Annotated in this window: 53 protein-coding genes (2 of these 53 cut by a window edge); 24 read left to right on the top strand and 29 right to left on the bottom strand. The window is 59.5% G+C overall.

From position 1 onward, the window contains the following. From H586_RS0109725 to H586_RS0109715, 3 genes are all read left to right on the top strand, one after another. Positions 1-28: the 3' portion of a chemotaxis protein CheX gene (locus H586_RS0109725; protein WP_011367215.1), read on the top strand. The gene continues 455 nt to the left of window position 1, outside the view; only the last 28 of its 483 coding nucleotides appear in the window; its start codon lies off the left edge, out of view; the stop codon is at positions 26-28. A 2-nt stretch (positions 29-30) separates the two neighbouring features. Further along, the gene (locus tag H586_RS0109720; protein ID WP_011367214.1) at positions 31-867 is read left to right on the top strand and encodes a nitroreductase family protein; all 837 of its coding nucleotides are present in this window, start codon (positions 31-33) and stop codon (positions 865-867) included. A gap of 271 nt (positions 868-1,138) precedes the next feature. Continuing rightward, on the top strand, positions 1,139-1,897 hold the full coding sequence (locus H586_RS0109715; protein WP_162147965.1) for a substrate-binding periplasmic protein: 759 nt from the start codon (positions 1,139-1,141) through the stop codon (positions 1,895-1,897). A gap of 26 nt (positions 1,898-1,923) precedes the next feature. Here the strand turns inward: H586_RS0109715 and H586_RS18845 are convergent, their stop codons facing one another. The 6 genes from H586_RS18845 to H586_RS0109685 form a co-directional block, all read right to left on the bottom strand. Further along, a complete protein-coding gene (locus tag H586_RS18845; protein ID WP_051363966.1) occupies positions 1,924-2,655 on the bottom strand; it encodes an energy-coupling factor ABC transporter ATP-binding protein in 732 nt (243 codons plus the stop codon). Beyond that, positions 2,645-3,409 (bottom strand): cobalt ECF transporter T component CbiQ, encoded by a 765-nt coding sequence (cbiQ, locus tag H586_RS0109705; RefSeq protein WP_027181927.1) that lies wholly within the window; start codon positions 3,407-3,409, stop codon positions 2,645-2,647. Before cbiQ ends, H586_RS18845 begins: the two co-directional genes overlap by 11 nt. Before the next feature lie 11 nt (positions 3,410-3,420). Beyond that, positions 3,421-4,068, bottom strand: coding sequence for a hypothetical protein (locus H586_RS0109700; RefSeq protein ID WP_027181926.1), 648 nt, complete (start codon positions 4,066-4,068; stop codon positions 3,421-3,423). A 24-nt stretch (positions 4,069-4,092) separates the two neighbouring features. Then, positions 4,093-4,707, bottom strand: a complete 615-nt coding sequence (cbiM, locus tag H586_RS0109695) for a cobalt transporter CbiM (RefSeq protein ID WP_011367209.1) — start codon at positions 4,705-4,707, stop codon at positions 4,093-4,095. 107 nt (positions 4,708-4,814) lie between these two features. Beyond that, entirely contained in the window at positions 4,815-5,633 is an 819-nt protein-coding gene (locus H586_RS0109690; RefSeq protein ID WP_420538524.1) for a DUF4198 domain-containing protein, read from the bottom strand. A gap of 225 nt (positions 5,634-5,858) precedes the next feature. Then, positions 5,859-6,836 (bottom strand): calcium/sodium antiporter, encoded by a 978-nt coding sequence (locus H586_RS0109685; protein ID WP_338046808.1) that lies wholly within the window; start codon positions 6,834-6,836, stop codon positions 5,859-5,861. 338 nt (positions 6,837-7,174) lie between these two features. Between H586_RS0109685 and H586_RS0109675 the strand changes: the two genes are divergently transcribed. The 6 genes from H586_RS0109675 to H586_RS0109650 all read left to right on the top strand — a co-directional run bounded on the left by H586_RS0109675 (position 7,175) and on the right by H586_RS0109650 (position 14,063). Next, a complete protein-coding gene (locus H586_RS0109675) occupies positions 7,175-8,257 on the top strand; it encodes a M20 family metallopeptidase (protein WP_234702952.1) in 1,083 nt (360 codons plus the stop codon). Between the two features lie 149 nt (positions 8,258-8,406). Next, positions 8,407-10,032: an ABC transporter substrate-binding protein gene (locus tag H586_RS0109670; protein ID WP_027181921.1), complete on the top strand. Its 1,626-nt coding sequence runs from the start codon at positions 8,407-8,409 to the stop codon at positions 10,030-10,032. An 84-nt stretch (positions 10,033-10,116) separates the two neighbouring features. Next, a complete protein-coding gene (locus tag H586_RS0109665; protein WP_011367204.1) occupies positions 10,117-11,118 on the top strand; it encodes an ABC transporter permease in 1,002 nt (333 codons plus the stop codon). Positions 11,119-11,120: 2 nt separating this feature from the next. Continuing rightward, positions 11,121-12,026 (top strand): nickel transporter permease, encoded by a 906-nt coding sequence (gene nikC, locus H586_RS0109660; protein WP_011367203.1) that lies wholly within the window; start codon positions 11,121-11,123, stop codon positions 12,024-12,026. 8 nt (positions 12,027-12,034) lie between these two features. Next, on the top strand, positions 12,035-13,012 hold the full coding sequence (locus H586_RS0109655) for an ABC transporter ATP-binding protein (protein WP_027181920.1): 978 nt from the start codon (positions 12,035-12,037) through the stop codon (positions 13,010-13,012). 43 nt (positions 13,013-13,055) lie between these two features. Further along, complete coding sequence (locus H586_RS0109650) at positions 13,056-14,063, top strand: ABC transporter ATP-binding protein (RefSeq protein ID WP_011367201.1); 1,008 nt, start codon at positions 13,056-13,058, stop codon at positions 14,061-14,063. A gap of 316 nt (positions 14,064-14,379) precedes the next feature. Here the strand turns inward: H586_RS0109650 and ptsP are convergent, their stop codons facing one another. From ptsP to dgcA, 4 genes are all read right to left on the bottom strand, one after another. Then, entirely contained in the window at positions 14,380-16,899 is a 2,520-nt protein-coding gene (gene ptsP / locus H586_RS0109645) for a phosphoenolpyruvate--protein phosphotransferase (protein WP_027181919.1), read from the bottom strand. Positions 16,900-16,903: 4 nt separating this feature from the next. Further along, positions 16,904-17,536: a dihydroxyacetone kinase subunit DhaL gene (gene dhaL, locus H586_RS0109640; protein ID WP_011367199.1), complete on the bottom strand. Its 633-nt coding sequence runs from the start codon at positions 17,534-17,536 to the stop codon at positions 16,904-16,906. A 92-nt stretch (positions 17,537-17,628) separates the two neighbouring features. After that, a complete protein-coding gene (dhaK, locus tag H586_RS0109635; RefSeq protein ID WP_011367198.1) occupies positions 17,629-18,693 on the bottom strand; it encodes a dihydroxyacetone kinase subunit DhaK in 1,065 nt (354 codons plus the stop codon). A gap of 251 nt (positions 18,694-18,944) precedes the next feature. Then, a complete protein-coding gene (gene dgcA / locus H586_RS0109630; protein WP_027181918.1) occupies positions 18,945-19,922 on the bottom strand; it encodes an N-acetyl-D-Glu racemase DgcA in 978 nt (325 codons plus the stop codon). A gap of 742 nt (positions 19,923-20,664) precedes the next feature. Between dgcA and H586_RS0109625 the strand changes: the two genes are divergently transcribed. After that, positions 20,665-21,012, top strand: a complete 348-nt coding sequence (locus H586_RS0109625) for an RNA recognition motif domain-containing protein (protein ID WP_027181917.1) — start codon at positions 20,665-20,667, stop codon at positions 21,010-21,012. Between the two features lie 247 nt (positions 21,013-21,259). On the opposite strand, the gene H586_RS0109615 is transcribed toward H586_RS0109625, so the two are convergent. Continuing rightward, on the bottom strand, positions 21,260-23,446 hold the full coding sequence (locus H586_RS0109615) for a malate synthase G (RefSeq protein WP_027181916.1): 2,187 nt from the start codon (positions 23,444-23,446) through the stop codon (positions 21,260-21,262). A 237-nt stretch (positions 23,447-23,683) separates the two neighbouring features. Beyond that, a complete protein-coding gene (locus H586_RS20095; RefSeq protein WP_081701814.1) occupies positions 23,684-24,157 on the bottom strand; it encodes an META domain-containing protein in 474 nt (157 codons plus the stop codon). A gap of 273 nt (positions 24,158-24,430) precedes the next feature. Here H586_RS20095 and hrpB point away from each other — a divergent pair, with 273 nt between their 5' ends. The 3 genes from hrpB to H586_RS0109590 all read left to right on the top strand — a co-directional run bounded on the left by hrpB (position 24,431) and on the right by H586_RS0109590 (position 29,993). Beyond that, entirely contained in the window at positions 24,431-27,022 is a 2,592-nt protein-coding gene (gene hrpB / locus H586_RS0109600) for an ATP-dependent helicase HrpB (protein ID WP_034619011.1), read from the top strand. Positions 27,023-27,159: 137 nt separating this feature from the next. Then, positions 27,160-29,184 (top strand): GGDEF domain-containing protein, encoded by a 2,025-nt coding sequence (locus H586_RS20090; protein WP_051363964.1) that lies wholly within the window; start codon positions 27,160-27,162, stop codon positions 29,182-29,184. A gap of 185 nt (positions 29,185-29,369) precedes the next feature. Then, entirely contained in the window at positions 29,370-29,993 is a 624-nt protein-coding gene (locus H586_RS0109590; protein ID WP_011367191.1) for a flavodoxin family protein, read from the top strand. A 70-nt stretch (positions 29,994-30,063) separates the two neighbouring features. Here the strand turns inward: H586_RS0109590 and H586_RS0109585 are convergent, their stop codons facing one another. Beyond that, positions 30,064-30,651 carry a DJ-1/PfpI family protein gene (locus H586_RS0109585; protein ID WP_027181914.1) on the bottom strand — a complete coding sequence of 196 codons (588 nt, stop codon included), beginning with the start codon at positions 30,649-30,651 and terminating at the stop codon, positions 30,064-30,066. Positions 30,652-30,911: 260 nt separating this feature from the next. On the opposite strand from H586_RS0109585, the gene H586_RS0109580 reads away from it, so the two are divergent. Next, positions 30,912-31,496, top strand: coding sequence for a tetratricopeptide repeat protein (locus H586_RS0109580; protein ID WP_011367189.1), 585 nt, complete (start codon positions 30,912-30,914; stop codon positions 31,494-31,496). Between the two features lie 314 nt (positions 31,497-31,810). After that, the gene (locus H586_RS20085; RefSeq protein WP_011367187.1) at positions 31,811-34,153 is read left to right on the top strand and encodes a sensor domain-containing protein; all 2,343 of its coding nucleotides are present in this window, start codon (positions 31,811-31,813) and stop codon (positions 34,151-34,153) included. A 23-nt stretch (positions 34,154-34,176) separates the two neighbouring features. On the opposite strand, the gene H586_RS20080 is transcribed toward H586_RS20085, so the two are convergent. Both H586_RS20080 and ercA read right to left on the bottom strand, forming a co-directional pair. After that, positions 34,177-36,354, bottom strand: coding sequence for a PAS domain-containing sensor histidine kinase (locus H586_RS20080; protein WP_051363963.1), 2,178 nt, complete (start codon positions 36,352-36,354; stop codon positions 34,177-34,179). Between the two features lie 21 nt (positions 36,355-36,375). After that, positions 36,376-37,542 carry an alcohol dehydrogenase-like regulatory protein ErcA gene (gene ercA / locus H586_RS0109560; protein ID WP_027181913.1) on the bottom strand — a complete coding sequence of 389 codons (1,167 nt, stop codon included), beginning with the start codon at positions 37,540-37,542 and terminating at the stop codon, positions 36,376-36,378. A gap of 361 nt (positions 37,543-37,903) precedes the next feature. On the opposite strand from ercA, the gene H586_RS0109555 reads away from it, so the two are divergent. Together H586_RS0109555 and H586_RS0109550 are read left to right on the top strand one after the other, a co-directional pair. Further along, positions 37,904-38,761 (top strand): transporter substrate-binding domain-containing protein, encoded by an 858-nt coding sequence (locus H586_RS0109555; protein ID WP_027181912.1) that lies wholly within the window; start codon positions 37,904-37,906, stop codon positions 38,759-38,761. Positions 38,762-38,953: 192 nt separating this feature from the next. Then, positions 38,954-39,148 carry a hypothetical protein gene (locus H586_RS0109550; protein WP_027181911.1) on the top strand — a complete coding sequence of 65 codons (195 nt, stop codon included), beginning with the start codon at positions 38,954-38,956 and terminating at the stop codon, positions 39,146-39,148. Positions 39,149-39,599: 451 nt separating this feature from the next. On the opposite strand, the gene H586_RS0109535 is transcribed toward H586_RS0109550, so the two are convergent. Both H586_RS0109535 and H586_RS0109530 read right to left on the bottom strand, forming a co-directional pair. Beyond that, positions 39,600-39,866, bottom strand: coding sequence for a hypothetical protein (locus H586_RS0109535; RefSeq protein WP_027181909.1), 267 nt, complete (start codon positions 39,864-39,866; stop codon positions 39,600-39,602). A 195-nt stretch (positions 39,867-40,061) separates the two neighbouring features. Further along, complete coding sequence (locus tag H586_RS0109530) at positions 40,062-40,874, bottom strand: XRE family transcriptional regulator (RefSeq protein WP_027181908.1); 813 nt, start codon at positions 40,872-40,874, stop codon at positions 40,062-40,064. Between the two features lie 207 nt (positions 40,875-41,081). On the opposite strand from H586_RS0109530, the gene H586_RS18820 reads away from it, so the two are divergent. From H586_RS18820 to H586_RS20960, 5 genes are all read left to right on the top strand, one after another. Continuing rightward, positions 41,082-41,393: a hypothetical protein gene (locus tag H586_RS18820; protein WP_148204115.1), complete on the top strand. Its 312-nt coding sequence runs from the start codon at positions 41,082-41,084 to the stop codon at positions 41,391-41,393. Continuing rightward, positions 41,381-41,830, top strand: a complete 450-nt coding sequence (locus tag H586_RS0109520; RefSeq protein WP_011367179.1) for a hypothetical protein — start codon at positions 41,381-41,383, stop codon at positions 41,828-41,830. The genes H586_RS18820 and H586_RS0109520 overlap by 13 nt, the downstream gene beginning before the upstream one ends. Before the next feature lie 340 nt (positions 41,831-42,170). Further along, the gene (locus H586_RS0109515) at positions 42,171-42,545 is read left to right on the top strand and encodes a hypothetical protein (protein ID WP_027181907.1); all 375 of its coding nucleotides are present in this window, start codon (positions 42,171-42,173) and stop codon (positions 42,543-42,545) included. Positions 42,546-42,553: 8 nt separating this feature from the next. Then, positions 42,554-43,009, top strand: coding sequence for a hypothetical protein (locus H586_RS18815; protein ID WP_051363962.1), 456 nt, complete (start codon positions 42,554-42,556; stop codon positions 43,007-43,009). Beyond that, positions 43,009-43,374 (top strand): hypothetical protein, encoded by a 366-nt coding sequence (locus tag H586_RS20960; protein ID WP_011367176.1) that lies wholly within the window; start codon positions 43,009-43,011, stop codon positions 43,372-43,374. The genes H586_RS18815 and H586_RS20960 overlap by 1 nt, the downstream gene beginning before the upstream one ends. Positions 43,375-43,502: 128 nt before the next feature. Here the strand turns inward: H586_RS20960 and H586_RS0109500 are convergent, their stop codons facing one another. The 5 genes from H586_RS0109500 to H586_RS0109475 form a co-directional block, all read right to left on the bottom strand. Then, on the bottom strand, positions 43,503-45,014 hold the full coding sequence (locus H586_RS0109500) for a hypothetical protein (RefSeq protein WP_155891372.1): 1,512 nt from the start codon (positions 45,012-45,014) through the stop codon (positions 43,503-43,505). A gap of 106 nt (positions 45,015-45,120) precedes the next feature. Beyond that, entirely contained in the window at positions 45,121-45,867 is a 747-nt protein-coding gene (locus H586_RS0109495) for an HD-GYP domain-containing protein (protein ID WP_027181905.1), read from the bottom strand. Positions 45,868-46,202: 335 nt separating this feature from the next. Next, positions 46,203-46,691 carry an outer membrane lipoprotein gene (locus H586_RS0109485; RefSeq protein WP_081701812.1) on the bottom strand — a complete coding sequence of 163 codons (489 nt, stop codon included), beginning with the start codon at positions 46,689-46,691 and terminating at the stop codon, positions 46,203-46,205. A 107-nt stretch (positions 46,692-46,798) separates the two neighbouring features. Next, positions 46,799-47,176, bottom strand: coding sequence for a hypothetical protein (locus tag H586_RS0109480; RefSeq protein WP_011367172.1), 378 nt, complete (start codon positions 47,174-47,176; stop codon positions 46,799-46,801). Positions 47,177-47,257: 81 nt separating this feature from the next. Then, complete coding sequence (locus tag H586_RS0109475; protein ID WP_011367171.1) at positions 47,258-47,578, bottom strand: TIGR03905 family TSCPD domain-containing protein; 321 nt, start codon at positions 47,576-47,578, stop codon at positions 47,258-47,260. Between the two features lie 152 nt (positions 47,579-47,730). Between H586_RS0109475 and H586_RS0109470 the strand changes: the two genes are divergently transcribed. Then, positions 47,731-49,032: a hypothetical protein gene (locus tag H586_RS0109470; RefSeq protein ID WP_027181903.1), complete on the top strand. Its 1,302-nt coding sequence runs from the start codon at positions 47,731-47,733 to the stop codon at positions 49,030-49,032. Positions 49,033-49,193: 161 nt separating this feature from the next. Continuing rightward, positions 49,194-51,104, top strand: coding sequence for a molecular chaperone HtpG (gene htpG, locus H586_RS0109465; RefSeq protein ID WP_027181902.1), 1,911 nt, complete (start codon positions 49,194-49,196; stop codon positions 51,102-51,104). 689 nt (positions 51,105-51,793) lie between these two features. On the opposite strand, the gene H586_RS0109460 is transcribed toward htpG, so the two are convergent. The 7 genes from H586_RS0109460 to H586_RS0109415 all read right to left on the bottom strand — a co-directional run. Next, positions 51,794-52,678: a DMT family transporter gene (locus H586_RS0109460; RefSeq protein ID WP_011367168.1), complete on the bottom strand. Its 885-nt coding sequence runs from the start codon at positions 52,676-52,678 to the stop codon at positions 51,794-51,796. Between the two features lie 248 nt (positions 52,679-52,926). Further along, positions 52,927-53,166, bottom strand: a complete 240-nt coding sequence (locus tag H586_RS0109450; protein WP_011367167.1) for a hypothetical protein — start codon at positions 53,164-53,166, stop codon at positions 52,927-52,929. Positions 53,167-53,672: 506 nt separating this feature from the next. After that, positions 53,673-54,020 (bottom strand): DVU0772 family protein, encoded by a 348-nt coding sequence (locus H586_RS0109440; protein ID WP_011367166.1) that lies wholly within the window; start codon positions 54,018-54,020, stop codon positions 53,673-53,675. Positions 54,021-54,303: 283 nt separating this feature from the next. Then, a complete protein-coding gene (locus H586_RS21130; protein WP_267878613.1) occupies positions 54,304-54,438 on the bottom strand; it encodes a hypothetical protein in 135 nt (44 codons plus the stop codon). A 178-nt stretch (positions 54,439-54,616) separates the two neighbouring features. Beyond that, positions 54,617-55,351, bottom strand: coding sequence for an MgtC/SapB family protein (locus H586_RS18805; RefSeq protein ID WP_011367165.1), 735 nt, complete (start codon positions 55,349-55,351; stop codon positions 54,617-54,619). Between the two features lie 337 nt (positions 55,352-55,688). Beyond that, the gene (locus H586_RS0109420; protein WP_011367164.1) at positions 55,689-56,483 is read right to left on the bottom strand and encodes a fumarylacetoacetate hydrolase family protein; all 795 of its coding nucleotides are present in this window, start codon (positions 56,481-56,483) and stop codon (positions 55,689-55,691) included. Between the two features lie 86 nt (positions 56,484-56,569). Next, on the bottom strand, positions 56,570-57,671 hold the 3' portion of the coding sequence (locus H586_RS0109415) for a ribonuclease J (RefSeq protein WP_011367163.1). The gene runs 563 nt beyond the window's last position; only the last 1,102 of its 1,665 coding nucleotides appear in the window; the start codon falls outside the window, past its right edge — the gene reads right to left on this strand; its stop codon occupies positions 56,570-56,572.

The raw sequence follows: 57,671 nt of genomic DNA, 5'->3' as shown, positions 1-57,671 counted from the left end.
AATGTCCATAGGCGCCATCGAAGAATAGCCGTGCCGGACATTACCATAGCCACAGAACGCTGCATCGGGTGCGCAGAGTGCGCGCGCGACTGTCCCACAGGCATCATCCGCATGGAAAACGGCATACCCGCCGTTGCCCCGCGGAGGGAAAAACGCTGTATCGGCTGTCTGCACTGCGTTACCGTCTGTCCCTGCGGTGCTCTTTCTTTCCGCGGTGTAACACCCGAATCCTGCACCCCGCTCAAAAACCGCTTTCCCCAACCCGAAGCGCTTGAAATTCTGATGAAAGGCAGACGCTCTGTCCGGCGCTTTCTGCCCGAAGCGGTGGACAGCGCACTCATCCGCAGAACCGTTGACGCCGCGGCGCATGCTCCTTCGGGCAAAAATCAGCGGGGGCTGCTGTTCACTGTTGTTGATGACCCGCAGACCATGAACAGACTGCGGCATGACACCGTGGAAGCCGTGCGTGAAGCTCTCGCAGACGGGTGCAGCCATCCGCAGACCGCATTCTTTCAGGCCGCGCTGGCCCGCTGGGACACGGGGACCGACATCATTTTCCGCAATGCCCCCCATCTGCTGTGGGTAACGGCGCCGCGCACAAACACCACCGCACAGGCCGATGTTCATGTTGCACTGACGTATTTTGAACTGATGGCCGCTGCCTGCGGACTGGGTACACTGTGGTGCGGTTTCGCCACCTGGGCCATGAGCGAAATAGCCCCCCGCATAGCCCGCGGGCTGGGCATACCCGAAGCCCATACGTCAGGCTATGTCATGTTGTTCGGCAAACCGGCCGTACGTTACCACCGCACTGCGGAACGCGGCTGCGATGGCTTCAACCGCGTGGTCTGGCCTCCGGCCACATAACGCTGCCTTTTCTGCCCGCGTGCCGGACGCATGCGGTTTCTGAGCGGCTGCGCCGGCCGGTGCGCGCAGCTTGAGCAGACGCCCTGTGCAGACAATGAATAACGGCAGCACGTTATACATCAAAAAGTAAAAGTGCCGCAACGCCTGTTGCAATTGCCGCTTACATGTGTATTCTCAGCGGCCCATGCGCACCCTTTTTTTACCCCTCATGACTGCTTCATGTCCCTGCCTCCGGTTTCATGCCGTCCGTCTGCCGGTACTGCTCTGCATCATGCTGTTTTTTATTGCCTGCGCGCCCCTGAACGGCGCAGCCGAAGAAAAACCGCTTCCGCGGTCAATTGTGGCCGGAGCAATCATAACTCCCCCATGGATCATGGGCACGGAAGAAGCCCGCACGACCGGATACTGTACCGCCGTGTTCACCGAGGCGTTCAGGCGCATACAGACAAGGCTCATCACCCTGCCCATGACAAAACCGCGCCTGCAGAGCTCGCTTGCAAAGGGAAAAATTCATGCAGTGCTGTGTTCTTCGCGTTCATGGCACCCCAATCTGACATTGCCCATGGCAGAAAGCCTGCCCGTCGGACAATCGGGCAATATAATCCTGATGCGCAGAAGCAGCGCCGTTCCTGTCCGTTCGCCGCAGGATCTGGCTGGCAGAACCATGGCCGCACGGCTGGGGTACTTTTTTCCCGCAGAGTACGAAGAAGCCTTTAAGCGGCGCACCATACGCAGGGTGGATGTGACAAGCGGACTGAGCGGGCTGCATATGCTGCTGGCGGGAAGAGTGGATGCTGTCATCATGGAAGAAAACGAAGCTGAATGGCTGCTGTGGCAGGAAAAGCAGGAACATGCCGTGGTCATCGTCTACCGTTTTTCTGCGCTTACCCCGCTTGCTCTGCTGCTTTCAGGACCGGAGCAGCGGCTCATGCCGGCTGTCAACAACGCGTTGCGCCACATGCAGCAGGACGGCACCATACAGGCTCTGCGCACCCGCTATCTGCAGAAGCATCTGGAATCCATTGACTGAAACAGAAACCGGAGCGGCTGCCGCTGTCAGCTGTGTGCGTGGGGTTCGCCCCCGTGCGGGTGGGCGTGTGCGTGATGGTGGGGCACCATTTCCGGATCATGCACAAGGTGTCCGGCTTTCAGAGTAAGATACTGTGACACCGTACGGTGCAGAAAATCCCAGTCGTGAGATATGATGATAAGAGCGGCGTCCAGACTGTTCAAAATATCAATAATATGCAGGCGTGTTGCCGGATCAAGACCGTTTGTGGGTTCATCAAGCAACAGTGCGTCCGGCTGCATGGCCAGCACCGCGGCCAGAGAAACAAGCTTTTTCTCACCACCTGACAGTCTGTGTGTCAGGCGGCTGTCAAAGCCCTTCAGCCCCAGCGCGGCCAGTGTCTGCCGCGCATGTTCCGCGGCCCGTTCAGGAGCCATGCCCAGATTGAGCGGCCCGAATGCCACATCTTCCAGCACGGTGGGGCAAAAAAGCTGATCGTCCGCATTCTGCAGCAACAGGCCTATCCGGCTGCGCACCGCGCGGAAGTCTTTTTCCGACCGGACGCTGCGTCCTTCGAACAGCACTTCACCCTGCCGGGGGCACACCAACCCCATTATGGTATGCAGAAAAGTGGTTTTACCCGAACCGTTCGGGCCGTACAGCCCGAGGCGGTCATGGCGGTGCAGCGCAAAATCAATACCGGCCAGCACGTCATTTTCCGCTCCCGGATACCGGTAACGGACCCCGCGCAGTTGCAGCAAAGCAGTTTCAGATGACATGCAGTCCTCCGGCAAATTCCGCATAAACAAGCATACAGGCCGCCACAGCCGCACCGCAGCCGAAAACAACATCACGCCGGTGCAACCGTAAAGTGCACAATGAATGAAAACGACCGTCAAACCCGCGCAGAATCATGGCTTCGTACACCCGCTGCGACCGGTCGAGACTGCGCAGGATGACCATGCCCAGCATATTGGCCAGAGTACCGTATGTATGCAGTCCGGTACCGGGCACAAAACCGCGCAGCCGGGCAGCCGTGCGCAGGCGCTCATATTCCTGCAGCAGCACATGCACATAGCGGTACGTGAAAAGAAAAAGAAACACCAGCTTGCGCGGCACCCCCAGCCTGCACAACGCATGCCCCACAGCCGCCGCGTCCGATGTGGCCACACAGGCAATGAAAAGCAACACGATGGCGTTGGATTTCAGAGTGACAAGCAGCGCCATGTCCACCCCGGCGCGGGATACCGCGAATACGCCTTCATCCGTCTGCACACCGCCGTATGTAAAGGGCAGCACGACCCACAAAAACAGCACAAAGACATTCACCGCCGCAAGACGGCCGAGCAACGGCCGCACGGGCGGGCGCGACCACACGGCCAGAAAAGCCGCCGCGCACAGCGCCGCCAGCGCCACATCGCGGCGGGCGGCCACGGCAACAATGCACGACAGCACAAAAGCCGCGGTCAGCTTTATGCGGGGATCAAGACGATGCAACAGGCTGGTGCCGCGGCTGAAAGGTTCATCAAACATACATGGTCCGGTCAGCGCCTGCGGCTTTTAAGATACGCGGCAATGCCGAACAGCCCTGCAAAATATCCCAGACCGCCCAGAATGTCGGCAAACCCCGGCCCTGATTCATGCTGCTCCACCAGCATGGTGCGCACGGGAGCAATCTTGCGCTCCACAACTTCTTCCACCACCTGCCGCAGCAGCGCTTCATCAACGCTCACATGGCCGCCCTGCGCGCCGGCGGCAGCACCGGCCTGCCGGCTGCCCGCCGCGCCCCGGCCGGAATACGTCACTCCGGAAGCTGCGGCATCACGCGGCGCTGCCTCCGCAGCGTATTCCCCGGCCTGCACTATCCATGAGTCCTGATGCCCTTCTCCGGCAAGCAGAGTAATGCGCAGATCGGCTTTCTCTTTTTTGGCAGCATCCGGCACGGTAAAGACAAATATGCCATTATCATCCGTCACGCCGCGCAGAAACTCGTCCCCGTCGGCTTTGTCGGCCACCACCACTGTGCCGCCCATAACCGGCCGCGATTTGCTGTATCCGGCCTCCACAGTTATCCGGTCGCCCTCGGCATAAGCAAATACGTTCACCCGATGCGCCTGTGCCGGCAGCGCCGTAAGCATCAGCAACATGACAACGCATATGCAGCCCGGCCGCAATTCAGTCCGCAATTTCATCTGCACCTCCTTCTATCCGTGCACTCAACGCTGTTTTCCGGCATTCATATGCAGCACTTCAGGCCGCGCGCGGGCCAGAAACGAAACAGTAAGAGCGGTGATGATGCCTTCCACCACCATGACGGGAATATGCGCCACCAGAATCATGCCGGCAGCATGGCGGAAGCCTTCATCAGAAAACGCAAGACTTGCCGCTGTGAACAGCCCTGCAAACAGCACGCCGCACGCCCCGCAGCAAAAACCGCCCAGCAGCCGCCAGCGCCCCTGCCTGCGCATAAGCGGAGAAAAAAGATAGAAGCACAGCACCGCGGCAGAAGCCATGGTTGCCGTGTTCACGCCCAGAATGGTCAGCCCGCCGTACTGAAAAAGCACGGCCTGCAGCAGCAGTGCGGTGAATATGGCCGGAAAGGCCGCCCAACCGAGCACTGCGCCCAGCAGCCCGTTAAGAATAAGATGTGCGCTGGCCGGCCCCACCGGTATATGGATGAGGGATCCCACAAAAAAAGCGGCCGAAAGCAGCGCCACGGTCATCAGGCGGTCATAGTCCATCCTGCGCAGTCCCGCCGCGATGCCCGCCGCCGCCACGGCGGCACCGCACAGCAAAACCGGTGCTGAAAGTACCCCTTCCGATATGTGCATGCCTTTCGTCCTTTTGCTGAAGCACCGGACATTCCGCCTCTGCGCAGTCCGGTAAAAAAAGTGCGGCGGCCGGAGGTGCGGCCGCCGCACTCGTCAGGTGCATAGCGTTATTTTTTCATCGGTTCAAGAAACTCTGTCCACAATACGGCCCCGAGTTCAAGGTCTTTTTTCTCGCCGTTGTAGTCAATTTTTTCAGGAGCAGTATTCAGTGCGGCAAATCCCCACCAGCCAGCCCACGGCACGGCATATGTGAACACGCCGTCCGCGTCGGTCAGTACCGACTGCGTAACAAAATATTCGTTGGGAGCGGCATATCTGCCTTCTTTATTGTAATACTCCACCTCCACCACAGCACCGGCCACAGGCTTGCCTTCCATCAGTACCCGGCCCTGAAACACATTACCGGCGTAGTTTGCAAAGGGCCTTGTCAGCGGCACTATTTCAGTGCGCAGACCGGCAGGAACGTCCCAACCTTCCTCTTCGCCGAAGCTGGCCACATAGGTTTTGGTAAGATGCTGGATGTAACAATCTTCGGCCGGTTCCCAGTACAGCCGGGGGATGACATAAAACTGGGCCACGCCCGGACGTTTGATCTGGTACTCAGCTTTCCACGCCTTGTGCCCCATGACGGTGGCAGCTTCCAGCCCGCCGGTCAGGTCGGTTTTACGGCCGTCGGCAATCACGGCAAATTCCTGCGGGGCGGCCATATCCATGCCCTGCAGTTCCATGGGGTGAGAAAAAGACACCTGAAGGCTGAGAGCTGCCTGATCTTTTTCCACCGCCACAGAAGCGGAAGGAATAACCATGCCGAAGTGTGCCAGTGCCATGCCGTATGTGGCCGCTACAAGCGAACATGCAACCGCACCGCGCACCATGGCGCGCCGCAGAACACCCTTGCCGTTTACCCGTGAAAACCAATGTACCATACCCGTTACCTCCGGTTGTGCGTGTGGCTGCCCAAGCTGGTGGCAGAAAATAAAGCGCATCACACCTGCGCCCGCATGGTGTTACGCAATCGCTTTACATAACACCCGCTCACACTACTGCCCGCAAGTAATACTGTCAACGGGGACAGCGCATCATGTCGGACACATTACAAAAAAAGAAAGGAGCCGGAGCTCCTTTCCTTTTTTGTATATCCGGTATGGCTGTCAGGCGCTTTGCCCTGCCACGCCCACCAGCCAGACAGTGTACGCAGCATATGCGCACAGCAGTGCGCCCCCTTCCAGCCTGTTGATGCGGCCCGCGCGGCGCACGGGGTATCCCATGACAAAAAGCGCCACGGTAAAGCCGCCCATGACCAGCAGATCGCGTCCCAGGGCGGACGGGTCCACCTGCATGGGCTGCACCGCTCCGGCTATGCCCACAACAGCCAGTGTGTTGAACAGGTTGGAGCCCACAACGTTGCCCAGCGCTATGTCGTGCTCTCCGCGACGGGCGGCAGCCAGCGAAGAAGCCAGCTCGGGCAGCGAAGTGCCCACAGCCACAATGGTCAGCCCTATGACCAGATCGCTCATACCCAGCGCCACGGCTACTTTCATGGCACCCCACACAAGCAAGCGCGAGCTGATAATGAGCAACACCAGTCCGGCGGCTGTCCAGCCCAGTGCGGCCTTGAGCGCCAGCGGCTGCGTACCGGCCTGCTGTTCCATCTCCTGCCCGAATGCGTCGCGCGTGGAATGCATGCCCTGATAAACAGACCAGCCCACAAGAACAAAAAACACGGCGAGCAGCACCAGAGCATTGGTCCTGTCCAGCGAGCCGTCCCACAACAGTGCGGCGGTAAGCAGTGTCACCCCGATAAGAATGGGCAGCTCCTTGCGGAGCACCTGAGAGCTGACCATCACAGGTCCCAGAACGGCAGTGGCGCCCAGTATGAGACCTATGTTGGTTATATTGGAGCCGTAAGCGTTGCCCAGCGCGATGCCGGGGGTTCCGCTCATGGCGGCCATAAGTGAAACAAGCATTTCAGGCACGGAAGTGCCGAAGCCCACAATGACCATGCCGATAAGCAGCGGAGGCATGCCGAAATGCCGTGCCGTGGCGGAAGACCCCAGCACAAAACGGTCTGCGCTGTACACAAGCAGCACAAGACCTGCCACAATAGCAAGAATAGGAAGCGTCATCATTACCTCTGCGGATCACCCGCGCTGATGTTGAATCATGCCGGAAACGCCGGCCCGCTTGAAGCAGGCGGATGCCCGTCCGCCTCTTCCGGCAGCGGCCTGCACGGTGCAGCTCCCCGTACACTGTGCGGCCCCTGACAATGCACAGCTGTTAAGCATACCCTGTGCACATGGCAAGGGAACGCCGGTAAAAAAAACAGCCGGCACACCCCACACCGCGGCCTTGCATGCAACATACACGGCGCAGTGCGCGCGGGACTTGCCAAAAGACCGTCTGCGCGCGCAAGATAGCCGTCACCTGTCACATATATCATATAAAAAAGGAGTCCGCAGTGTCTTCTATGCAACACATTGTCGAACTGACAAGCGATCTCATCCGCTTTCCCAGCATGCACTCCAGACCGGAGCAAATCTCACGCTGTGCCGGTTTCATCATGGACTGGTGCGCACAGAACGGCATTCATGCCGAACGCATGGACCACGACGGAATTCCCTCCGTTATGGTGCTGCCCGAAAAAGGCAGGGCGGGGCTGCTGCTGATGGCCCACATAGATGTGGTGGACGCGGAGGACGACCTGTTTGTTCCGCGTGTGGAAAATGACAGATTGTACGGACGCGGCGCCAATGACGACAAGTATGCCGTGGCGCTGGGACTTGTCATGTTCAGAGACCGGCTGAACGCCCTGAAGGCCGCCGGACGCAGCCAGAAGGACATGGCGCTGGGGCTGCTTATCACCGGCGACGAAGAAATAGGCGGCATGAACGGCGCCGCCAAAGCCCTGCCACTCATCAGGGCCGACTATGTGGTGGCGCTGGACGGCGGTAATCCGCAGCAGGTCATCACCAAGGAAAAAGGCATCATCGACATAAAGCTGACCTGCACGGGAAAGGCGGCCCATGGCGCCCGCCCGTGGATGGGAGTGAACGCCGTTGACCTGCTGATGGAGGACTATACGAGGCTGAAAACGCTGTTTGCCGAAGAAAATGAGGACCACTGGCACCGCACGGTCAATCTGGGCAGAATACGGGCCGGAGAATCCACCAACAAGGTGCCCGACGTGGCGGAAGGCTGGTTCAACATCCGCGTGACGGAACATGACGATCCCGCAGCACTGATTGACAAAATACGTAAAACAGTCTCGGGAACGGTCAGCATTGTGCGCACCGTGCCTGTTTTTCTGGCTGCAGACAGCCCCTACACAGAAAGACTGCTGGCGTTGTCCGGTGCAACGGCGGGCAAGGCCCACGGAGCAAGTGATGCCCGGTATCTGGGCGAAAACGGCCTCACGGGCGTTGTATGGGGTGCCGAAGGCTTTAACACCCTGCATTCACGCGATGAGTGTCTGCACATTCCCAGTCTGCAGAGCATCTACGACCCGCTGATGCAGCTCGCCCGCGAAATGGAGGAGCATGCCGCAGTTTGAGTGTTCAGCTAAGGGGTTAGACAGCGGCGCTTTCCTTCGTCACATTTTTGTGATATAATTGACCGGATGACGCCACCCCGCCGTCTGCCCGGCAGGCGGCGGGGAACCATACGGCAGAACACAACCATCTTTCTTTCCGGGAGGCTTGCATGCTGAAAAAACTCTTGCTGTTCACGCTGGCTGCGGTTGCACTGACAGCCTATTCGCTCACCCCCCAGTCTGTTCTGGCGGCGCCCAAACAGGGCGGAACGCTGGTCTTTGCCCGCGGTGCAGACAGCCCCGGTCTTGACCCCGCATATGAGACTGACGGCAACTCGTTCATGGTGTGCGACAACATCTACGACGCACTTGTGGGCTTTATGCCCGAATCCACTGCGCTTACCCCCTCGCTGGCCACATCGTGGGATATTTCCGAAGACGGCATGACCTATACCTTCCATCTGCGCGAAGGTGTCAGCTTCCACGACGGCACCCCCTTCAATGCCGATGCCGTTGTCTTTTCACACGGACGCCAGATGAAAGACAAAAGCAAAGCCAAATTTTTCAGCAAACAGTGGGGCTGGCCCGAACAGGCTCCCGCTGCGGAATACTGGCTTTCCATGGAAATGGACGACATCATCGAATCCATTGAAGCAAAAGACGACTACACCGTGGTGTACAAACTCAAGCGCCCGGAAGCTCCTTTTCTTGCCAACATGGCCATGGACTTTGCCGACATAGTCAGCCCCACCGCCGTTCTCAAGCATGGTGCCGATTACATAACCAACCCCGTGGGCACCGGTCCTTTCAAGTTTGTCTCGTGGCAGAAAAACGACCGCATCACCCTTGAACGCAACGACGGCTACTGGGACGGCGCCCCCTACCTCGATAAAGTCCTCTTCCGCGTCATTCCCGACAACTCGGTCCGTTTTCTCGAACTGATGTCCGGCAATGTGCACATCTGCCAGTACCCCAACCCCGAAGACGTGGAACTGGCAAAAAGCAACGGCAACCTTGAAGTGATCACCCAGCCCGGCATGAACGTGGGCTACCTGTCATTCAACCACACCAAGGAACTCTGGCAGGATGCGCGCATCCGCCGTGCCATCGCCCATGCAGTCAACAAGCAGGCCATAGTGGACAACATCTACTACGGCATGGGTGTTCCCGCGGTGAACACCATTCCTCCCACCATGTGGGGCTACAACAATGACATCACCGACTACGAATACAACCCCGAAAAAGCCCGCCAGCTGCTGAAGGAAGCCGATTTTGAAGGCAAACTGAAAGCCGCCGGACAGGACAGGATAACCCTGTGGTGCATGCCTGTGGCACGTCCCTACAATCCCAGCGGCATGAAAGTGGGTGAAGCCATTCAGGCCGACCTGAAAGCCGTGGGCATAAACGTGGAACTGGTGACCATGGAATGGGGAACCTACCTCAAAAAGCAGCGTTCGCAGGATCCGGGCATGGACCTGTTCCAGCTGGGCTGGACCGGTGACAACGGCGACCCCGACAACTTCCTTGCCATCCTGCTGGACGGTATGGCCGACCCCAACGTGCGCACCCAGTGGAAAAACGAAGAATATCACCAGCTGATGGTGGACGGAAAGCGCACCACGGATCAGGCCAAGCGCATTGAAATCTACAAAAAGGCGCAGGAACTTATCCATCAGGAAGCTCCCATGATCAACATGGCGCATTCCATCGTGGCACAGCCCCAGCACAAGCGCGTGCAGGACTTTAAACTGCACCCGACAACCAGTGTATACCTGCACAAGGTATGGCTGAAGTAGCCCCACAGGCAGACCACGACATGTGAACCATCTACCGGCAGGGGCGCGCAACCGCCCCTGCCGTTGTATTCAACGGGAAGAGTATTGCTACATTTTCTGATAAAAAGACTGCTTCAGGTCATTCCCACAGTGCTCGGCATATCCGTGCTGGTCTTTTTCATGATCCACCTTGTGCCGGGAGACCCTGCGGAAATGATGCTGGGGGAGCGTGCCAACGAAAAAGCCCTGACGGAACTGCGCCAGCAGCTGGGGCTGGATAAACCCCTGTATGTTCAGTACGGACTGTTCATGTCCAGACTGGCACAGGGCGATCTGGGCCGCGCACTGCGAACCAACGAAAAAATAACCACCGAGATAGCCACACATTTTCCCGCCACGCTGGAACTGGCGCTGGTGGCCATAGTATTTGCCGTTACGCTGGGCATGCTGGCGGGTATTGTTTCCGCCACGCGCCAGTATTCGCTGTTCGATTACGGCTCCATGGTGCTGTCGCTCATCGGGGTTTCCATGCCTATTTTCTGGCTGGGGCTGGTGCTGATGATCATATTTTCAGTCAATCTCGGCTGGCTGCCGCTGTCGGGCAGGCTTTCCTATGACATCACGCTGGAGCCTGTAACCAATCTGTACCTTATCGATTCCATCATTCAGGGCAACTGGGCGGCTTTCAAAGATGCTCTGCACCACATCATCATGCCGGCCTTCACCCTGAGCACCATTCCCATGGCCATCATCGCCCGCATGACCCGGTCAAGCATGCTCGAAGTGCTGCGGCAGGATTACATACGCACCGCCAAAGCCAAGGGGCTGTCGCCGCGCGCCGTGCACTACAAGCACGCCCTGCGCAATGCGCTCATCCCCATTGTCACCATCATCGGGCTGCAGTTCAGCATTCTGCTGGGCGGCGCCATACTTACAGAAACCATCTTTGCATGGCCGGGCATAGGGTCGTGGCTGCTCAATGCCGTGTATGCGCGTGATTTCAACGCGGTACAGGGCGGCACCATGCTTATCGCCACGCTGTTTGTGCTCATCAACGTGCTTGTGGACCTGCTGTATGCTGTCATCAACCCGAGGATCAAGGTGTAGTCATGTCTCAGGTACTTACAGGCACCACCGCTGCCCAAGAGGAAAAATCACACACCCCTCTGGTCGAAGCCATGCTGAGGCTGCACAAAAACCGCACAGCCATGGCCGGACTCGTCATTGTGGGCATATTTGTATTTCTGGCCTTGTTCGGCCCGCTTATAGCGCCGCATGACCCGCTGGAACAGTCACTGTACAACAAGCTCAAACCGCCGGTATGGGATGCCAGAGGCAGCATGAGCTTTTTTCTGGGAACCGATGATTTCGGCCGCGACCTTCTTTCGCGCCTCATACACGGCGCCCGCATTTCCATGCTTGTCGGGGTGGTATCGGTATCCATCTCTTTGTTTTTCGGCACCATTGCCGGTGCAGTGGCCGGTTTTTACCGTGGCTGGGTCGATGTCATCATCATGCGCGTCATGGACATTCTGCTGGCTTTCCCCAGCATTCTGCTGGCTATCGTCATTGTGGCTTTTTTAGGCCCCAGTCTGGAAAACGCCATGATCGCCATCGGTATCGTATCCATTCCGCGCTATGCCCGCATCGTACGCGGCAGTGTGCTGGAAGAATATTCCAAAGACTATGTGCAGGCCGCCCGCGCGCTGGGAGCCTCCGACTTCCGTCTTATTTTTCAGCACATTCTGCCCAACTGTCTGGCGCCGCTCATCGTGCAGACCACGCTGGGCTTCGCTTCCGCCATTCTAGAGGCGGCAGCCCTCAGCTTTCTGGGGCTGGGCGCGCAGCCTCCGACCCCGGAATGGGGGGCCATGCTGGCCGGCGGCCGCGCATTGATTCTGCGCGCATGGTGGGTGGTCACCTTTCCGGGCATCACCATACTGCTGGCCGTTCTCGGCTTTAACCTGCTGGGCGACGGGCTGCGTGATGCGCTCGACCCGAGACTGCGCGATTAGGGGGCACAATGTCTGAACCGCTTCTTTCCGTCGAAGGCCTTTCGACTTACTTTTATACCGACAGAGGCGTTGCCAAAGCCGTGGGTGATGTCAGCTACTCCATCACCCCCGGAGAAACACTGGGAGTTGTCGGCGAGTCGGGCTGCGGCAAAAGCGTCACCGCGCTTTCAGTCATGCGGCTCATTCCCGAACCGCCGGGCAGAATAGTCTCCGGCAAAATCATGTTTGACGGTACTGACCTGCTGAGCCTGTCCGAAAAACAGATGCGCCATGTCCGCGGCAACAAGATATCCATGATCTTTCAGGAACCGATGACATCGCTCAACCCCGTGTTCCGTGTGGGTGACCAGATTGCCGAAACCCTCATCCTGCACGAAGACCTGAGCAAAAAAGCCGCCCGCGACAGGTCGGTTGAACTGCTGAAAAAAGTGGGGATTCCCTCTCCTGAATCCAGGGTGGAAGATTACCCGCACCAGATGAGCGGCGGTATGCGCCAGCGCGTGATGATAGCCATGGCGCTGGCATGCAACCCCAAGCTGATCATCGCGGACGAACCCACCACCGCGCTGGATGTGACTATACAGGCACAGATACTTGAGCTGATGGATAACCTGCGCGAGACAACCGGCACCGCCATTCAGCTTATCACTCATGATCTTGGCGTGATAGCGGAAACAGCGCATAAAGTTGTGGTCATGTACGCCGGACGGGTGGTGGAGCAGGCCGAAGTCCGCGAGCTGTTCAACAACCCTCTTCACCCCTACACGCGCGGCCTCATGCGCTCCATCCCCGGACTGGGCGCACATGCGGACAAGGAACGTCTGGAAACCATTCCGGGCATGGTTCCTTCGCTGCTCAACCTGCCGCAGGGGTGCCGCTTTCATGACCGGTGCAGACACGCCTTCGACCGCTGCCGTCTGGAAGAACCCCAGCTTGATCCGGCAGCCGACGGGCATCTTGTACGCTGCTGGCTGTGTCAGGAATAACCGGTGCCGCCGGCATTGCGCCGGCTGATGATCAGGAGTCATAATGTCGAACAGTACTGCCGATACAGGCAACGCAGCCGCCGCTCTGGTAGAGCTGAAGGGCCTGAAGAAATATTACGAAGTGAAAGGCAGCCTGCGCCGCGCGGGCGGTCATGTGAAGGCCGTGGACGGAGTTGATCTGGATATTCTGCGCGGTGAAACACTGGGCCTTGTAGGGGAATCAGGCTGTGGCAAGTCGACACTGGGACGAGCCATACTGCGGCTGGAAGAACCCACCGGCGGCAGCGTCATGTTTGACGGTACCGACGTGCTGCGTCAGACCCGCAAACAGATGATCCCGCTGCGGGCACGCATGCAGATCATCTTTCAGGACCCTTACTCCTCGCTCAACCCGCGGCAGACAGTGGGCCAGATAATCGGTGAGGGGCTGGTCATACACGGCATGGGCAGCAAGGCCGAGCGGCTGGACCGTGTACGCTACCTTATGGACAAAGTGGGCCTGCGACCGGGCCACATAGGGCGTTATCCGCATGAATTTTCCGGCGGCCAGCGCCAGCGCATAGGTGTGGCGCGGGCACTGGCTCTGCAGCCGGAACTTATTATCTGTGACGAGCCTGTCTCCGCACTTGACGTATCCATTCAGGCACAGGTGATCAACCTGCTGATGGACCTGCAGGATGAATTCAACCTGACCTACCTTTTTGTTTCGCATGATCTGAGCGTTGTCAGACACATAAGTGACAGGGTGGCCGTCATGTATCTGGGACGCATAGTGGAGCTGGCCGACAAAAACGAGCTGTATGCCAACCCCTGCCACCCCTACACACGTATCCTGCTCAAAGCGGCCCCCGTGGCCGCGGTGGACGTTGTTCCGCAGCGCGAAGGTCTGAAGGGAGAACTGCCCACTCCTCTCAACCCGCCATCGGGCTGTCATTTTCACCCGCGGTGTCCGGAGGCCACACCGCGGTGTGCCGCTGAAACTCCGGCTCTCACCACACTGGAAAACGGACACCGTGTGCGCTGTTTTCTGTATTCCGAAGAAACCATCTGAAATACGCAGTCGGCCCCGTGCAAGCACGGGGCCGTTTTTTAAACCCATCCCGGAAGTATCCTGCGGCCTGCCGTTATGCCTTGCGCCATCACCGCCGACAATCCTTCCGCAGCGCCTGCATCAGCCCCATAGTCTGAACACACAGAAAAACGCAGTCCTGAACAGACTGCGTTTTTACAGTTCACCCCCGCATCAGCGGGTCAGAAAACATTCTTACATTTACCGCAACCGGAAAGGGCCACGCGCACCGCGCCTGCCGTTATCCTGCGGCCGGCCGGCGGCACGCCTTGCGCCGTCAGCACCGCGGGCCTTACTCTCACGCACGGTCCGCAGATTCCCCCGCGGCCTGCTGCAGCAGATTACGCACCGCCGCAGCATCGGGCAGTTCCAGCACCTGTTCCACCAGCGGCTGCAACGCAGCGGCATCAATGCTCCGGATGATTTCCTTGGCACGGGGCACGGCCGGACCGCTCATGCTCAGCGAATCAAGATTCATGGCGGCCAGCAGGGGCACGGCCAGCGGCGTGCCTGCCAGCTCTCCGCACATGCCCACATGAATTCCGGCCGCGTGACCGGCCTCCACTGTCTGCTGAATCTGGCGCAACACAGCGGGATGCAGGGCATCGGACAAAGCCGCCACAGCGCTGTTGCCTCTGTCTGCCGCCATGACATACTGGGCCAGATCATTGGTGCCGATGCTGAAAAAGTCCGCTTCAGCAGCCAGCTGATCTGCCAGAGCCACCGCGGCGGGTACTTCTATCATAATCCCCACGGGCACATCATGTCCGCACGGACGCCCTTCGGCGAGCAGCTGTGCGCGGGCTTTTTCCAACAACGTTCTGGCCGCCCGCAGCTCGCCCGGATGAGCCACCATGGGAAACATGATCTGCACGGGGTGGTCCGCCGCAGCGCGCAGAAGCGCCCTGAGCTGCGTCACGAACAGGTCTTCATGCACAAGGCAGAACCGTATGCCGCGCACTCCCAGAAAAGGATTGGCTTCGGCCGCCTGCCCCTGCTGCAGATACGGTACAGGCTTGTCGCCTCCGATATCCAGCGTGCGGATAATAACCGGCCGGCCGTCAAGAGCCTGAGCAGCTTCAGTATACGCGGCCGTCTGTTCGTCTTCTGTAGGAGCGGAAGGCCTGTCGAGAAAGAGGAACTCCGTGCGGAACAGCCCCACACCTTCGGCCCCGTTGCGCACAGCGGCATGCGCATCCGCCGGTGAACCGATATTCGCATGAACCCGCACAGCCCTGCCGTCACGGGTGACAGCCGGTGCGGCGGCCTTTTCACGCTCACTGCGCAGCGATTCTTCCCATTGACGGCGCAGACCGCGCAGTCTTTGCACAGTGTGTTCGTCGGCCGGAGCCCATACCTCACCGGTATTGCCGTCCAGCCCCACAGGAGTGCCGTCGGTCACGCCCGCTATCTGCGCTGCGGCCCCCGCCACGGCGGGTATACCCATGGAACGCGCCAGAATGGCGGCATGCGATGTGGCACCGCCCTGTTCGGTAACAATACCCAGAACTTTTGTCACATCAAGCCGCGCCATGTCCGAAGGCCCCAGATCGGCTGCCAGCAGCACACTGGGTTCGGCGATATCCGGCCCCTGCGGAGCCTCTCCGGTAATGATACGCAGCACGCGTGCTCCCACATCCAGCACGTCAGCCGCACGGGCGCGCATGAAATCGTCATCCAGACCGCGGTAGCGTTCCGCGGTGGAAACGATGACACGCCGCCACGCCGCCGCCGCGTTGCACCGGCGCTCTTCCAGTTCATGCAGCGCGGCATCCCTCAGTTCAGGATCCTGCAGCATCATCCGGTGCATGCCGAAAATTTCGCTTTCCGCGCCGCCCACGTTTCCGGCCGTCTGCTTTTCCACAAGCGCAATCTCGTCCGCGGCCTGCTTCAGAGCATCCTGCAGAACACGCTTTTCGGCCGCCTGATCGTCAACCTGAATTTCCGCCACTTCCGGCAATGCCGCTCTGAAGCGCACAGCCGGTCCCGCTGCATACCCGGCCGAGGCGGCTACGGCACCTGCAGGCCGGACCGGTGCCGCACCATGGCTGTCCGCCTGCCCTTCTTCCGGTTCACGCAGATCGCCGAAGTTTGCCGCATGCAGTGCCTGCAGGGCATCAAGCGCCTGCTGTGCGTCGGCACCGGCTGCGCGGAACTCGATGGAATCGCCGAGGCGCACCGCCAGCGTGGCTATCTGGTTGAGTGAACGGGCGTTGACCACATGCCCTCCATGCGCCAGACGCACATCGGCGTCCAACCCTGCCAGCGCCCCCACAATGCGGGATGCCGGACGGGCATGCAGCCCCAGTCTGTTGGGCACCGTCACAGCAAGCGTCCGGACATGCTCCGCAGCGGCATCGGGCACTGCACCGGCAGCTCCGGCCGAAGACGCAGCCGTGTCAGGCACCGCCGAACCGAGCTGAGCCGATTTAGCCGCAAGGGCCGACTCCGCTTCGGCCTGAACATCGTCCAGCGAGGCACCCGCCGCGGCCTGCACCGCGGCAGCAATACAACCTTCGATCAGCGGAGCCGCCGAAAGACGCACATTGGCCGTCACTTCAGGCGGCAGCAGGTCAAGCGCCGTTTCCGCACTCATCAGCGCACTGCCCAGATCCATCAGCACCAGCACGCCGTCACCGTCCTGCACTTCCTCCAGTGCGGCCATCACACGTGTGGGATCGGTGCCTATGGGGTGTTCTGCATCATCCACACCGCCTGCCAGAGCAATACGCACCCTGCCCTGCGTCATCTGCAGGGCAAGCTCGCGCACTCCTTCTGCCAGAACGGCACTGTGAGAAACAATTACAAGGCCGACCATGCGGCTATCCCCCGATACTCTGACGCAACGCGCCGAGCATCATGCACGAGGAAGCCCCGCCGGGATCTTTGTGACCGATGCTGCGTTCGCCCAGATAGCTTGCGCGCCCCTTGCGGGCCTGCATGGGCACGGTGGCTTCCAGACCTTTTTCCGCGGCCGCCACCGCGGCATCAAGTGCGGCATCAAGCGCGGCGCCTGCCTGCACTGCCTGTGTGTACGCATCAAGCGCGGGCTTCCAGATATCGTACATGGTTTTGTCCCCTTCCACGGGACGCCCGCGCGATACAATGCCCTCCACACCGCTTTCCAGCAGCTTCTGCATGGCCGCTTCGTCCAGCGTTTCCGCTCCGGCCAGCGCCATGCCCGCTTTCATAAAAAATGTTCCGTACAGCGGCCCGCTGGCCCCGCCGACACTGGAAAGCAGCGTCATTCCGGTATCCTTCAAAATGGCGCCGATGTCCTTTGCTTCCATGGAAGGCAGTTTTTCAAGCACCTTGCCAAAACCGCGATCCATGTTGATTCCGTGATCCGCGTCACCTATGGCGGCGTCGAGACCGGTCAGATATTCCTTCTGCGCCTTATATTCTGCGGCCAGAGCCTTAAGCCAGTCCAGCACCTGTTCCTTGGTCATCTGCATGCGGAAAATCTCCGGCGGTCCGGCAGCGATGCCGGCCGGTATATGCTTTGCGCCGCGGGGCCGTGCAGACCCCGCAGGCGGATATGTTGTTATCAGATTTTTACAAAACCGGGGGTGTTTGCTCCGGCGTCCCAGAACTTCAGCATTTCATCATCCACTTTAAGCAGCGTGATGGAAAATCCCTGCATTTCCAGTGAAGTGATGTAGGGGCCGATAAGATTGCGTTCGATGACGATGCCCCTGTCGCGGCAGATGGCATCCAGCTTGCGGTAAACGGCGTACAGTTCGCTTACGGGGGTGCCGCCCATGCTGTTTACAAAAGCAATGACCCGGTCGCCTTTGGCAAAAGGCTCATCGGTAAGTTTTTTGTCTTCCCACTGGCCGGTATCATGATTGAGTTCACGCACGGTGCGGGTATAGGCAGGATCGTCCAGAATGCCCTGAGCCACAATGGTTGTCAGCTCATCCGCCGTCTGCATGGAGCTGCGGTGCGTTCCGGGTTCACCATGAATACCGATGCCGATTTCAATCTCGCCGTCGGCCAGCTCAAAAGTAGGCTTGCCCGCCGCAGGCACCGTGCAGGATGTCAGTGCAACGCCCATGGAGCGCCCGCAACTGTTCACCCTGCGGCACAGGTCGGCGCATTGTTCCAGCGAATAACCGGCTTCGGCTGCGGCGCCTACAATTTTTTCCGCCAGCACGGTGGTGCCCACCCCGCGACGTCCAGCAGTATACAGGCTGTCCTTCACGGCAACGTCGTCGTCGATAAGTATGTTCTGCACCTTGATGCCATCGGCATGGCACAGTTCGGCGGCGGTTTCAAAATTCATCACGTCGCCGGTGTAGTTTTTGACAATGAACAGCACGCCGGCACCGCGGTCCACAGCTTTGGCGCATTCATACATCTGGTCGGGCGTGGGCGATGTAAACACCTCTCCGGGGCAGGCCCCGTCCAGCATGCCATGCCCCACAAAACCGCCGTGCATGGGTTCGTGCCCGCTGCCCCCGCCGGAAACAACAGCCACCTTGCCTTCGGGAATATCTCTGCGGCACACATAATGCGGGTCCAGATGGACCAGCAGTTCGGGATGAGCGGCGGCCATGCCCTGCAGCTGCTCCCGGACGACATCATCAACGGCATTAATCAGCTTTTTCATCGATTTTTCTCCGTTTGGTTATGAGCCATCCGGTCTCGCCTCAGAGAGTCTGACCAGACCTGCATCCGGCAGGTCGTTCATGCGAATCCAGCGGCTCGCAGAAAAGTTCTGCCCCCGTTCATAAAGGGATTGCTGCATTCTTACGTCAATTCCGCACTTGTGTGAACACTTTCGACGTCATTACGTGAACTTTTTGTCCGCCGTCCGGACATTTGTCATGGCGCGCGTCCGCCGCGGCGCCGCGCTGCGCCCTATCCCCACAGGGCAGGTTCCGGAGGATACACCAGACTGCCCTCGTAGCACAGCGCCGGATCGTGATCGGCAGCCAGCAGCAGGGGACCGTCAATATCTGCAAAATCAGCACCCTGTGCCACAAGATGGGCCGGCGCCATGGCAAGGGACGACCCCAGCATGCACCCTACCATCACTCTGAAGCCCATGCGTACAGCCTCATCGCGCATGGCCAGCGCTTCCGTCAGGCCACCGGTCTTATCCAGCTTGATGTTCACCGCATCGTACAGACCGGCAAGACGCGGCAATGTTGCTCTGTCGTGACAGGATTCATCGGCGCATACCGGCACGGGACGGTCCAGCCCGGCCAGTCCGGCATCCGCCCCCGCAGGCAGCGGCTGCTCCACAAGAGCCACGCCCAGACACGCCAGCTGCGGCGCCCGCTGCACATACTGCTGTACTGTCCATGCCTCATTGGCATCAATAATCAGGCGGGCTTCAGGGGCATTTTCGTGCACAGCGCGGATTCGCTCCATATCGCCTGCGCCGCCCAGCTTGACCTTCAAAAGCGGTCTGTGCGCATTTTCCCGTGCGGCGGCGCCCATGGCCAGAGGCGTACCCAGACTGAGCGTATAGGCGGTATGCACGGGCACGGGCCGCATACAGCCTGCCAGCTGCCACACCCGCTCGCCGCGCAGTGCGGCCTCGTACTCCCACAGAGCACAATCCAGCCCGTTACGCGCAGCACCGGCAGGCAGCAGGGTCTGCAAAAGCTGTCTGTCCGGCCGCCCGCCCATTCCGCGCACGGCTTCGTGCACAGCTGTGCAAACGCCCTCAACACTTTCTCCGTAACGGGCATAGGGCACGCACTCGCCGCGACCCTGCGCTCCTTCGCCGTATATGCGCACCTCAACCACCACGGCCTCTGTTCTGCTGCCGCGGGAAATGGCAAACTCGCCCTGCACAGGCCATGCCCGCACCGTTGTCTCCACCTTCACCGGCTCCGCCTCCTTCCTGCTATGCCGCAGCATACCGGATAATCTGTTTTTTTGTGCAACCTGCCATGGTAATACGTGTTTACCGGCTGCGCCGCAATGCCGCAGCACGGCAGCCGGTGTCGGATAGACAGTCATCATGTCGGACATATTTACATTTTTTGCAGGGGCAAGATGCCGCAGCAACAACTTATCACCCTGAATACACCGGCCATTGCCCTGTCTGCACAGAACTTGCTTGATTCTTCCGGCGGGTCGTCTTTGCGCGGTACCGCCTGTAACACTGCCTTCCGACCAGCTCCGGGAAACGCGGCGCCCAAGGTATCCCCCCCCACCTTCGGCACCGACGCCCGGAGCTTCTTTTTTCCATTGCCCAATCAATATCCTATACTTTCTGAAAAAATAATAAGCTGTGGAAAATCAGCGCCGGAGCAAGCAACCATGCGCCCGCCACAGCCAATATCACGGCATGCTGAACGGTTTTTTTATGTTGCTCCGCAAAAAAACACTTGCATAAATTCTCGCGGCATGATTCTGCGTAGTTGTCTGCCTCTTTTTAGCGGTATCTCACAGCATCCTGACGGGGCAGACGGCAAACGCTTTATGCGGCCGCCTTGTACAAGAAGAAACGCGGCATACACCGAGTACCGCTAGGGTGTGTGTGCACCCCGGGCTGTCTGGCTTCGCCATGGACTGACTCTGGAATTTTAGATTAACGAATGGCGAAGTGTGAGGATAAACCCTGATGAACATTTATGTTGGCAACCTTTCTTACCAGATGTCCGAAGACGACCTGCGTGGAGCCTTTGAAGAGTTCGGCGCTGTCGACAAGGTCCGCATCATCACTGACCACGACACTGGTCGTTCCAAAGGCTTCGGCTTTGTAGAAATGGCCGAAGACTCTGAAGCCAACGCTGCTATCGAAGCCCTGAACGGCCGCGAAATGGGCGGTCGCTCCATCACCGTGAACGAAGCTCGTCCTCGTCCCGAACGCTCCGGCGGCGGCGGTGGCGGCGGCTTCCGTCGCAGCGGCGGTGGCGGCGGCTACGGCAACCGTGGCGGACAGGGCGGCGGCTACGGCCGTCGTTACTAATCCGTACCGCCAGCATCTGCACCGCAGGTGCCGCGCGGCGTAATGCGCACACTCCCCCGCACCGGCAACGGTGCGGGGCTTTTTTTGCGCGCCGGACTTCTTTGCTGCGGTTCCTGCACAGCAAAAAAGGCGGTGCCGTAACGACACCGCCCTGATTAACAAACCTGCCTGCTCGGGCCGGACCGGCATGGCCTGCCGTATCCGGCAATGCGGCCGGACAGCGCAGCCGCCCGAATGCTCCGGCCGTTTACACCTGCCCGAAACGCGTTTTTGCTTCGCGCCTGCGCTGGTGCAGCACCGGCTCGGTATAGCCGCTGGGCTGCTCGCGCCCCTTGAAAACCAGATCACACGCCGCCTGAAAGGCGATGCTGCGTTCAAAATCAGGCGCCATGGGCGTGTACGCCTGATGTCCGGCATTCTGCGAATCCACCACTGCGGCCATTTTTTTAAACACGGCCATAACTTCTTCCCGCGTGCATACGCCGTGATGCAGCCAGTTGGCGATATGCTGACTGGAAATACGCAGCGTGGCACGGTCTTCCATCAGCCCCACATTGTGAATATCAGGCACCTTGGAACAACCGATTCCCTGCTCGATCCAGCGCACCACGTATCCGAGTATGCTCTGGATGTTATTTTCCAGTTCTTCACGCACGGCACCTGCATCAGGTGCCGAACGCAGCAGCGGCAGCACCAGCATGTCATCACGGCAGGCGCGCCGTCGGGCGGCCAGCGCTGTCTGGACATCGCGCACGTTCACATCATGATAATGCATGGCATGCAGCGTAGCTGCAGCAGGCGAGGGCACCCATGCGCAACCTGCACCCGCGCGGGGATGCGCCCCTTTGGTTTCCAGCATTTCGCGCATGCTGTCGGGCTTGGGCCACATGCCCTTGCCTATCTGCGCCCTGCCCGAAAAACCGCAGGCCAGCCCCACATCCACGTTCCAGTCCTCGTATGCAGCTATCCAGCGCTCCGCCTTCATATCATTCTTTCTGACAACCGGCCCCGCCTCCATGCAGGTATGAACCTCGTCGCCGGTACGATCCAGAAAGCCGGTATTGATAAAAATAACCCGTTCGCGGGCCGCGCGGATGCACTCTTTAAGATTCAGCGACGTGCGGCGCTCTTCATCCATAATCCCCACCTTGAGCATATGACGGGGCAGTCCCAGAATATCCTCCACCCTGCTGAAAAGATCGCAGGTGAAGTGGACTTCCTCCGGACCGTGCATCTTGGGCTTGACGATATACACACTGCCTGTGCGGCTATTGCGGTAGCGTACGTTGCCCTTCAGTTCGTGCAGCGCCACATAGCCTGTCATCAGAGCGTCCAGAATCCCCTCCGGTACGGGGCTGCCGTCCTCCGTCAGCACGGCATCCGTGGTCATAAGATGCCCCACGTTGCGGATAAGCATCAGGCTGCGGCCGGGCAGCACAAGAGCGCTGCCGTCAGGCGCCGTATATTCCCTGTCCGGATTGAGCGTGCGCACGCGCAGTGTTCCGTCCTTCACAAAGCTGGCTTCCAGATCGCCTTTGATCAGCCCCAGCCATGACTGGTACGTTCTGGTCTTGTCGTGGGCATCCACGGCGCTTACAGAATCTTCGCAGTCCTGAATGGTAGTCACTGCCGCTTCAAGGACCACATCTTTCACACCGGCAGGATGCGCCGCCCCCACGGGATGCGTTCTGTCCACATGCAGCTCAATATGCAGGCCGTTATTGCGCAGAACAACCACGGCAGGCGCATCACCGCCGGAAAAACCGACAAACTGCTCCGGCGCGGCGAGTCCCGTCTCTTTCCCCGATGCGTCGCGGGCCGCCAGCACACGGCGCCGGCCGTCCTGAAGCAGGATATACGCAGTCACATCACCATGCGACATTCCGTCCAGCGGCACTGCTCTGTCCAGAAACGCCGTTGCAAGACGCATTACCTCGCGCCCCCGCACCGGATTGTAGTCCGGCCCTTTTTCCATGCCGTCCGTTTCAGCGATCACGTCGGTGCCGTACAGGGCGTCATACAGGCTGCCCCAGCGGGCATTGGCCGCATTGACGGCATAACGGGCGTTGGTAATAGGCACTACCAGCTGCGGTCCGGCAACCTCGGCTATTTCCGGGTCCACATTCTCAGGAGAAATGGTAAAATCCTCCCCTTCAGGCAGCAGATAGCCTGTTTTTTCCAGAAACGCCTTGTATTCCGCCGCATCGTGGGGCTTGCCGGCACGTTCGCGGTGCCACGCGTCAACGGACTGCTGCATGCTTTCGCGCAGTTCCAGCAGTTCTTTGTTGCGCGGCGCAAAATCCCTGAACAATGCTTCGGCGCCCGCCCAGAAATCCACAGGGTCGACACCCGTATCCGGCGCTATCTCATTGGCGACAAGGCAGGAAAGGCACGATGCCACCTGCAGACCGCCGGTCTGTGTTCTTGTTGTCATTATGTAACCCCCGAATGGCGTAGGTTAGGGTTGCAGCGGAACACGGCAGTTATGCGGCCCGGAGGCGCAAAGACATACTGCCGGCAAAAAAGCTGGAAAAGCAGGATGCAGCATACAGCACCGGAAATGCTCCAGCCCGGGGCGGCAGCATCCTGTCATGCGGCGGGTGCACGGCGCCATGCCGTGCCGGAGTGTCCGTTGCGCGCGGCGTAAAGAGCATCCGCCGCGCGCAAGGTTTTATTTACGGATAAATACGAGTGATTCCTGCACGGGCGCATCCGCCGCCGGTGCAAGAACAAGGCTGCCGTCATGCCCGCGCAGCGCACGGGTGACACCGGTCATGGTCCGGAAGTACTCATACTCGGTGCGCATGGCTTTTTCCTCGCACGCACGCTTGGTACTGCCCATGGGACCGAAAGTCAGTGCGCCGTCTTTCAACTGCCACGTACCGAAGTAATTATTGCAACCGGAATAGCCGTACAGACGGCCGTCCTCGTCAAAAACAAGCGTGACTCCGGCATCGGCGGAAACGTGCGTATCCGCCAGCGAGGTCAGCTGCCACTCACCGGCAGTCAGCACGGCGGAATCAGCCGGAGACGCCGGAACAGCCTGACTCCCCCTGTGACCGGCACAGGCGCCGAGCATAAGAAGGGCGCCCGTGGCCAGCATAAGACAGGCATACACAATATAACGGTTTCGTTTTATCATCATTCAGCTCCTGCAGATATAGTGTGCATACCGCCGGCTCGACCGCACGCCCTCCCGCGGGCGGTCTTTTCCGGCACTCCCCTGACATGCGGAAAGGGGCCGGACGGAATAATCCTCATGTTGTTCTGCCGCATGACAGCCCCGAACGCAAGTGCGGAGTATCCCCGGCGGCTTTGACAAAACCCTCCGCACCAAGCAAATACTGCTGACCGGAAACAGTCTGTACATGCGCGCCGCATCCGGAGCACCCCGCAAAACAAGGAATACCTGTCCGTCATGTCTCTTTTTCTGCCCGCTGCCACACAACAGCTGCCCGTGTCCGGAATTCTGCAAGAACTTACCGACACACTGGCCCGCACAACATGCTGCGTTCTGCAGGCCCCCCCCGGAGCCGGTAAAACCACGGCGGTGCCACTGGCTCTGCTGCACGCGCAGCTGCCCGCCGGACGTATAGTGATGCTGGAACCCCGCAGGCTTGCAGCCCGCAGTGCCGCGCGGCGCATGGCTCAGATGCTGGGGCAGCGCACCGGTGAAACTGTGGGATTCAGAGTGCGCCACCACAGCTGTACAGGCTCCGGTACCCGCATAGAGGTGGTCACAGAGGGGGTGCTCACACGCATGATCCAGTCGGACCCCGCTCTGACGGATGTGGCATGCGTCATTTTTGACGAATTTCACGAACGCAGCCTGCAGGGCGATCTGGGCCTGACACTGTGTCTTGAAGTTCAGGCCGCCTTACGCCCCGAACTGCGGCTGATTGTCATGTCCGCCACCCTTGACGGCGCTCCCGTGGCGGCGCTGATGGGCGGATGTCCGGTACTGACCGCCACCGGACGCAGCCATGCCGTGCATACCCGGCACATTGCGCCGCCTGCCGGCCGTTCAATGCTCGACAGACATCACTGCATACAGCTTATTGCAGACGGCATACGCCGCGCGTTGTACGAAGAACAAGGCAGCATTCTGGCCTTTCTGCCCGGTCTGCGGGAAATAACTCTGGTGGCCGAGGCGCTGCAAGGCGCGGTGTCACCGGACGGCTGCCGCGTGCAGGTGCTGCCGCTGCACGGCAGACTGACCCCGCAGCAGCAGGACGCGGCCATATGTCCCGCCCCGCAGGGGGTGCGCAAAGTGGTGCTGTCCACATCCGTTGCCGAAACAAGCCTGACTCTTGAAGGCATACGCATTGTGGTGGACAGCGGCCTGACGCGCAAAGCACAGTTTGACCCGCGCAGCGGCATGACGGGACTGGTCACACGCAGAGCGTCACTGGCCGCGGCCGCACAGCGGCAGGGACGCGCCGGCAGGCTGCAGGAGGGTATCTGCTACCGGCTGTGGAGCAAAGCCGACGAACCGGCCATGCCCGCCTTTGACAGACCGGAAATACTGGAAGCAGACCTTGTGCCGCTGGCACTGGAACTGGCCCGCTGGGGGGCTTGCGACCATAATTCGCTGCCGTGGCTGACACCGCCGCCGCATTCCAGCATGGAACAGGCCGCAATGCTGTTGTGCCAGCTGGGCGCTCTGAAGCCTGCCCCCTCTACCGGCCTGCGTCACATCACACAGCACGGCGCGCGCATGGCCGCCCTGCCGGTGCACCCCCGGCTGGCGCACATGGTAATCACAGCGGCGGATACGGGACAGCCCGACATTCTGGAACAGGCCTGCCGCATAGCCGCCGTGTTTTCAGAAGCACCATCGGCCCTGCGCAGGCAGGCCGACCTGGGCACCGTCATAGAAGACGCTGCCACAGGCCGCACCACAGACAGCCGTGCGGCGGCACGCACGGCGCAGATGGCCAGACGTCTGGCGGCCGCCGCCGGAAAAGGCCCGGACGACCGGCCAGCGGTACAGGCATTGCGCACACTGCCTGCGGATGCGCGCTGCGCTGCGCTCTGCGCACTGGCCTTTCCCGACCGCATAGGCAAAGCCACGGGGCAGGGCCGCTTTCTGCTTACCTGCGGCAGAGCCGCCATCGTAGCTGCCACCCACCCGCTGGCCGGAAGCCACTTCATCGTAGCGGCCGAGCTGGACGGACAAAACGCGGACGCACGCATTCATGCCGCCGCGGCGCTGGACAGCCGCACCGTGGAAACCCTGTACGCAGACAACATCGCGCAGCAGGACAACATTCAATGGAACCCGCAGACAGAAGCAGTGGAGGCAACGACGCAACGCACGCTGTGGAAGCTGCCGCTGGAAGTGCGTCCTCTCCCAGAAAAACCCCATACGCAGTCCGCGGTGCAGGCCATGTGCGAAGGCATCCGCAGCATGGGACTGAGTGCCCTGCCCTGGACCCGCGAGACAGAAACCCTGCGGCAGCGGGTCATGCTGCTGCGCAGGCACGAACCGTGCGGAGCAGACCAGATAAACATCTGGCCCGATTTTTCGGAAGAAACGTTGCTGGCGACACTGGAAACATGGCTTGCCCCTTTTCTGGACGGTATCCGGCGGCGGACACAGCTGAAAAACCTGAACCTGAAAACAGCCCTGCAGGCGATGCTGCCATGGCCGTTGCCTGCCCGTCTGGAGCAGGAGGCACCGGAACTGCTCACCGTCCCTTCAGGTTCAAATATCCGGCTGGACTATTCCGGCCCTGTGCCGGTGCTGGCGGTAAAGCTGCAGGAAATGTTCGGTGCCACAGCCACGCCCGCCATAGGCAACGGGCGCATACCGGTGCTTGTCCATCTGCTTTCACCTGCGGGCAGACCGCTGCAGATAACTCAGGACCTCGAAGGATTCTGGAAAAACGGGTACCGGCAGGTCAAAGCTGAAATGAAAGGGCGCTACCCCAAACATCCATGGCCCGACGATCCTGTTTCCGCCCGCCCCACACGACGGACAAATACCGGCTCTAAAAATGTATCATAGACATTTTGTTGACAATATGCATACTGATCGGCATTACTGTCCGGTTATCACAGCTAATCACCGTACTTAATTGCAGGCGGATTCAACGGGGCACCGCGCACAGCCGCCCTGCTGCATCAGGGAGAATACTCAAGGCCATGACTGTCCCGCGCTGCCGGCGTTTTTTTCTCACCCTTTCCGGGCTTGCCGCATGGGCCGTTCTGTGCCTGTGCACTACACTGCTGCAGGCGCAGCCTGTCCGGGCATCGGGCCTGCAGCCGGTTACGCTGCAACTGCACTGGACGCATGAATTCGAGTTTGCCGGTTTTTATGTTGCCAAAGAAAAAGGCTTTTATGCGGAACGCGGACTGGATGTGACCATAATACCCGGCGGGCCGGGCATAGTGCCGGTGCAGGAGGTGCTGCGCGGCAATGCCCAGTACGGCATAGGTGCCGCCGAAGTGCTGCTGGCAAGGCTGCGCGGTGCACCGCTGGTCATGCTGGCCGCAGTGTTTCAGCACTCTGCCAGCTGTATTCTCACACGGGCGGATTCCGGCATCTACACCCCTCAGGACCTTGTGGGCAGAGTCTTTGAAATGGGCAGGCTGGAAAGCGACGCCGAAACCTATGCCATGCTGCATAACGAAGGCATCGACATCAGCCAGCTGACCCACGTGGATTCGACATTCAATCCCCAGCTGCTGCTGGACGGCAAGGTTGACGCCATTTCGGCATATTCTTTCAGCCAGCCTTTTTTTCTGCGCGAGCGGGGCATTCCCTACCGGCTCATCCGGCCCATCCAGTATGGTATCGATTTCTACGGCAATTCCATTTTTTCTTCAGAAAACGAAGTGCGCAGGCACCCCGAACGCACAGAGGCATTCATAGAAGCCAGCATGAAAGGCTGGGCCTACGCCTTTGACCATGTGGACGAAGCCGTGGACATCATTCTGAACAAATACAGCGATCACCCCTTTGCCCACTCGCGCGAGCATCTGCTGTTCGAAGCGGAAGAAAGCCGCAAACTGGTTATGCCGCATCTGGTCGATCTGGGGCACATGAATCCCGGCCGCTGGAAACACATGGCCGACACGCTGGTACAGCTGGGGCTGGCTGACGCCGATTATACGCTGAAAGGCTTTCTTCATGATCCTGATCTGTCGTCCAGCCTGCTCGCCCACTGGGGTGTGCGGGCCGGCATAGGCATTCTGGCGGGAGCCGTAGGACTGTGCCTTGTTCTGCTGCGCTTCAACCGCAGGCTTACCGCGGAAATCGCCTCACGCCGCAAAGCCGAGGAACGGACGCTGAGAAGCGAACAACGGCTTTCGCTGGCGTTGTGGGCGGGCAATCTGGGCTGGTGGGACTGGGACCTGAAATCCGACCATGTATCGCTGGACAGAACAGCCCACACCATGCTGGGCGGCAGCGACACCCCGCTGCAGACGGCCCTGGGATCCATGGCCGGCAACCGCTCTCTTACAGGTGCCATGCCCTTTGTACATACGCTGCGCAACATGCAGCAAAACGACACCCGCACCTTTGAAGAAGAAATGCAGCTTGATACAGGCGGAAAAAAACGCTGGGTGCTGTGCCGGGGACAGATGATCAACAGTTCCGGCCGCGCCGCCGGTGTTCTCATGGACATCAGCAAACTGAAGTCATACCAGCAGGAACTGGAACAGATGACCATGACCGACTATCTGACGGGACTCTTCAACCGCAGGCATTTCTTCCGTCAGCTGGAAACACATCTGGAGCAGTACAAACGCAGGCAGTACAATCTCTGCGTGGCGCTGCTAGACCTTGACCACTTCAAGCGGATAAATGACACATACGGACACATGGCCGGCGACTCAGTCATCCGCGAGTTTGCCCTCCTGCTGAAGGAATCGCTGAGGCCGTACGATGTCGTTGCCCGCTTCGGGGGCGAAGAATTCATCATCCTGCTGCTGGACAGCGGACGGGAAGAAGCGCTGGGCATTCTGGACAGGCTGCTGAAAAAGGTTTCGGGACACACCTTTGACGCCGAAGGACATCATCTGAGGGTCACCTTCAGCGGCGGAATTGCCGAAGCCGACGAGCTGCCCGCCTCGGAACTGACCCCGAAGCGCATCGTGGCCGCCGCCGACCAGCGGCTGTATCTGGCCAAAACAGCAGGCCGCAACACCATCCGCATCCGCTAGCCGCCGCTGCGTCTTTTACGCCGTCATGGTGATATCCGTGGTTACCTGCGGCATACTCACGCACTTTTAATTCAGTACTTGCCAGAAAGCGGGCCGCATATACTATGGAAACCATGCCCTGCGCCTGTGCCGCAGACCGGCATATGCAAACGCAACGCGGCACCCGCCGCAACAAGGAGAACAGCATGTACGCCATAGCCATCAACGGCAGTCCCCGCAAAGGCGGCAATACGGAAACCCTGCTGCGCCAGACTCTGGCCCCGCTGGAAAAAGCAGGATGGGAAACGGAACTTGTCCGCGTGGGCGGCAAACCGGTACGGGGCTGCATAGCCTGCTACAAGTGTTTTGAAAATAAAGACGGGCGGTGTTCCGTCACGACCGACCTGTTCAATGATCTGGCGGAAAAAATTTTCCGCGCCGACGCAATCATCATGGGGTCGCCCACATACTTTGCCGATGTCTCATCCGAAATGAAGGCCGTTCTCGACAGAACAGGTCTTGTCTCCATTGCCAACGGACATCTGCTGCGCGGCAAGATAGGGGCCGCTGTGGTAGCTGTGCGCAGAGGCGGCGGCATCCACGTTTTTGACAGCATCAACCACATGTTCATGATGTCGCAGATGATCGTTCCCGGTTCCGTGTACTGGAATCTGGGCTACGGCCTGCACAAAGGCGAAGTCTCCGGCGATGCCGAAGGCATGGGTAACATGGATCATCTGGGCAGGACCATTGACTGGCTCGGACGGGCCACCGCACCGGTGCGCGGCGAGTATCCTGTCGCTTCCGGCCCCGGCGAGGGCGAAGCCTAGCCTCCGTCAAGGTGAATACATGAAAAGGCGGGCAGCCGTGCTGCCCGCCTCTTATCTACCGGTAATAAAATTACGGCTCAATGCGGGTTCCCAGTACCTCCAGAAACTTGCGCATCCATTCGGGGTGGGCAGGCCACGCAGGCGCAGTGACAACATGCCCGCTGACGCAGGCGTTCGAAGCTGTGTCGTTCACCTCGCACCATGTGGCGCCCGCCGCCTCCACGTCAGGCTTTACCGCGGGATAAGCCGTGCAGGTGTGCCCCTGCAGCACGCCTGCGGTCACCAGCACCTGCTGTCCGTGGCACACGGCTGCTATGGGCTTGCGGGCCTTGTCAAACTGCCGCACAATCTCAATAACCCGTGCGTTGAGCCGGATATATTCCGGTGCACGGCCGCCGGGAACAACCAGCGCGTCATAGTGCGCCACATCAACGCTGTCAAAATCGCAGTTCAGCATAAAGTTGTGTCCGGGCTTTTCCGTATAGGTCTGGTCGCCTTCAAAATCGTGCACCGCGGTTTTAACCGTTTCACCGGCTTTTTTACCGGGGCACACGGCGTGCACGGTATGCCCGACCATACCCAGCATCTGAAAAGGCACCATAGCCTCATAGTCTTCCACAAAATCACCCACCAGCATCAGAATACGTTTTTCAGCCATTTTACTCTCCTTGCGGGATAAATCCGCCCCGCCGCTGCCCGCAGGCAGCATGGCGGAACAGGTAATGAACACAGCCGCCGCAGTGACGGCGGCAACGTAGCCGACATTGCAGATGCTCTGCCATAGCACATAATACGGCGCGATGTACAACCGTGCATGCACCGGATAAAAGCCCTGCATTGCCTGCCGGCGGCTGTTAGGCTAGCGTGTGTCCGGCACAGAACATATACCGCGGCACCTGCCGCGCAGGAGCAATATCCATGACCGCACACAAAACCGCACTGCTGCTGACCCTGTGCGCCGCACTGCTGCTGACGGCATGCGGCGGGCGCGAAGAGCCGGAACTGCCGCGCTTCAACCCCATGGGCATGAGCGGTACCCATTCGCAGGACGCGGAAAAATGGTATGCCATGGCCCATGTGCTGTGGAAGGACAATACCTGCAGCGACCCCGAAAAAGCAGTGGAATACCTGAACAAGGCGCTGGAGGCCGAGCCTGACTATGCCGAAGCGCTTCTGCGGCGGGGGCTTGCCTACAGCGAACAGAAACGGTGGGAAAAAGCCTTTGACGACATGACACAGGCCGTACGGCTGAAGCCTTCGGCCGAAAGCTATACATGGCGCGGTCTTGTAATGCTGCGCATGGGCAACGCCATAGGCGCGGTGCGCGACACAACGCGCGCGCTGGAATATGACACCGCGTATAATCAGGCATGGAACATCAGAGGCGGCGCAAAACTGGTGCTGGGAGACGCCGCCGGAGCATGCAGCGACTTTGAAAACGGATGCTCCACGGGCGACTGCACAGGGCTTGAGTCGGCCCGCAGACAGAACATATGCCCCTGAAAAAAAGTAGATGCCGGCAGCACGAACGTGCACGCGCACCAGCAGGGCACAGCATGCAGCCGCATCTGCCGCATGAAGCACACAGCATGGCAGGTACAGTCGGCATACTGTACCTGCGCACCATATACTGCACTGTCTCTGTATATCTTGAACACACGGCTGCTACATGATATGCCGATAGTGTCCGGCTGCACCTGACGTCCGCGGGGGAACGGCCGCAACCGGAAATTCATCCCGACAGGCCGCCGCACAGTCATGGGGACGGGAGGCGGTGAAGTCTGGCGGGAGCGGGGGAAGGTATCAACAGGTCCGCCGTGCAGCACGGAACGGGAAAACGCATTGCGTTTATCTGCGCCGCCGTGCTGCTTATCGCCATTACAGCATCGCTGGGAGCTGCTCTTTTTCTGCGCCTTGCCGGAATACCGGAAAGCGGGGCACTTTTTGCTTTGCTGCCGCCGTTGGCCGGTGGTTGTGCCGCAACTCTGTGCGGTATCGCCGCATGGCTGCAGATGCGCGCCGCGTGGACAAAGCAGCTGCGCGAACACGCGCGCACAGCAGCCCAGCTCAGTTCGCTGGAAGAAAACCACCATCAGCTGCGCAGACGCCTTGCAGAAGCGGAGCGTGAGCGCGCCCACCTGCGCAAGCAGGCGGACAGCGCCCTTTCCGACATTGCCTCGCGCCGCGGTGAAGCAAAATTTCAGGCCACCTTTCACGCCACGCCGGATCCCATAATGGTGGTCAATCTGCACACCGGGCTGGTGCTGGACGTCAATGAAAGCCTGCAGCGCCTGCTTGCCCGCGACTGGGGGCAGCTGCTGGGCGAATCTCTGGACAGTCTGCTGGAATGGGGCAACGGTGCACGCAACAGGTTTGAACTGATGCTGGAGCGCGAAGGCAGTGTGAGCAACCTGCCCGCCGTCATGCACGACGGCGGCGGCACACCTCACCATGTGCTCATCTCCGCCCGCCATGTCCAGCTGGAGGGGTTTTCCTGCGCCATCGCCATTGCCCGTGACATAAGCGACCATCACCGGCTGCAGGAACAGCTGGCGGAAAAAACATCCCTGCTGGAAAACGTTCTCGCGCACATTCCCTACCATGTCTTCTGGAAAGACAGAAACAGCAGGTATCTGGGAGCCAACGAACTGTATGCCCGCAACCTGTTCAACGCTTCTGTCAACGACATACTGGGGCTCACCGACACCGATCTGGGCATGTCCGCCGTCCTCGGCGGCGCCATACTGCGCGAAGAACAGGAAGTGCTGGACACAGGCCGTCCGGTTATCAATGCCGAACGCACCATTCCGCTGCATGACGGCAGAACAGTCATAGGGCTGGTGAGCAAAGTGCCTCTGCTGGATGCCAACGGACAACCGCAGGGCGTACTGGGTATTTCGGCCGACATAACCAACCTGAGAGCATACGAACGGCAGCTGCACGCCCTGCTGGACGGACTGCCCGACATGGCATGGATCAAGGACGCAGGCAGTGTGTATCTGGCCGTCAATCAGGCCTTTGCCGATTTTCTGCACCGCGACCCGCTGGATGTTCCCGGCAGGACAGACGAAGACCTGTGGCCGGGCGAACTTGCCGCCAACCAGCGGCAGAGCGATGCCGACGCCATGACAAGGCTGGCCGACCTGCGATACGACCAGTGGCTTGCCGGTGCCGGAGGGGTCTCCATCTGGGCCGATATCATCAAACGTCCCATCATGGAAAAAGACGCTTCGGGCAACACCGTGGCCGTGGGTACGGTGGGTATCGCCCGCGATATCTCACAGCGGCGCGCTCAGGAAAGCCGCATCCGCATGCTGTCGGAAGCGCTGGAACAGAGTTCCGTGGCCGTGGTGGTCACCGACCCTGCCGGAAACACCGTGCACCTGAACCCGCGTTACGAAGAAATAACCGGCTTTACGCTGCACGAACTGCAGGGCAGGCCGCTGCCGCTGCTGGCCGACCCTGAAAGCTCGGCACCGGTATGGGAGGCGCTGCACAAAGGTGAGCGCTGGCGGCAGGAGATAAAAAGCCCGCGCAAGGACGGCGATGACCGCTGGCTGTCTGTTTCCGTTGCTCCCGTGGTGGACAACGACGGACATCCGGCCAACATAGTTCTGGTGCTGGAAGACATCACGGAACAAAAACGCAGCGAAGAGCATATCCGGCATCTGGCCATGCACGACGGCCTGACGGGGCTGCCCAACAGACGGCTTTTCATGGACAGACTGCGCCGTTCCGTTGCCATGAGCAAAAGAAACGGGGTCCGTTTTGCCGTTCTGTTCATCGACCTTAATGATTTTAAAGAGATAAATGACACTCTGGGCCATGAAGCAGGCGACCATGTGTTGCGCACCGTAGCTGAAAGACTGCGCCAGAGTCTGCGCGAGGTGGACACATGCGCACGGATCGGCGGAGACGAGTTCATCGTTCTGCTGCACGATATCCGCAGTAACGAAGATCTGGCGCACGCATCCGAACGGGTTTCCGCCGCCATCAGCACCCCCATAAACCTGAACGGCACCGTGCGTGTTGTTTCAGGCTCCATCGGCATTGCCGTCTGCCCCGACGACGCCACCGACGTGGACCAGATTATCAGCCACGCCGACCACGCCATGTACCGCTGCAAACGCAACCGCAGATACGACAGTGCCTCACGCTGAGCGCCGGTGACGGACCGCTCAATTCACTCCGGCGTGCTGCCGTTATGCGGCAGCCCCACGGTAAAACAGCTGCCTCTGCCCGGCGCCGATGTCACCGTCATGGTGCCTTTATGATTTCGGGTGATGATAAAATAAGAAACGGACAACCCCAGCCCCGTGCCCGCGCCCGGTGCCTTGGTTGTGAAAAACGGCTCGAACACGCGCAGGGTCACATCTTCCGGCATACCCGGTCCGTTATCCTCCACGTCCACATACACGTAGCGCTCCGCTTTACGTATCCGCACCGTTATCACCGGTTCATGGCACAACAGCACCCGTTTTGTACCGGAACCGGCAATGGTGCCCACGGCATAAAACGACTGGGCCGCATTACGCAGCAGGTTCAGCAGCACCTGCTCCACCTCTGTTTTATTACAGGCGATAAGCGGTACGGGCTCGTACAGCCGGACCAGCTTTATTCTTTTGAAGTCGTAATGTTTTTTCAGATCGTAGTCAGCTTCTGCCAGTGAAATGACACTGTCCATCATGGCGTGCAGATCGCACGAAGAGCGCGACATATCCGACTTGCGGGAAAAGGTGAGCATATTGCGGACAATATCTGCCGCCCGCATGGAGGCTTCACGCATTCCTTCAAGAATACGGTATATTTTCCGCTCGCGCATGTATGCATCCATGGCATGCAGATCGCACCCCAGCGCGGCCGCCACAGTGCTGTTACGGTCAACCGCAGGATCAAGACGGCGAAACACATTTTGCAGCCCCTGCACAACAGCACCCAGAGGGTTGTTGATTTCGTGAGCCATACCTGCAGCAAGACCGCCGACGGAAAGCATCTTTTCCGCCTGCACCATGGTCTGTTCCATCAGCACTTTGTCCGAAACATCGTCAATGCGGATGACAGCGCCCTGATCATGTCCCGTGGACAACGGATACACTGTCACATCCTCATAAACGACCCTTCCGCCGGGCAGCGTCCGCGGCACCTTAGACTCGGCCATGGGGCGCTGTTCGGCCATGCTGTAGCGCACCATCGAACGCAGCGAAGCCACATGCGGCAGCATGGCCTCCACCGGACGGCCCATGGCCTCGCGTGCAGATGTTCCGGTCAGCCGTTCGGCCTCTCTGTTCCACTGGATGACCCTGCCCGCGGCATCAACCGCAGCCAGCACCGAAGGCATGGAATCCACCACATTGGTCAGCAGCCCGCGCAGCATGCGCGATTCATTCTCTGCCTCCAGCAGCGCGGTAATATCGCGTGCCTCCACAACCACATGGATAATACGTCCGGCATCGTCACGCACCGGTTTGAAAGAACAGTCGAAAAACAGCTGCCCCGATGGCAGCCGTACAGGATACAGCCGGCGCACGCTGACACCCGCCGATGCACTGCTTACATCCGATTCGGCATTGCGCGCCATTTCCGGCATATTGCGCAGCCACGGAGCATCACTCAGACGCTGGCCGCGCAGGTCGTCAAAAGAAATGGCAAATTCGGAAAGCAGACTCTGGTTGGCGCGCAGGATAAGACCTTCGGGAGAAAGAACAACCACATGCTGCATGGACTGCTCAAAGACCACGCGGAAGCGTTCCTCGCTCTCGCGCAGCGAACGTTCGGCCCTGAACCCCGCTGTCACATCACGGGCCACCATGATTACCTGCCCCGGATCGCCCTCCGCCGAAGGCATGGGCGAAAACGAGGCTTCGAGCACCAGTTCGGCTCCGTCCGCCTGCTGCACATGCAGCGTCAGGCGTTTGGAACGCCCCCCCTTGCTGCTTGCCAGCAACGCGGCTTCCACACGGGGGCCCAGCTGCGCCGCCAGATCAATGCTGCCGCCCTCCTCCGGTCCCGGCCCCAGCAGACGGCGCGCGGCAGAATTCAGATGCGTGACGGCAAGAGGCGGGCCTGTCCGCAGCAGCAGCATGGCATCGCTGGCGTGGTCAACCATGCGCCGGAACACATCCAGCTCAGCAATCTTGCGCCTCAGTTCAGGATAATAACTCTTGCGCAGCGACTTTTCGCCCAACCCTATCAGGCTGCTCACCGCATCACGGTACTGCAGGTCTTCCTGCGGCGCAGAAGACCCTCCGGACGCTGCATCTGCCGCTCCGGAAGAAATAGCCTGTCCGGCACGGAGCGGGTGCTCACCCCCCTGACTGTCCGGCGGAAGATCGGGCTGTTTTTTTGTGGAATCCTGCATCATGCCGCACCCTTGATTTCATTTTCAAAACGCTTCCAGATACAATGCTTCCACTTCCTGCAGCGTAAACCTGCGGGGGTTGGTCAGCATGCAGGCATCGTGCATGGCATTGCGTGCCAGCGAGGGGATATCTTCACGCTTCATGCCCATGGTGCCCAGCGTTGCCGTCACTCCGGCCCTGCGCCGCATATCGAGCAGCCTGTCATGTAAAAAATCACCCAGTGCATCCGCACCGGACGGCGCACCGGCAAACCCCAGTTCCTGCGCAATATCGGCGCAGCGGGCGGGAACAACCTGACAGTTTGCCCGCACCACATGGGGCATCAGAATGGCATTGCACTCTCCGTGCGGCATGTCCAGCAGCCCCCCCAGACCGTGCGCCATGGCGTGAACCGCCCCCAGTATGGCATTGGAAAATGCAAACCCCGCATACATGGATGCCAGCATCATATTTTCCCGCGCGGCCATGTCCTGCGGGTTGTCGAGCACGTTCTGCAGATTGGCACCGATAAGCCGCATGGCGCGCAATGCAAAAAGATCAGTCATGGGCGAGCTTACCGTGGAACAATAGGCCTCCACCGCATGGCACAAGGCATCAAGGCCGGTGGATGCGGTGAGCCGCGGCGGCATGGAAAGAGTGGTGGAAGGATCGACAAGCGCCAGATCAGGCACAGCGGATTTGCTGACAATGGCTATTTTCAACCTGCGTCGCGCGTCATTGATAATGGCGAACTGAGATACATCGGCACTGGTGCCCGCCGTGGTGGGAATACAGATGAGCGGCGGCGCGGGCACCTCAACTTTATCCACGCCTTCGTATTCCAGCACGTCTCTGCCGCCGGAAACCATCAGTCCTATCCCTTTGGCGCAGTCCATGGGGCTGCCGCCGCCCACAGCCACAATGCCGTCACACCCTGCCGCGCGGTACACGGCAACCCCTTGGCGCACCTCGGTATCGCGGGGATTGGCGGAAATATCGCTGAATACAGTGGAACTGACTCCGTGAGCCTGCAAAGCATCCACTACGCTGCCGCTCCATCCCGCCGACGCCACACCGGCATCGGTAACCACAAGGCAGTGCGTCAGGTTGAAGTTGACGGCATACTGACCCACCAGACGGAGCGCTCCGGCACCGAAGACCACTTCGGGCACAATCAGCTTGCGCAAAGCATACAAAGAATCATCCACCATCCGAAGGCTCCCCGAGGTTAGCAGTGGAGACGTAAAAATATACTTCTTCCACTATTACGCATCGCAGAGACAAATACAAGCAGGTTCAGCACATCCGCAATGCGCCTGTCTTCCTGCACCCGCGTACAACGCATTCTGCAGTTCCGCACACTATATTCCCTGCCGCGCAGTTCTTTCCATCCGGAACCAATGGTTATTCCATGTGCCTTATACCATCAGCGGAGCAATGGGGCCGCGGGGCTTAACAAACTGTATGAAATAATGTACGGCAGTATCTGCCGGAGACACAGTATTATCGTGCAATGCCATCCGCACTCACAACACCGGTATTACCGGACATACCATTTTTATCCATAATCCATTGATAACCAAAATACTGCACGCACTCATAGCTGTTCTGTTTGTATTCCCTGCCGCCGGCCTGCATGCTCAGGAAACACCGGCAACACGCACCGTCACGGCCGGAAAAGGCCTGCAAGCCTATCGCGAGACGGACGGACGGGCTTTTATTTCCATACTAGTAGGAGAATATCCGCCGTATGTGTATGAAGATACAGACGGCAACTGGACAGGTATCGAGATGGACATAGCCAGAGCCGTTGCCGGACGCGCGGACATTACGCTTGTGCCTGTCATCCAGACTAACTGGCGGCGCAATCTGTACCACGCGGAACGCGGTTTGGTCGGCCTTATCCCTTCGCTTCCCGACACCCGGAACAGCCATGCGCATTACCACCTGCTGTTCAGGACGGTTTCTCTGGGAACCGTGCTCATGATGGACAAAGACGCTCCGCCGTTTTCACCTGCCAGTCTGGCCGACCTGACCGCCGGAAACCGCATCTGGGGCTATCAGGAAGGAGTGTTCTACGGGCCGGAACTGAATGAGGCCCTTGCCGGAGATCTGCTGTTCGCAGGACATTTCGAGCCTGTCGCAGGATTCGGCCTGAACAGAAAGAAACTGCGCGGAGGCAGAATACACGGCTATCTTGATATCGGAGGCCGCTGCGGTATTCCGAAACATACCAAACGCATTCCGCTGCCTTTTGTCAGTAATGCGGACTGGTATCTGGCCGCATCGGACGCTGTGCCCGAACATTTGCGCCGGCGCATGCGCACCGCCGCACAACAGCTTGAACAGGAAGGCGAACTGGAGCGCATACGGAAAACCGACTACTGCAAGCGCATGCGCTCCGCAGCCGCCGCGCAGCATATTCCCTGAACCCCGCGGTCTGCCGTACTCCGCCGCGCACACCGCCGCGGCCTGCCGCCTGAAAGAGAGCTTGCCTCACGCTGCATAATGTGGCAGACACCCACTCTTCCCTGACTATCAGACCCGCCGCATTCCGCGCGGGCGTATAACAAAAACCGGCACCCGCACGCAGATGTGCTGCCGGGCTTCAGACGTTGCTTCATGAAAACCATACAATTCTGCCTGCGCCGCCTGCCTGTGGCAGCTGCCGCCCTGTTTCTGGCCATCGCCGCGTTCATGGCGGCACGCCCCCTGCATCTTCCCGCCGCCACAACCGGTTCCACGTCCGGCCATGTGCGCACGGTCGTCACCGGTAACACAGCCCCCGCAGTCAGCACTGCCGGATACACCCGCTGACCGGCATCCGCCTGTCAGCAATTTCCGGCCCGCGACGGCTCATTCTGTACAACAGACAGTCTGCAGCCCGCGCCGGAAAGCCCCGGCTGTTTCTGCGCCCCGGCCCGCCGCCGGTCAACACCTGCATAACGCCCCTTCCGCCGCCCCTGCAGCCGGACAGACACTGACAACGGCGGAGTACAGCCGGAGGTGTTCTGTTCTGTCATAACCAGCAGAAGCACACGCAGACAGCCGGTGTAAACAAAAGCCATCACAACGGCACCGCAAAACATGCAGGTTCCGGAACACTGCGCAGACCAGTCTTTCAATCCCCGCCACCAGTCCGCTGAAAATGCGCAGCTCCGCAGCAAAATATAGTACCGCATGCGCGCTTCTGTTCTGCGCCGCAACGAAACCCGCGGACGGCAATGTCACACGGGGCTTCCGCCTGCTGCCTACAGCCCCCGTATCATCACCCCTGCGGGTATGACACGGGGTATTCCGTATGATAAAGCCTGTAAACCAGCACGGGGCGCCCTGTTTCCGCAGCCATATCCTCTGCCGTCCGCAGCGCCTGCGCCCGCGCCTGTTCGGTCCATTCTTCACGCGAGCCGTCCGGCCAGCCTCCCAGCACAAGCCATTCCCCGCCACGGCCCCGCCTGTACGCTCCATACAGCGCATCCGCCGCTGGCAATCCCCCTTCTTTCATTCCGTCGCAGTCTGCCTGCACATGCCCCATAAATCCTCCTGTTCGCAGCCGGTGTGCACACCCGATGTGCACAGTTATCCAAACAAAAAAAGCATCGCACAAAAAGTGCAATGCCTTCCAGAGATACCGGCAAACCAGCCCGCGGGACACTTCCTTTGTGCGGGAAGGAGCGGAACGCGGTGACGGCAGAAAAAGACCGCAAAAAAACCTATGCGTGCCTGCGCACTACAACTCCTTGCCTGCCCATATCACGCGGCCGATGACCGTCCAGTCACAGGAAACGTCCTGCGGGTCAATTTCGATGTCCTGATAGGCAAGGTCGCGGTTATCACCGCGGAAAAGCAGCCTGCCCGGAGTACGGGCAAACCGTTTGATATAAATTTCGTCCTGCACACGGACAACATACACTTTATCTTCCACAAGATATGTGTCGCCTTCATTGACAAGTACATCATCGCCGTTGTGCAGCGTCGGTTCCATGGACCTTCCCATGACTTCCATAAGCCGCAGCGATGATGTGTCGTGCGTTTTGCTGAGCAGCCAGTCAAGCCGGAAGGCATGGCGCTCGACGTTCTCGGCCCCTGTCTGCAAAGACCCGCCCCCGGCACTGGGCCGCGCATCTGCCTTGGACACAAAGACAAACTCGTCCAGCACTCCGCGCAGGTCAGGCATATCGGAAAAATCGTGCAACGGATGCACCGCATGCGCAGCCGCGCCCGTGGCGCCAAAGGCGGCCCTGCGGCCATACTCCGTGCCGTCGTTTTCGTGCACACCCAGACCGGCAGCAGATTCACGGCCATCGGCGGCAGGAAATTCCGGCACGGGAGATTCGGACGGAGCACAGCGCATGAGCACACCGGAAAGGCGGTTCAGATTGCTCCGGCTGGGAAACCGCTCACCGTTTTTCCATGCATATACGGTCCGGCGGCTCACACCGGCGGCAACGGCGACTTCACGCACACCGCCCAGCCTGCTTATGGCGTGCTCCACATACTCCTGCATACGCAGTTCCGATTCAGAAAAATCCGTGGCTTTCATGGGTGTGTTTATACCACATTTTGTGGAAATGTAAAGTGCCTTGACGTCAATGTGCGAAACTCACTTGACGATTCTGTGCACTTTATGAAATATCTGTTCACACATGACGGCGTGCCCGCACATAACACCATGCGCCGGCACAAAACGGCAGGGTCCTGCGGAAAGACAGAAACACAGGGGCCCCCGCCACAAGACTTCAGAGGGACAATGATGACTACCAATCCTTACCAGACCATGACCTGCGTACGCTGCGCGCAATGCGGCAGACCGTTTCATGTTTCTGTGCGCAAACTGCGTGAAGGCATGATGCTGTGCGCCGGATGCATGGATACACGGTCCCGGTGCAACACCGAACCCATGGTACAGATAGAGCAGGGAGAACACAGCCGGTTGCTGCGCCTGTATTATGCCGTGTTCGAGCATGAATGCGCGCGCACGCCCGCAACGGAAACCGCATGCCGCAAGGCATTTGACGACTGCAACCGTTTTTTTGAAGGAGGCAGCCCATGCCGGTTGTAACCTGCCGGCACTGCGGCAAGGAATTTTCCGTGCCGCAGGCCAGAATACGTGCAGGAAGAGGCAAGTACTGCTCGCGCCGCTGTTCCGACGCCGCGCGTACAGTGCCCAGAGAAATCGCCTGCGCATGGTGCGGCAAGTCTGTCCGCCCCACCCACGCCGGTCAGATGTACTGCTCGCGCTCGTGCGGCGCTCACGCACAGGCTGCTCGGGCTCGTAAGGGAGAAAAGCGCACATGTGCACAATGCGGCCGGGCATTTTCTCCTGCCAGCAACAAGGAACGGTTCTGCTCTGCCCGCTGCAGACGCGACAATGACCTGCAGCAGGCCGCCACGAGAGGATACGGGCTGTTTGAAGATCCGTGGGCTTCGGGCGACGTGCAGCCCGACCGCTACGGCAAGGACCTGTACCGCATGCCCGACATGGGGCTGGGATTTTAGCGGGCTGCCGCAGGGCTGCCCGCACCGCGTCTGCCGCGCACCTGCGGAAAGAGCGGTCCGCACGCGGGCGCAGACGCACACGAAAAGGAAAGGTGAAATCCGCAGTAAGCCCGCTCCGCAAAGCTCTACCGCGGCATGATGCCGGAGCTAAGCGGCACCATGACCAGACCGGCCGCCGGCCGGACTGACGCTGCCCCGTACGGATACAGGCAGGGCCGCGCGCCCCGCCGAACCGGCCGGCAAACACCACCCTGCAGCATGCAGGTTGCCGCCCCGCACAATTATTCCGCACGCTGCACCGTCAGTATCATCCGACAACATCATGCAACCGGGGAAGAAAATGGCTATTGTGAACAGAGTTTTTTTGCTGGGCACCGTAATCGTGTGGCCCAGAAGACGTCAGGAACGGGAATTGGGATGCGGGGCTGTGACCGCTCTGAAAATAAGCACAGCGCAGGACGGACTGCACGCCGCGCACACCGTGTTTGCGCCCGGCAAACTGGGCGACTGGTGCATGAGCATGCTCACTCCGGGCAGTGTCGTCCACATTGAAGGTGAGCTGTTCTCTCTCTGCGGGCAGCAGGCGGGGTCACTGATCAGGGCTTTTGCCGTGCAGCTGGTTTCCACAGAAAACAAAGATGAGGCTCCGTGCGGGCAACAGGCTCTTTTCCGGCAACCCTTCTGCCTGCACCCTGCAGCTGCCTCGCTGCATTAGGAGCCGCCATGCGTTGCTACACCCCCCGCCACTTCCGTATTGAAGAACTGGTACCTCCGCAGATGGCTGCCCACCCCCGCGCCGCTGTGCGCCGCAACCTGCTCATGCTTTTTGATATGGACGCGCTGCGCACGCTGGACCTGCTGCGCCGCCGCTACGGGCCTGTAACGGTCAATACATGGCATGCCGGAGGCAACCGCACACTTTCGGGCTGGCGCCCGTGGGACTGCGCCACCGGTGCGGCACTGTCGCAGCACAAATACGGGCGGGCCTTCGACTGCCTGTTCCGCGACGCCACGCCTCAGGAGGTCCGCCACGATCTGCTTTTGCGGCCGGACGACGAGGAGTTCCGCGCCATCAGACGCATAGAGGCCTTTGAGGGAATGAACTGGTTTCATTTTGACACCGGCAACCATAACCGGCAAGGCCACGGCATTGCCGTGGTAAGGGGGAACACGCACTAATGTGGCCAGAATCGGAAATCCGCACGGCAACAGACCCGTACGAAGCACAGGCGGCAGAGAATACGCACCACCTTTGTCACGGCGCAGCCGCCCCCCCTGCAAACCAGCTGTACGGGGCAGCTACCTTCCTGCCCCCACCATACGGATATATTCCGCAGTATGCACCCCACGGCGAACCGGCCCGTCCGCTGGTGCTGGTGGGGCTGACTGCCATATGCAACGCGGTGGGAGCGGGAGAGAAAACAGTCAAGCGATGGATACGCAACGACAACTTTCCTGCCCGGCGCTGCACTGACGGCACCTACAGGGCCGATCCGGAGGCCATACGCCGGTGGTTTGCCCCGCCGCCGTCCGGCCGGGCCTGATACGCCCCCACACTCCGTCACGGATGCAAAAAGGCGGCTTCGGGACCATAGTTTACGCGGAACCGCAACATATTGCGGTTCCGCCAGTTTCTGCCGCCACATACCGCCGCTTTTTGCCGCACACGGCATCACACAGGGCCGCTGCCATGCTCCAGAGCATCACGCAGCACCGTCTGCAGCAGCCTGTGGCGCTCCTGTGCCGCCACATTTCTGTCGCGTTCCTCTTCGCGTATGCACCACAGCAGCTCGTTGCCGTGCGCTACGACATCAGCCAGACCGCGGGGCACGGCGCTGCCCGCTTCCTGCCACGCCTTTGCCGCCAGCACGGCCTGTACCGCATGCTCCGCCGTATAGGCCGCCACCTCCGGCAGCTCTGTATTCAACACGGCAGCAACCTGCTGCTCCTGCTGCAAAATTTCCAGCAACGCAGACAGGGCGCGGGCAAGTGCCCGAGAAACCGGCCAGCTTTCCATAAGCGTGCGCAGCTCTTCCAAGGCCTGTTGCTCCTGACGGCCGGCAGTACGCAGAGCGGCGCGAAAACGCGGAGCCAGCAGTTTCACCTTCTGCGGCGCCGTCTGCATGGACTGCCGCAATTCAGCCGCCAGCCTTGCGGGTGCCTCACGCCGTGCCGCCGCTGCGGAAGACAATGCGCGGAACGCCAGATTCAACGCTTCTGCCGCATAAGGTGAACCGTTCACAAGGCGGCGCACCTCGCGCCCTGTTCTCCACAGACGCAAAGGGATTCCGGGATCCGCATCCTGCATCCAGCGTTCCGGTTCGCGCATAAGACGCAGCCGCAAAGCGCCAAGCATTCCGTCAACAGCAAAAAGGCGCTGCTGTAATTCGTGCAGCAAAACAGCATCGCCGGATGCTGCCTGCCCGACCGCGACAAACACACCGTCAGCCAGACGGATATCAGCGGCATTTGCCGCCAGCAGAGACGCAATCCGGCGCTGCAGGCTGATATGCAGCAACGTGCGCAGACCATACCGGCGTACCATTCCGGCAAACAGCCTGTCTGCAGCACTGCCGCCCGGCACGAAGGCATGGCGGGTAAGACGCACAAGGCGCCGTGTGTTTGCGGCAGCTTCATCCAGCAATTCAGCAGCGGCAGCGGCAGAAAGAACTCCGCCGTCAACCGGCGGACCGCCGAAACCCGCGGCAACACGCCGGAGTACTCCGCCCGTACGGGCGTACAGCGCCGAAGACAGCTCGACACTGCGGTATTCAGGCGGCAGCAGCCTGACCAGTTGCGCAGCGGAGCCCGCAGCGCCGTACACCGCGGAGTATATCCGCCGCTCTTGCGCAGACAACGGACGGCCCTGTACCGGCGCGGACGGCTCATCCAGATATACGGAGGACACGGGCAAAGGATCTGCACCCCGCAGGGCAGCAGCAAAAACCCGCGTCACCAGCGCGTCGAAATCAGCAGCACGGCTTACTGCCGCGCCGGTTGCATCATCTCCGGCAGAGCAGCCTTCCGGTGCGGCGTGCTGCGGCACAAACATGTCCGCAGAAAGGGATACGGCGGCCCCGCCGGACGGCGACGCCATGCAGCCGGCAATGGCCCCCAGACAGACAGCAAGCCACGCCGCAAGAATAACGGAAGAATAAACAGGACGGACCAAAGGCGGCGACACGGCGGCTCCCGGTTGCAGAACAGACACCGCGTTACTATAGGCCAGCCCGCGCATAAAAAAAAGCCGCCGTAAGGCGGCACCGGCACGTTGTCGTCATGTACCGGCCTTATCGCGGCGGCATAAAAGCAGGCGCTTGCCCCCCTGCCGGCCACGCATGCTTCACGCGGTCCAGCGAAGCCACAAAGGCTTCGACCACGGCAGGATCAAACTGACTGCCGGAGCAGCGTACAATCTCGGCCACGGCGGCGCCAAAGCTGCGACCTTCTCTGTACGGACGTGTCTGCAGCATGGCCGAAAGTGTGTCGGCCACGGCAATGATGCGGGCTCCCAGCGGAATATCCCTTCCGGCCAGCCCGTGCGGATACCCTTTACCGTCCCAGCGTTCATGATGATGCAACACCACGTCCACCACCCCGCCGCTTTCCGCCAGCAAGGCCACAGGCCTTATGATATTGGCCCCTATCAGGGGGTGGCTGCGCATGATTTCCCACTCTTCATCGTCCAGCGGGCTTGCCTTGCGCAGGATATTGTCAGGAATTCCTATTTTTCCGATATCATGCAGATGGCCTGCTATGTGCAGCATTTCTGCCTGTTCAAAAGAACATCCCATAGCCAGCGCAGTGACACGGGCCGTTTCCGCCACTTCGTCCGAATGACTGTGAGTATGCGGGTCGCGCGCATCAATGGCATTGCCCAATGATTCCGCCAGCTGATGCACTGTCAGACGCACATCGCCGCAGCCTGCATCACCCCTTGTAAACAAAAGGCCGCTGTCTGCCGCCTCTGTTCTGCTGCCTTCACGCGTCGCCTGCCCTGCGATGCCCAATGCCAACGCTGCGGATTCCTGCTCCATCCACCTGCTCCCGACTGTTACGGCAAGCCGTGCGGCCGCGTCACAGATACCCCCCCGTGACGTGTCCTGCTGTGCCGCTATTGCGATAAAGAATTTCAATATCACCTATGGAAGCAAAACGGATCTGTCAAGCCGCAACAGCGCCGCGTCGCACCGCAGAAAAAAACACGCCGGAATTCAAACACAGAAAGGGCCGGAAGATATCTTCCGGCCCTGATGGTTCTGATAGCTCTAATAGCTCTGATGGTTCTGATGGCTCTGATGGCCCTGACGGCCCTGCCGCATGCAGTGTACCGGTAACCCGTAATACACCCTGCGCAACGTCCGCAAAACGGTTAATGTCTCACACGGGCGGAACCGTCACCGGCCGTAAGCACACGCACGCGGTCACCCGCGGCGAAATATTCATCTGCTTCCTGCACGATGGAAACGGTGGAGCCGTCTTCCATTTTCACCGTCAGTTCCAGACCGTTTTTGTCCTTGAGGGCCTGTTCACCCGCGGCACCGGCAGCGGCTCCGGCCAGCGAACCGCCCAGTATGGCCAGCGTGCGTCCGGTGCTGGCACCCATGGTGCTGCCCAGCACGCCGCCCACTACTGCACCTCCCAGCACGCCCAGTCCGGACTGTTCGCCCTGAATCTGCACCTGACGCACCGCCGTTACGGTACCGTATTCTACACGGTGCACCACGCGCGCCTGGCTGGTGGAATACACACTGCCGCTCTGGCTGGAGCAACCTGCTCCGAACATTGCCAGCAACAGCACAAAAACAACTGCCGCAACGCCCTGCCTGCGGGCCGGGCGGACAACGGTTTTATGCATCATGACAAGGTCTCCCGTTATGATCTCAGGCTGATTATACTCACTCGCGGCAAAGCCGCACTTACCCGGTATGTAAGCCCCCCGGGTCAAAGCGTCAATACGGGCTGCCGTCAGCCGGCCAGCGAAAGAGTTATACCGATAATGTTTGCGGCGGTCTGCACCGCCCCTGCACCCACAACGCCCCCCGCAGTGGCCAGCGCGACCACCCGCGCCCCCAGACGCCAGGCCTTGTCGGGCCACGGCACGCCCTGCGGTGATGCCGCGCGCCACAGTCCCACGGCCACGGCAAACTGAAACGCCAGCACAGCGGCACGATACACACAAAATCCGTATGCCTGCCAGTAGGCATCTGCCGGAAAGCTGTATCCGGTCAGCATCAGCATGGTCTGCGGCAACGAAACTATCAGCCCCCCCAGCACCAGCCACAGCCAGAAAGTGATAAACAGAGTCTCTTCACCCCGCCACACCCGCAGAAATGCCTCTTTCATACCTGTGTCCTCATCATGTGAAAGCGGCCGGAGAACCGGCCGCGTCCTCATTGTGCACTGCCCGGGCAGCGTGTTGCTATATCAGGCAAAGGGATTGCCCAGCCCGAAACCGAGAGAGGCTGCACCGGCGGGACGCGCACGCATGGAGTCGCCTTCACCGTCGAGCACCTTGCGCACGGCCCGTGCCAGCTGGTCAGGGCAGGACGTGGGCTTTTTACCGCAGGTGATGCCTGTCAGGCGGGAAACAGCCTCGCCGGCTTCCATTCCTTCCAGCAGACGCGAAATGGCTTCAAGGTTGCCGGGACAGCCGCCGGTAAAACGCACATCGGCCAGCTTTCCTCCGGCATCAATATCAAACTGCATCTGTTTTGCGCAGACGCCTGCGGGAGTAAACGTGAACATGTCTTATCTCTCCTTAATAGTATTGAGCGTTGGGAGTAATCACAGAAGCAAAGATTGTCAAAGGGCAGGAGCCCGGCGGGTTTTTCTTTTCAAAAACTCCGCCGGCTGTTAGCACAACGGCGTACACCCGAAAACCCCGACGGAACAGAGCCATGCAGTCAAGCTTTAACCCCGCGCACATCAAAGCCCTGCTGAACAGACGCACAGTGCCCGACAGCGAGACGGAAGAGGCGCTTGACGCCGCATCCGCCATGCGCGGACTTACGCTGGAACAGACCGCGGTACTGCTGGCGGCGCACAAGGCGCATCATCTGGACAGCATAATTGATCTGGCGCGCAGTACACGCTGGGCGCTTACCGGTAACCGTGTTTTTGTGCACGTGCCCGTGCGCTGCCCGGGCATAGGTACCGGTGCGGGGCGGCACAGCACCGGAGCCTCATGGATAGATTCCATGACGCAGGCTGTGGCGTCTCTGGCCGCATGCGGGCATACCATAGTCACGCTGCATCTGCCCGACGACTCGGTGACAACCCGCACCCTGCTGGCGCTGCAAAACAGACTGGCAGGCCGGTGCCCCGCAGGCACTCTGCCGCTGCTGCGGATACGCGCACGGGCGTTTACCGCACGGCAGGCAGTGGAACTGGCCGCCGGCGGGCTGCCGCGCCTTGTGCACATGCAGCTTTCTTACCACCGCCCCACATACCAGACACTGAACACCGTTCCGCATGAAAGTTTTGACAGTGCGCTGCTGCAGCCCCACACATACATGGCAGCCGGTGCGCGCCGCATCACGCTGGGTATCCGGCTGGCATCGCCCCGACCGGAATATGAAGCCCTGTGCCTGCTCTCACAGCATCGCAGCCTGAAAAACATATTCGGGCACGGCGCCCGCACGCTGCACCTTGAAACCACACCCCCTGCAGACCATGCCGGTGTAAAAAACGGCATAAGCGTTCTGGCGCGCATAACCGCCATACTGACTCTGGCCGCGCCGGAGTGTATCATATCCGTTCCTTCCACGCCGCCCGAAGGCGGTGAAGGAACACTGGTGGACATGGGGGCAACCTTTATCGCCACGCAAACATACGACCATGCGGCGGCAATACGCCACGGCGACATGCGGCAGCGTCTGGGCGGTGCATGCGCCATGCTGGACACCACCATACGCAGACTGCTGCGCGATTACGGTGTCATACCGGCTCTGTGCATACGCTGCTACAACGGCACACAGGCAGACAACGCCCGCATGAATCTGGTGGATGCGGGCATTATGCACTGCGAATGCGCACCCATGATTCTGCAGGAACTCACAGGCTATCTGATGCGCCACGGTTCCGCAGCCACAGTGGAGGCCGCCCGCGGAGCTCTGATGCGCGAATTTGCAGCGCTGGATTTTTCCCGGCAGGAGGCCGTGCGCCCCGCGCTGCGTGAACTTCTGGGTCCACGGTTCTGAATACGGACAGCATGCCCCGGGCTTTTCTTCATCCCCCTGCCGCACCGGAACATCTTGACTGCAGGCGCTGCGTATTTATGTATGCAGGCAGTGCCCCGCATGTATTGCGCAGATTCCGCTGCTGCCGCGGGTATGTATTGATATATTCAGGAGGAAACCATATGAGCAAAGAGCACGGCGCCGCCGCCGAAAAACACGAATTCCGCACCGAAGTACGCAAGCTGCTGCACATCATCACCCATTCTCTGTACACCAACAGAGAAATTTTTCTGCGCGAACTGGTCTCCAACGCTTCCGACGCACTGGACAAGCTGCGCTTTGCACAGACACGGGGCGAAGCCGCTCCGGCCGCCGACCTTGACCTGAACATAGCCATAACCGTCAACGAAGAAACACGCACCCTGACAGTCAGTGATACCGGCATCGGCATGACCCGTCAGGAACTTATCGATAACCTTGGCACCATCGCCAGCTCCGGTTCCGAGCGTTTTCTCAAAGAACTTGCCGAAAAAGGTGAACAGGCAAGCAATATCATCGGCCGGTTCGGTGTGGGTTTTTATGCCGTGTTCATGGTGGCCGATTCTGTAACGGTGACCACGCGCAGCGCGCTGGACGCCTCCGGCGCATGGCGCTGGACCAGTGACGGGCTGGGCAGTTTTGAACTGGAAGAAGCCCTCGACGCGCCGGAACGCGGCACCCGCATAGACATCCGTCTGAAGGAAGATGCCGGTGATTTTCTGAAAAAAGACCATCTGAAGGATGTCATCCGCAGGCACTCCAACTTCATCCCCTTCCCCGTTTCGGTAGAAGGCGAACACGTCAACACCACCCCGGCCCTGTGGCGCGAACCCAGATTTCAGGTCACCGAGGAACAGTACAAAGATTTTTATACGTTCCTCACCTTTGACACACAGGCGCCCATGGACACCATCCACCTTTCCATCGATGCGCCGGTACAGTTCACATCTCTGGCTTTCATTCCCAATTTTGGCAACGAGCTTTTCGGGTATGACCGCGACAAATACGGACTGGACCTGTATGTGCGCCGAGTGCTCATCAGCAAAGAATACAAGGCCCTGATTCCTGAATATCTTTCGTTCCTCAAAGGGGTTGTGGATACGGAAGACCTGCCGCTGAACATCTCGCGCGAAACGCTGCAGGAAAATGCGCTCATCGCCAAAATCCGCCAGACGCTGGTAAAGCAGGTGCTGGCGCATCTGGCAAAACTTGCGGAATCAGATGCCGAAAAATATGCCACCTTCTGGCGTACCCACGGACGGGTGTTCCGCATGGGCTACAACGATTACGTCAACAGAGATAAATTCATCCCGCTGCTGCGCTTCAACAGTTCCGCACTGGATGACGAAAAAGGTCTGTGCTCGCTGGATGACTATATCGGCCGTGCAAGAGAGGGGCAGAAGACCGTCTGGTATGTGTCCGCACCCAACCGTGAAGCCGCACGCCTGAACCCCCATGTGGAGATTTTCCGGCGCAAGGGCATTGAAGTGCTGTATCTGTACGAAGCTGCAGACGAGTTCATCATGGAATCGCTCGGCAAATGGAACGAGTTTGAATTCCGCTCCGCGGAACATGCCGATGCCGACGCACTGAAAGACTTTGATGATGTGGAAAAGAAGGATGCGCCTGAAGCTCTGGACGAAGAAGGACGAAAAACTCTGAGCAGCCTGCTGTCCCACATGAAAACCCTGCTGGGCGACAAGGTGGAAGACGTGCGCGAATCAGCGCGGCTTTCTGATTCTCCCGCCTGCCTTGCCAGTAAAGACGGCGGTATGACTGCTTCCATGGAAAAACTGATGCGCGTCATGAACAAAGACGAATCAGTGCCGCGCAAAGTGCTGGAAATCAACCCTGACCATCCGCTTACCCGAAACCTGCTGCGGCTTTACCGCGCCGATGCTGACGACAGGCTGCTCGCGCAGGCCACGGAACAGCTTTACGAATCCGCTTTGCTGCTTGAAGGCTACCTGCGTGATCCCCACGCGCTTGTCGGCAGAGTGAATTCGCTGCTTGAACAGGCCACCGGCTGGTACGCAGAAGTGCGCAAACTGTAGGCCCCGCCATACCCATCCCGTATAAAAACGCCCCGCAGAACATTCTGCGGGGCGTTTCTTATGCGGAAGCTCAGTATATCCCGCATGTGGCCGGTATGTTCCGGCCGAGCACCTGAACCCGCGGCAGCAGACAGAGGCGCGACTTCCGTCTGCTGCCGGATCCGGTCCGGCTCAGTGAATCCGTCCGTACAATACGGACTCCGACACTGTTGCGGTCACGCGCAACCGGTTATGTCATCCCGCCGAGGCGGAAAGGCACGCTGTGTCGTCCTTTGCGGCTTCCGCGCTTGCCGTCGTGCCGGCGACACAAGGCGGAGCTGCCGGTAAAATGCCCCCACCCCTGTAAGGAGAGACACTTTACCATCCCCTGCGGCACCTGCATCTTGCCGGAAGAAGGAAGCTGCAAGGGATGACTAAGTATGTAGCTCCGGCTGCCACATGCGTCCAACTCTTGAGCATAAAAAAATCCCTCCGGCAGAGTCCGGAAGGAACTGCCAGAGGGACTATCTATAAAACTGCTTTTATTTAAATATGATACAGGAACAAAACATGCGACTGCGCAGCGTCTGCGCACTGGTCTGACCAGCCGCCCCGCCAAGGTGGTTGAACCAATGCAGGCACTGTGGCCGCAGGCAGGCAGACATCTGTTGTCTGCTGCGCCCGTCCGGTGACAGTGCCGCGCGTCAGGTTCAGCCTCTGGTCGCCAGCAGAATGCCGCCGATAACCAGCAGCCCGCTGGCAAGATGTATGAACCCTACCGGCTCACCCAGCAGCAGATACGCTGCCAGTCCGGCAAAAACAGGTATCGAGTAATACAGCACACCCGCAAGGGAAGAACCGAGAATGCCGACGGCCTTGTTCCAGAGGAAATAGGCGGTGAGCGAAGCGCCTAACCCTATGTACAGCAGGCAGCCGACCACCAGAGGTGTGAACTGCACGGCCGGCCCTGTCCAGGCATCTGCCACATAGGCAGGTGTAAGCATGATCAGTCCGGGAATAAATGTGGCTACCAGAAAAGCGCTCTGCGAAACCCCCTGCGGCCGCTGACGGGCAAGCACGGAATACACGGCAAAACATACGGCTGCCAGCAGCATCCACAAATCGCCCTGAGTGAATTCAAGCTGAAGCAGAGCCTGAACGTGCCCCCGTGAAATAAGTACCAGCACCCCGCAAAGCGCCACCACAAGCCCGGCCACACGACGGGGGCTGATCGCCTCGCCCAGAAAAATTCTGGCAAACAGAAACATGAACACAGGCGATGACGTGGCTATAAGCGACAGGTTGACCGCCGCAGAGGTACGTCCGGCCATATACACCATGGTATTGAAAATGGTTATGCCCACAAACGCCGTAAGCAGAAAATACCATTTATGCGCCACAATGGCCGGCCAGTCACGGCGGAACGCACTCCAGCCCAGCGGCAGCAGCGCAGCGCTGGCAATACCCCAGCGCCAGAACGAAGTCGCCAAAGGGGAAAGCGCCTCGTTAAGCAGTCTGGCCACGACAAAGTTGCCAGACCACAACACAATGGCTGCAAAAGCAGCCACATAACCGATTCCTTTTCCTTCCTGCATGCACGCACTCCTGCAAATAATTACCGGTATGCATAATGGCAGCTTTCCCCCGCATACCGGAACGCGGATACTCGGCCGAGGTGCCTTTACTGTCAACAGATTTTGCCTGCCGTGCCGCGGACCTGTACGACAACTCGGGCTGCCGCTTTTTTTTGTGCCTGCCCGCGCATGAGCCCCGGCAGCCGATGCACAAAAAAAGGCCGCGCGGTACAGCGCGGCCTGCATAGATACACAAAGCGGCCGGAGTATCAGGCCTGCAGAGTCCGCTCGGCAATCTGGCGGAACTGTTTCAGCCCGTTGGCATCGTGCGGAAAATCAGCCTTGGCGCAACGGACGCACTCTTCACCGTAACGCTGCCACAGGCGTGCCACCTTGCCCTGCGACAGGTTTTTACCGCCCTTGCACTGGATGTTACCCCGATCGGTGAGGTTGCATCCCATTTCGGCAGCAGTGTCAAAAAAACGCTTTGCGAATTCTTCCGGCTTCATAAGGACCTCCTGATTCAAATAGCCAGGGAAATACGTCTGCATGAACGCCCGCCGGTTACGGACGCGCCGGAAAATCTCCGGCTTCAGTACGCGGTTTCAACATAAACTCCCACCAGCCGCGCAGACGCGCGGCATACCGGAAATTTCTGCCAGCTATCCGTATAACATCGGATAAAGGAGAGACACGTCCATAAGGTCACAGTTACCGGATTCCGTCAAGACCCTGCCGGAAATACGTATATTTATGCCCGGCAGCGTCATCTGCAAGCAAAAGGCTACATTTTGCATCACACAGGCATATGGTATCTGCCCGGCAGTCCGCCTGTGCCGCTGCGCACTTTTGCCGTTCCGGAGAAGCCGCAGGCAAACAACACCGCGCAGCCCTGCGCGCGGCGGGCATGCAAAAAAGAGAAGGCAGCATCTCCCCATAAGATGCCGCCTTCCAGACTCGGGTACCAAGGTCCAAGGAGTGGTGAAGAACGGTATGCGTTTCTTCAGGAAACTATCTATTCGTGGCCCAGCTCTTTTTTAAGCCAGGCCTTGATCTCTTCGGTGGGCTCGCAGATGCCTTTGAGGTCGCCATGCTCATGCAGCCATCTGTTTGCCAGATGGTCGGGCAGCTCGATAGTGGCCAGTTCTTCCGCTTGTTCCGAATTTCTGCGCACAAGCCGCACAACCGGTCTGGCCCCCCAGGTATCCACCACAAAATAGGTGGAAACATCATCCTTGGAGCGCACAGGCGGATACTCCGCGTGCCAGTCGTTGTTGCCCCATTCCAGATACATGGTCACCGCATGTTCGGGACTCAGATTCCAGTCGATATCAAGATTGCCGAAGCGAGCCAGTTCACTCATGTGTAGCCCTCCGTATACTCTCATTCTGTATCCGCGGCGGAACGGGCTGCCACACCCGTTCCGTCGCGATGCCTTGTGAAGGTAGGCAGGGCGGACTGCCACGTCGCCCTTGATTTAATAGTAACAATTCTTATTCTTTGGTCAAGCATAAAATCAAAAAAAGATGACTGTGCGGGCGGCGGAGTATGCTTTCTGCCGGTATACGGGCTAACCGCCGGATACAAAAAAGCCGCCCCCCCTGTACGGGGTGCGGCTTTATCTACCTGATTTGCGGTCAGAAACATCAGCCTGCCAGTAACTGCCACAGACTGAAACCGAAAGCTGAAGCCAGCATGAAAAGCCATGGCGCACCATCGAATGCGGCCACTTTTACTCTGGCACGGGCTGCGCGCGCCCGCTGCGGATATCTGGTACTCACGGTGCACCTCCATGGCTCACCTTTACGGCGCTGTACTCGTGCCGTGCGGTATGCAGTGCGGCACATTGGTATACTAAGGCCTGTGACGGGCCATGACAACCCCCGCGGCAAAAAGAGGTCCGGCACGATGTGCTGCCGGTGGCGGCAAAGGGTGCGCGCAGCCTGCGCACTGCGCTCACTACGGAACAGGAGCCTCTTCCATATGCAGGCTGGCCAGCCCGTCAAGCTGTCGCAGGCTGGAAGCCATGGCCGACCAGCCGGCATGTTCGCTGCCGCGCACACGGAACACAAACGTAGTCATGCCGGAATCGACATTATGCTCGTAGCCCACCGGTTGAATGGCAAAGGCTTCGTAACGCTGAAGCACAGGCATCAGTTCCATGACGGTGATGTCGGTTCCGTACAGACACAGGGTAAGAGTCATTCTGGTGGAACGCCGTACAAAGCGCCCCACAAATGTGGGCAGAAAAAAAAGAATGGTCACCACGACAAAAGTTGCCAGAATGGCAGGCAGAATAAGCCCCGCCCCCACAGCCAGACCGATGCCCGTGACAATCCACAGGCTTGCCGCCGTGGTCAGTCCGTGAACGGAACCGCGTCCTTTCAGAATAGCCCCCCCGCCCACGAAGCCTATGCTTGCAATGGCGTACGAGGCAATACGGCCGGGATCCACACGCACCACTGATTCCACTCCCCAGGTGCGGAACATCTCGGGTATCAGCAGCGACATCTGCATCATCAGGCACGCACCCACCGCGACAATCATGTTGGTACGAAACCCCGCCGCCTGCCCCCGTGTTTCCCGTTCGTAGCCGATGACACCGCCCAGCAGGGCAGCAATGACAAACTGCCCCATGCGCATCAGATCATATACAGAAAACGTCAACCCCATGAATGTGGACGCTGTGACCATTGATTATACCTCCGGAAAACTGAACACGCGGCACCACGCCGGCTGTAAGACAGCATACTAAAAGGGCCGCCGGTATAAAAGAGGGATTTCGGGAAAAATTTCACATGCCATCGCAAAACACGTTCCGTACCCGCGCCGCCAACACAGCACCACATGTTCCGCCGGACCTGTGCCGAAACGGACAGCCGGAAGCCCCTGCCACATACCCGCAGCGCACGCGGTCATTGCCGCACCGGCACAAAGCAGTGCACGTATGCTCAGCCTGCTTCAGGCACAGGGCGGGCCGGCTGCAAATCAAAAAAGCCCTTCCGCCGGAGCAAAAAGGCCTTCATTGCTGTCACTGGACAGGCGGCTCCGACTCCGGCCCTTCCTGCCCGCTGCCGGAAGGTTCCCGCAGCACGGGGTTGATGAGCAGTCCTACGCCGTCAATCTCCACGCGCACCTCGTCGCCGTCTTCCAGCGGTCCCACACCGGCGGGGGTTCCCGTCAGTATCAGATCACCGGGCAGCAGCGTCATCACGCGGGAAACGGCCGCCACTATCTCGTGCGGCGAAAAAAGCATATCCGCGGTGCTGCCCTGCTGTCTCAGTTCACCATTCACCATGGCTCTGATGCCCAGCGAAGAAAGGTCGGGCACTTCGGTCTCTATCCACGGCCCCACGGGAGCAAATGTGTCAAACCCCTTGCACCGGCCGAAAAGACCGTCACGGGACTGCAGGTCGCGCGCCGTCACGTCGTTGGCGCAGGTATAGCCGAAAACATGCGCCGGAACATCCTCGGGAGTTATATTGCGTGCGGCACGCCCGATAACCACCCCCAGTTCCGCTTCATGCTCCACCCGCCCCGATTCGGCAGGCAGTACCACAGGCTGTCCGCTGCCGATCACGGCACTGGAGGGCTTGAGAAAAAAGACCGGTTCTTCCGGCACGGGAAAGCCTATTTCTTCCGCATGGTCGCGAAAATTCATCCCCACACAGACGATCTTTGAGGGAGTGACCACAGGCAGCACTGCAATATCCTCAAGAGCTATGGGGTCGTTAAGCCCCAGCTGCGGATTGAGACAATGCACATGATTGCCGTCCAGCCTGCCGTAAAAGGAATGGCCGTTATATCGTACCCTCAGCACGCGCATCAGGTTTTCTCCTTCACAGGTCGCTGCATTGCGAAAAACACATGACACGGCGGCGGACCCATGCATTCCGCCGCGTCTGCTGCCGGTCAGACCACCGTGACCATGGGCACCACCACAGGATCGCGTTCAAGTACCTTGCGGAAAAAACGCCTCAGGGTACTGCGTATCCTGTCCTGCAGGTATGTCACATCGCCGGGAGGAATATTTTCGAACAGGTCCAGAATAATGCATTTGGCATCTTCCAGCACATGATTGTAATGCTGTTCAAATACAAACCCCTTGGAGACAATGTCGGGGCCTACCAGAATCTCCCATATATTTTCATCCACAACCATGACTACCACAACCATACCCTCGCCGCCAAGGATATGACGTTCGCGCAGCACAGACTGCCCCACATCGCCCACACCCTTGCCGTCCACGAGCACGCTTTCCACATTGATATGCGCTTCGCGGCGCACACCGTCGCGGGTAAGAGTCAGCGGATCGCCGTCTTCAAGGATAAGCGAACACTCAGGCGGTACACCGCACTCCACGGCCAGACGGCTGTGCTTGACCAGATGCCGGTATTCTCCGTGCACCGGCACAAAATGGCGCGGACGCACGGTCTGCAGCATCAGACGCAACTCTTCGCGATGCGCATGCCCCGAAGCATGAATGGCCTGCACCTTGTCGTAGTACACCTCTGCACCCAGCCGGTACAGATTGTTTATAAGCCGCGTTATGGCCCGGGTATTGCCGGGAATAAACCGCGATGACATGATGACGGTATCGCCGGGATGGATGTCCAGCAGCTTGTGCTCGCCGGAGGCAATGCGCGAAAGGGCGGAAAACGGCTCGCCCTGCGAACCTGTGACCAGCAGCACTACATTTTCGTCTGCCATGCCGCCTATGTCGGCGGCATCCACATACGTGCCGCCCAGTATGCGCAGGTACCCGAGCTCTCGCGCCAGATCCACGTTATGCATCAGGCTGCGGCCCGAAACGGCAACCTTGCGCCCGAAACGGGCGGCGATGTCGAAAACCTGTTGTATTCTCTGAATATGACTGGAAAAAAGAGTAATAATCACACGACCTTTCGCCTGAGAAAAAATCCGCGTGAACGTGGTCTGTATTTCACGCTCGGAAACGGAAAAGCCTTCACGCTCGATATTGGTGGAATCCGAAAGGAGCAGGTCCACTCCGTCT

Origin of the sequence: Oleidesulfovibrio alaskensis DSM 16109 (assembly GCF_000482745.1) — a bacterium.
GTDB lineage: Bacteria > Desulfobacterota > Desulfovibrionia > Desulfovibrionales > Desulfovibrionaceae > Oleidesulfovibrio > Oleidesulfovibrio alaskensis.
The sequence above is the reverse complement of the archived record's forward strand: the minus strand, read 5'-3'. Positions and strand labels throughout refer to the sequence as shown.

Bases quoted from the DNA above. Each gene is read 5' to 3' on its own strand.
- H586_RS0109675 (WP_234702952.1), top strand. From the start codon at position 7,175: ATGCAACACATTGTCGAACTGACAAGCGATCTCATCCGCTTTCCCAGC.
- H586_RS0109535 (WP_027181909.1), bottom strand. From the start codon at position 39,866: ATGGGGCATGTGCAGGCAGACTGCGACGGAATGAAAGAAGGGGGATTG.
- H586_RS0109440 (WP_011367166.1), bottom strand. From the start codon at position 54,020: ATGAGTGAACTGGCTCGCTTCGGCAATCTTGATATCGACTGGAATCTG.
- H586_RS0109615 (WP_027181916.1), bottom strand. From the start codon at position 23,446: ATGACAACAAGAACACAGACCGGCGGTCTGCAGGTGGCATCGTGCCTT.
- H586_RS0109590 (WP_011367191.1), top strand. From the start codon at position 29,370: ATGTACGCCATAGCCATCAACGGCAGTCCCCGCAAAGGCGGCAATACG.
- dhaL (WP_011367199.1), bottom strand. From the start codon at position 17,536: ATGCAGATGACCAAGGAACAGGTGCTGGACTGGCTTAAGGCTCTGGCC.
- H586_RS0109670 (WP_027181921.1), top strand. From the start codon at position 8,407: ATGCTGAAAAAACTCTTGCTGTTCACGCTGGCTGCGGTTGCACTGACA.
- H586_RS20095 (WP_081701814.1), bottom strand. From the start codon at position 24,157: ATGATGATAAAACGAAACCGTTATATTGTGTATGCCTGTCTTATGCTG.
- H586_RS0109530 (WP_027181908.1), bottom strand. From the start codon at position 40,874: ATGAAAGCCACGGATTTTTCTGAATCGGAACTGCGTATGCAGGAGTAT.
- dhaK (WP_011367198.1), bottom strand. From the start codon at position 18,693: ATGAAAAAGCTGATTAATGCCGTTGATGATGTCGTCCGGGAGCAGCTG.
- H586_RS0109420 (WP_011367164.1), bottom strand. From the start codon at position 56,483: ATGCGCGTGCTGAGGGTACGATATAACGGCCATTCCTTTTACGGCAGG.
- ercA (WP_027181913.1), bottom strand. From the start codon at position 37,542: ATGGTGGATGATTCTTTGTATGCTTTGCGCAAGCTGATTGTGCCCGAA.
- H586_RS0109700 (WP_027181926.1), bottom strand. From the start codon at position 4,068: ATGAAATTGCGGACTGAATTGCGGCCGGGCTGCATATGCGTTGTCATG.
- H586_RS18815 (WP_051363962.1), top strand. From the start codon at position 42,554: ATGCGTTGCTACACCCCCCGCCACTTCCGTATTGAAGAACTGGTACCT.
- H586_RS18845 (WP_051363966.1), bottom strand. From the start codon at position 2,655: ATGTCATCTGAAACTGCTTTGCTGCAACTGCGCGGGGTCCGTTACCGG.
- H586_RS0109580 (WP_011367189.1), top strand. From the start codon at position 30,912: ATGACCGCACACAAAACCGCACTGCTGCTGACCCTGTGCGCCGCACTG.
- H586_RS20090 (WP_051363964.1), top strand. From the start codon at position 27,160: ATGACTGTCCCGCGCTGCCGGCGTTTTTTTCTCACCCTTTCCGGGCTT.
- H586_RS20960 (WP_011367176.1), top strand. From the start codon at position 43,009: ATGTGGCCAGAATCGGAAATCCGCACGGCAACAGACCCGTACGAAGCA.
- H586_RS0109585 (WP_027181914.1), bottom strand. From the start codon at position 30,651: ATGGCTGAAAAACGTATTCTGATGCTGGTGGGTGATTTTGTGGAAGAC.
- H586_RS0109450 (WP_011367167.1), bottom strand. From the start codon at position 53,166: ATGAAGCCGGAAGAATTCGCAAAGCGTTTTTTTGACACTGCTGCCGAA.
- H586_RS0109495 (WP_027181905.1), bottom strand. From the start codon at position 45,867: ATGGAGCAGGAATCCGCAGCGTTGGCATTGGGCATCGCAGGGCAGGCG.
- H586_RS0109655 (WP_027181920.1), top strand. From the start codon at position 12,035: ATGTCTGAACCGCTTCTTTCCGTCGAAGGCCTTTCGACTTACTTTTAT.
- H586_RS0109460 (WP_011367168.1), bottom strand. From the start codon at position 52,678: ATGCAGGAAGGAAAAGGAATCGGTTATGTGGCTGCTTTTGCAGCCATT.
- H586_RS0109480 (WP_011367172.1), bottom strand. From the start codon at position 47,176: ATGAAAGAGGCATTTCTGCGGGTGTGGCGGGGTGAAGAGACTCTGTTT.
- htpG (WP_027181902.1), top strand. From the start codon at position 49,194: ATGAGCAAAGAGCACGGCGCCGCCGCCGAAAAACACGAATTCCGCACC.
- ptsP (WP_027181919.1), bottom strand. From the start codon at position 16,899: ATGGTCGGCCTTGTAATTGTTTCTCACAGTGCCGTTCTGGCAGAAGGA.
- H586_RS18805 (WP_011367165.1), bottom strand. From the start codon at position 55,351: ATGGTCACAGCGTCCACATTCATGGGGTTGACGTTTTCTGTATATGAT.
- H586_RS0109470 (WP_027181903.1), top strand. From the start codon at position 47,731: ATGCAGTCAAGCTTTAACCCCGCGCACATCAAAGCCCTGCTGAACAGA.
- H586_RS18820 (WP_148204115.1), top strand. From the start codon at position 41,082: ATGATGACTACCAATCCTTACCAGACCATGACCTGCGTACGCTGCGCG.
- H586_RS0109520 (WP_011367179.1), top strand. From the start codon at position 41,381: ATGCCGGTTGTAACCTGCCGGCACTGCGGCAAGGAATTTTCCGTGCCG.
- H586_RS20080 (WP_051363963.1), bottom strand. From the start codon at position 36,354: ATGATGCAGGATTCCACAAAAAAACAGCCCGATCTTCCGCCGGACAGT.
- H586_RS0109690 (WP_420538524.1), bottom strand. From the start codon at position 5,633: ATGGTACATTGGTTTTCACGGGTAAACGGCAAGGGTGTTCTGCGGCGC.
- H586_RS0109650 (WP_011367201.1), top strand. From the start codon at position 13,056: ATGTCGAACAGTACTGCCGATACAGGCAACGCAGCCGCCGCTCTGGTA.
- cbiM (WP_011367209.1), bottom strand. From the start codon at position 4,707: ATGCACATATCGGAAGGGGTACTTTCAGCACCGGTTTTGCTGTGCGGT.
- nikC (WP_011367203.1), top strand. From the start codon at position 11,121: ATGTCTCAGGTACTTACAGGCACCACCGCTGCCCAAGAGGAAAAATCA.
- H586_RS0109475 (WP_011367171.1), bottom strand. From the start codon at position 47,578: ATGTTCACGTTTACTCCCGCAGGCGTCTGCGCAAAACAGATGCAGTTT.
- H586_RS0109685 (WP_338046808.1), bottom strand. From the start codon at position 6,836: ATGATGACGCTTCCTATTCTTGCTATTGTGGCAGGTCTTGTGCTGCTT.
- H586_RS0109485 (WP_081701812.1), bottom strand. From the start codon at position 46,691: ATGATGCATAAAACCGTTGTCCGCCCGGCCCGCAGGCAGGGCGTTGCG.
- cbiQ (WP_027181927.1), bottom strand. From the start codon at position 3,409: ATGTTTGATGAACCTTTCAGCCGCGGCACCAGCCTGTTGCATCGTCTT.
- H586_RS0109550 (WP_027181911.1), top strand. From the start codon at position 38,954: ATGAAAACCATACAATTCTGCCTGCGCCGCCTGCCTGTGGCAGCTGCC.
- hrpB (WP_034619011.1), top strand. From the start codon at position 24,431: ATGTCTCTTTTTCTGCCCGCTGCCACACAACAGCTGCCCGTGTCCGGA.
- H586_RS0109625 (WP_027181917.1), top strand. From the start codon at position 20,665: ATGAACATTTATGTTGGCAACCTTTCTTACCAGATGTCCGAAGACGAC.
- H586_RS0109515 (WP_027181907.1), top strand. From the start codon at position 42,171: ATGGCTATTGTGAACAGAGTTTTTTTGCTGGGCACCGTAATCGTGTGG.
- H586_RS0109715 (WP_162147965.1), top strand. From the start codon at position 1,139: ATGCTGTTTTTTATTGCCTGCGCGCCCCTGAACGGCGCAGCCGAAGAA.